This window comes from Citrobacter sp. CK199, assembly GCF_030333285.1.
In the GTDB taxonomy this organism is placed as follows: Bacteria; Pseudomonadota; Gammaproteobacteria; order Enterobacterales; family Enterobacteriaceae; genus Citrobacter_B; species Citrobacter_B koseri.
This window is the reverse complement of record NZ_JAOWGF010000021.1, coordinates 403,701-461,371: the sequence shown is the minus strand read 5'-3', so window position 1 is coordinate 461,371 and position 57,671 is coordinate 403,701. Positions and strand designations below refer to the sequence as shown.

General features: G+C 53.8%; 56 protein-coding genes and 1 other annotated feature (2 of these 57 cut by a window edge). Of the genes, 42 read left to right on the top strand and 14 right to left on the bottom strand.

The window, feature by feature from the left end; all coding sequences use genetic code 11:
* From asnC to phoU, 20 genes are all read left to right on the top strand, one after another.
* A protein-coding gene (asnC, locus tag OGX75_RS03460) for a transcriptional regulator AsnC (RefSeq protein WP_012131100.1) crosses the window boundary here: on the top strand, positions 1 to 295 show its 3' portion. Its footprint begins 164 nt before the window's first position; the window shows 295 of its 459 coding nt (coding positions 165-459); the start codon falls outside the window, past its left edge; the stop codon is at positions 293 to 295.
* 88 nt (positions 296 to 383) lie between these two features.
* Positions 384 to 833 (top strand): FMN-binding protein MioC, encoded by a 450-nt coding sequence (mioC, locus tag OGX75_RS03455; protein WP_012131099.1) that lies wholly within the window; start codon positions 384 to 386, stop codon positions 831 to 833.
* Between the two features lie 372 nt (positions 834 to 1,205).
* A complete protein-coding gene (gene mnmG, locus OGX75_RS03450) occupies positions 1,206 to 3,095 on the top strand; it encodes a tRNA uridine-5-carboxymethylaminomethyl(34) synthesis enzyme MnmG (RefSeq protein ID WP_071259081.1) in 1,890 nt (629 codons plus the stop codon).
* A gap of 102 nt (positions 3,096 to 3,197) precedes the next feature.
* Positions 3,198 to 3,821 (top strand): 16S rRNA (guanine(527)-N(7))-methyltransferase RsmG, encoded by a 624-nt coding sequence (gene rsmG / locus OGX75_RS03445; protein ID WP_286451051.1) that lies wholly within the window; start codon positions 3,198 to 3,200, stop codon positions 3,819 to 3,821.
* A 615-nt stretch (positions 3,822 to 4,436) separates the two neighbouring features.
* Positions 4,437 to 4,817, top strand: a complete 381-nt coding sequence (gene atpI, locus OGX75_RS03440; protein WP_012131096.1) for a F0F1 ATP synthase subunit I — start codon at positions 4,437 to 4,439, stop codon at positions 4,815 to 4,817.
* Positions 4,818 to 4,825: 8 nt separating this feature from the next.
* Positions 4,826 to 5,641, top strand: coding sequence for a F0F1 ATP synthase subunit A (gene atpB, locus OGX75_RS03435; protein ID WP_047460083.1), 816 nt, complete (start codon positions 4,826 to 4,828; stop codon positions 5,639 to 5,641).
* 47 nt (positions 5,642 to 5,688) lie between these two features.
* Positions 5,689 to 5,928: a F0F1 ATP synthase subunit C gene (gene atpE / locus OGX75_RS03430; protein WP_000429386.1), complete on the top strand. Its 240-nt coding sequence runs from the start codon at positions 5,689 to 5,691 to the stop codon at positions 5,926 to 5,928.
* A gap of 59 nt (positions 5,929 to 5,987) precedes the next feature.
* A complete protein-coding gene (gene atpF, locus OGX75_RS03425) occupies positions 5,988 to 6,458 on the top strand; it encodes a F0F1 ATP synthase subunit B (RefSeq protein ID WP_003827022.1) in 471 nt (156 codons plus the stop codon).
* A gap of 14 nt (positions 6,459 to 6,472) precedes the next feature.
* Positions 6,473 to 7,006, top strand: a complete 534-nt coding sequence (gene atpH / locus OGX75_RS03420; RefSeq protein WP_012000833.1) for a F0F1 ATP synthase subunit delta — start codon at positions 6,473 to 6,475, stop codon at positions 7,004 to 7,006.
* Between the two features lie 12 nt (positions 7,007 to 7,018).
* Entirely contained in the window at positions 7,019 to 8,560 is a 1,542-nt protein-coding gene (gene atpA, locus OGX75_RS03415; protein ID WP_012000831.1) for a F0F1 ATP synthase subunit alpha, read from the top strand.
* Positions 8,561 to 8,610: 50 nt separating this feature from the next.
* Positions 8,611 to 9,474: a F0F1 ATP synthase subunit gamma gene (atpG, locus tag OGX75_RS03410; protein WP_047460091.1), complete on the top strand. Its 864-nt coding sequence runs from the start codon at positions 8,611 to 8,613 to the stop codon at positions 9,472 to 9,474.
* Positions 9,475 to 9,500: 26 nt separating this feature from the next.
* Positions 9,501 to 10,883: a F0F1 ATP synthase subunit beta gene (gene atpD, locus OGX75_RS03405; RefSeq protein ID WP_012000829.1), complete on the top strand. Its 1,383-nt coding sequence runs from the start codon at positions 9,501 to 9,503 to the stop codon at positions 10,881 to 10,883.
* A 20-nt stretch (positions 10,884 to 10,903) separates the two neighbouring features.
* The gene (locus OGX75_RS03400; protein ID WP_012000828.1) at positions 10,904 to 11,323 is read left to right on the top strand and encodes a F0F1 ATP synthase subunit epsilon; all 420 of its coding nucleotides are present in this window, start codon (positions 10,904 to 10,906) and stop codon (positions 11,321 to 11,323) included.
* 312 nt (positions 11,324 to 11,635) lie between these two features.
* Positions 11,636 to 13,006 carry a bifunctional UDP-N-acetylglucosamine diphosphorylase/glucosamine-1-phosphate N-acetyltransferase GlmU gene (gene glmU / locus OGX75_RS03395; RefSeq protein ID WP_058668322.1) on the top strand — a complete coding sequence of 457 codons (1,371 nt, stop codon included), beginning with the start codon at positions 11,636 to 11,638 and terminating at the stop codon, positions 13,004 to 13,006.
* A 241-nt stretch (positions 13,007 to 13,247) separates the two neighbouring features.
* Positions 13,248 to 15,077 (top strand): glutamine--fructose-6-phosphate transaminase (isomerizing), encoded by a 1,830-nt coding sequence (gene glmS, locus OGX75_RS03390; RefSeq protein ID WP_012000825.1) that lies wholly within the window; start codon positions 13,248 to 13,250, stop codon positions 15,075 to 15,077.
* A 319-nt stretch (positions 15,078 to 15,396) separates the two neighbouring features.
* Positions 15,397 to 16,437, top strand: a complete 1,041-nt coding sequence (gene pstS, locus OGX75_RS03385; RefSeq protein WP_024130085.1) for a phosphate ABC transporter substrate-binding protein PstS — start codon at positions 15,397 to 15,399, stop codon at positions 16,435 to 16,437.
* Between the two features lie 144 nt (positions 16,438 to 16,581).
* Complete coding sequence (gene pstC / locus OGX75_RS03380; protein WP_012000823.1) at positions 16,582 to 17,541, top strand: phosphate ABC transporter permease PstC; 960 nt, start codon at positions 16,582 to 16,584, stop codon at positions 17,539 to 17,541.
* A complete protein-coding gene (pstA, locus tag OGX75_RS03375; protein WP_012000822.1) occupies positions 17,541 to 18,431 on the top strand; it encodes a phosphate ABC transporter permease PstA in 891 nt (296 codons plus the stop codon). The genes pstC and pstA overlap by 1 nt, the downstream gene beginning before the upstream one ends.
* Positions 18,432 to 18,541: 110 nt before the next feature.
* Positions 18,542 to 19,315 (top strand): phosphate ABC transporter ATP-binding protein PstB, encoded by a 774-nt coding sequence (pstB, locus tag OGX75_RS03370; protein ID WP_199977424.1) that lies wholly within the window; start codon positions 18,542 to 18,544, stop codon positions 19,313 to 19,315.
* A 13-nt stretch (positions 19,316 to 19,328) separates the two neighbouring features.
* On the top strand, positions 19,329 to 20,054 hold the full coding sequence (phoU, locus tag OGX75_RS03365; RefSeq protein WP_012000820.1) for a phosphate signaling complex protein PhoU: 726 nt from the start codon (positions 19,329 to 19,331) through the stop codon (positions 20,052 to 20,054).
* A 121-nt stretch (positions 20,055 to 20,175) separates the two neighbouring features.
* On the opposite strand, the gene yieH is transcribed toward phoU, so the two are convergent.
* Positions 20,176 to 20,841 carry a 6-phosphogluconate phosphatase gene (yieH, locus tag OGX75_RS03360; RefSeq protein ID WP_115609826.1) on the bottom strand — a complete coding sequence of 222 codons (666 nt, stop codon included), beginning with the start codon at positions 20,839 to 20,841 and terminating at the stop codon, positions 20,176 to 20,178.
* A 164-nt stretch (positions 20,842 to 21,005) separates the two neighbouring features.
* Here yieH and adeP point away from each other — a divergent pair, with 164 nt between their 5' ends.
* Positions 21,006 to 22,343: an adenine permease AdeP gene (adeP, locus tag OGX75_RS03355; protein ID WP_286450138.1), complete on the top strand. Its 1,338-nt coding sequence runs from the start codon at positions 21,006 to 21,008 to the stop codon at positions 22,341 to 22,343.
* Positions 22,344 to 22,468: 125 nt separating this feature from the next.
* On the opposite strand, the gene OGX75_RS03350 is transcribed toward adeP, so the two are convergent.
* From OGX75_RS03350 to OGX75_RS21255, 10 genes are all read right to left on the bottom strand, one after another.
* A complete protein-coding gene (locus tag OGX75_RS03350) occupies positions 22,469 to 23,035 on the bottom strand; it encodes an NADPH-dependent FMN reductase (protein WP_012000816.1) in 567 nt (188 codons plus the stop codon).
* 40 nt (positions 23,036 to 23,075) lie between these two features.
* Positions 23,076 to 23,828 carry a 4'-phosphopantetheinyl transferase family protein gene (locus OGX75_RS03345; protein ID WP_071259092.1) on the bottom strand — a complete coding sequence of 251 codons (753 nt, stop codon included), beginning with the start codon at positions 23,826 to 23,828 and terminating at the stop codon, positions 23,076 to 23,078.
* Positions 23,829 to 23,975: 147 nt separating this feature from the next.
* Positions 23,976 to 24,935, bottom strand: coding sequence for an HTH-type transcriptional regulator YidZ (gene yidZ / locus OGX75_RS03340; protein WP_012000814.1), 960 nt, complete (start codon positions 24,933 to 24,935; stop codon positions 23,976 to 23,978).
* Positions 24,904 to 26,076: an MFS transporter gene (locus OGX75_RS03335; protein ID WP_286451050.1), complete on the bottom strand. Its 1,173-nt coding sequence runs from the start codon at positions 26,074 to 26,076 to the stop codon at positions 24,904 to 24,906. Before OGX75_RS03335 ends, yidZ begins: the two co-directional genes overlap by 32 nt.
* 180 nt (positions 26,077 to 26,256) lie before the next feature.
* A complete protein-coding gene (mnmE, locus tag OGX75_RS03330; RefSeq protein WP_058669133.1) occupies positions 26,257 to 27,621 on the bottom strand; it encodes a tRNA uridine-5-carboxymethylaminomethyl(34) synthesis GTPase MnmE in 1,365 nt (454 codons plus the stop codon).
* Positions 27,622 to 27,722: 101 nt separating this feature from the next.
* A complete protein-coding gene (yidC, locus tag OGX75_RS03325; protein WP_286451049.1) occupies positions 27,723 to 29,369 on the bottom strand; it encodes a membrane protein insertase YidC in 1,647 nt (548 codons plus the stop codon).
* Positions 29,370 to 29,371: 2 nt separating this feature from the next.
* Complete coding sequence (gene yidD, locus OGX75_RS03320; RefSeq protein WP_001307474.1) at positions 29,372 to 29,629, bottom strand: membrane protein insertion efficiency factor YidD; 258 nt, start codon at positions 29,627 to 29,629, stop codon at positions 29,372 to 29,374.
* A complete protein-coding gene (gene rnpA, locus OGX75_RS03315) occupies positions 29,593 to 29,952 on the bottom strand; it encodes a ribonuclease P protein component (protein WP_012000809.1) in 360 nt (119 codons plus the stop codon). The genes yidD and rnpA overlap by 37 nt, the downstream gene beginning before the upstream one ends.
* A gap of 17 nt (positions 29,953 to 29,969) precedes the next feature.
* Positions 29,970 to 30,110: a 50S ribosomal protein L34 gene (gene rpmH / locus OGX75_RS03310; RefSeq protein WP_000831330.1), complete on the bottom strand. Its 141-nt coding sequence runs from the start codon at positions 30,108 to 30,110 to the stop codon at positions 29,970 to 29,972.
* A gap of 228 nt (positions 30,111 to 30,338) precedes the next feature.
* The gene (locus OGX75_RS21255; protein WP_422647621.1) at positions 30,339 to 30,401 is read right to left on the bottom strand and encodes a hypothetical protein; all 63 of its coding nucleotides are present in this window, start codon (positions 30,399 to 30,401) and stop codon (positions 30,339 to 30,341) included.
* A 583-nt stretch (positions 30,402 to 30,984) separates the two neighbouring features.
* Between OGX75_RS21255 and dnaA the strand changes: the two genes are divergently transcribed.
* The 11 genes from dnaA (at position 30,985) to OGX75_RS03255 (ending at position 44,300) form a co-directional block, all read left to right on the top strand.
* Entirely contained in the window at positions 30,985 to 32,388 is a 1,404-nt protein-coding gene (gene dnaA / locus OGX75_RS03305) for a chromosomal replication initiator protein DnaA (protein WP_060815936.1), read from the top strand.
* A gap of 4 nt (positions 32,389 to 32,392) precedes the next feature.
* On the top strand, positions 32,393 to 33,493 hold the full coding sequence (gene dnaN, locus OGX75_RS03300; RefSeq protein WP_012000806.1) for a DNA polymerase III subunit beta: 1,101 nt from the start codon (positions 32,393 to 32,395) through the stop codon (positions 33,491 to 33,493).
* Entirely contained in the window at positions 33,493 to 34,566 is a 1,074-nt protein-coding gene (recF, locus tag OGX75_RS03295; RefSeq protein WP_012000805.1) for a DNA replication/repair protein RecF, read from the top strand. Before dnaN ends, recF begins: the two co-directional genes overlap by 1 nt.
* 28 nt (positions 34,567 to 34,594) lie before the next feature.
* The gene (gene gyrB, locus OGX75_RS03290; RefSeq protein WP_012000804.1) at positions 34,595 to 37,009 is read left to right on the top strand and encodes a DNA topoisomerase (ATP-hydrolyzing) subunit B; all 2,415 of its coding nucleotides are present in this window, start codon (positions 34,595 to 34,597) and stop codon (positions 37,007 to 37,009) included.
* Between the two features lie 211 nt (positions 37,010 to 37,220).
* Positions 37,221 to 38,033: a sugar-phosphatase gene (yidA, locus tag OGX75_RS03285; RefSeq protein ID WP_012000803.1), complete on the top strand. Its 813-nt coding sequence runs from the start codon at positions 37,221 to 37,223 to the stop codon at positions 38,031 to 38,033.
* 265 nt (positions 38,034 to 38,298) lie between these two features.
* Positions 38,299 to 38,988 (top strand): D-galactonate utilization transcriptional regulator DgoR, encoded by a 690-nt coding sequence (gene dgoR, locus OGX75_RS03280; protein WP_049008770.1) that lies wholly within the window; start codon positions 38,299 to 38,301, stop codon positions 38,986 to 38,988.
* Entirely contained in the window at positions 38,985 to 39,860 is an 876-nt protein-coding gene (locus tag OGX75_RS03275; RefSeq protein ID WP_049008769.1) for a 2-dehydro-3-deoxygalactonokinase, read from the top strand. Before dgoR ends, OGX75_RS03275 begins: the two co-directional genes overlap by 4 nt.
* Complete coding sequence (locus tag OGX75_RS03270; RefSeq protein ID WP_286451048.1) at positions 39,844 to 40,461, top strand: 2-dehydro-3-deoxy-6-phosphogalactonate aldolase; 618 nt, start codon at positions 39,844 to 39,846, stop codon at positions 40,459 to 40,461. Before OGX75_RS03275 ends, OGX75_RS03270 begins: the two co-directional genes overlap by 17 nt.
* Positions 40,458 to 41,606: a galactonate dehydratase gene (dgoD, locus tag OGX75_RS03265; RefSeq protein ID WP_049008765.1), complete on the top strand. Its 1,149-nt coding sequence runs from the start codon at positions 40,458 to 40,460 to the stop codon at positions 41,604 to 41,606. Before OGX75_RS03270 ends, dgoD begins: the two co-directional genes overlap by 4 nt.
* 78 nt (positions 41,607 to 41,684) lie before the next feature.
* The gene (locus OGX75_RS03260) at positions 41,685 to 43,022 is read left to right on the top strand and encodes an MFS transporter (protein WP_075203724.1); all 1,338 of its coding nucleotides are present in this window, start codon (positions 41,685 to 41,687) and stop codon (positions 43,020 to 43,022) included.
* A 51-nt stretch (positions 43,023 to 43,073) separates the two neighbouring features.
* A complete protein-coding gene (locus tag OGX75_RS03255) occupies positions 43,074 to 44,300 on the top strand; it encodes a YidR family protein (RefSeq protein WP_286451047.1) in 1,227 nt (408 codons plus the stop codon).
* Between the two features lies 1 nt (position 44,301).
* On the opposite strand, the gene OGX75_RS03250 is transcribed toward OGX75_RS03255, so the two are convergent.
* Positions 44,302 to 44,634, bottom strand: a complete 333-nt coding sequence (locus tag OGX75_RS03250) for a YceK/YidQ family lipoprotein (protein WP_012000796.1) — start codon at positions 44,632 to 44,634, stop codon at positions 44,302 to 44,304.
* A 240-nt stretch (positions 44,635 to 44,874) separates the two neighbouring features.
* Positions 44,875 to 44,947, top strand: a sequence feature (ROSE (Repression Of Heat Shock gene Expression) occurs in the 5'-region of heat shock genes and acts as an RNA thermometer to modulate expression.).
* On the opposite strand from OGX75_RS03250, the gene ibpA reads away from it, so the two are divergent.
* From ibpA to OGX75_RS03230, 4 genes are all read left to right on the top strand, one after another.
* Entirely contained in the window at positions 44,941 to 45,354 is a 414-nt protein-coding gene (ibpA, locus tag OGX75_RS03245; RefSeq protein ID WP_006687722.1) for a small heat shock chaperone IbpA, read from the top strand. (Overlaps the previous feature by 7 nt.)
* 240 nt (positions 45,355 to 45,594) lie before the next feature.
* On the top strand, positions 45,595 to 46,023 hold the full coding sequence (gene ibpB / locus OGX75_RS03240; RefSeq protein ID WP_047460126.1) for a small heat shock chaperone IbpB: 429 nt from the start codon (positions 45,595 to 45,597) through the stop codon (positions 46,021 to 46,023).
* 170 nt (positions 46,024 to 46,193) lie between these two features.
* Entirely contained in the window at positions 46,194 to 47,009 is an 816-nt protein-coding gene (gene dinD / locus OGX75_RS03235; RefSeq protein ID WP_134768917.1) for a DNA damage-inducible protein D, read from the top strand.
* Positions 47,010 to 47,133: 124 nt separating this feature from the next.
* Entirely contained in the window at positions 47,134 to 48,795 is a 1,662-nt protein-coding gene (locus OGX75_RS03230) for a putative transporter (RefSeq protein WP_101744157.1), read from the top strand.
* Here the strand turns inward: OGX75_RS03230 and OGX75_RS03225 are convergent.
* Positions 48,792 to 49,514: a GntR family transcriptional regulator gene (locus OGX75_RS03225; protein WP_012000790.1), complete on the bottom strand. Its 723-nt coding sequence runs from the start codon at positions 49,512 to 49,514 to the stop codon at positions 48,792 to 48,794. The two genes, OGX75_RS03230 and OGX75_RS03225, sit on opposite strands and share 4 nt — an antisense overlap.
* A 222-nt stretch (positions 49,515 to 49,736) precedes the next feature.
* On the opposite strand from OGX75_RS03225, the gene OGX75_RS03220 reads away from it, so the two are divergent.
* Together OGX75_RS03220 and OGX75_RS03215 are read left to right on the top strand one after the other, a co-directional pair.
* Complete coding sequence (locus tag OGX75_RS03220; RefSeq protein ID WP_286451046.1) at positions 49,737 to 51,356, top strand: alpha-glucoside-specific PTS transporter subunit IIBC; 1,620 nt, start codon at positions 49,737 to 49,739, stop codon at positions 51,354 to 51,356.
* Positions 51,353 to 52,675, top strand: a complete 1,323-nt coding sequence (locus OGX75_RS03215) for a 6-phospho-alpha-glucosidase (protein WP_047460135.1) — start codon at positions 51,353 to 51,355, stop codon at positions 52,673 to 52,675. Before OGX75_RS03220 ends, OGX75_RS03215 begins: the two co-directional genes overlap by 4 nt.
* On the opposite strand, the gene OGX75_RS03210 is transcribed toward OGX75_RS03215, so the two are convergent.
* Complete coding sequence (locus OGX75_RS03210) at positions 52,672 to 53,565, bottom strand: helix-turn-helix transcriptional regulator (RefSeq protein WP_112001379.1); 894 nt, start codon at positions 53,563 to 53,565, stop codon at positions 52,672 to 52,674. The genes OGX75_RS03215 and OGX75_RS03210 overlap by 4 nt on opposite strands.
* 167 nt (positions 53,566 to 53,732) lie before the next feature.
* On the opposite strand from OGX75_RS03210, the gene OGX75_RS03205 reads away from it, so the two are divergent.
* From OGX75_RS03205 to OGX75_RS03190, 4 genes are all read left to right on the top strand, one after another.
* Positions 53,733 to 55,448 (top strand): solute:sodium symporter family transporter, encoded by a 1,716-nt coding sequence (locus OGX75_RS03205; RefSeq protein ID WP_198448085.1) that lies wholly within the window; start codon positions 53,733 to 53,735, stop codon positions 55,446 to 55,448.
* Positions 55,445 to 56,938 carry a sulfatase-like hydrolase/transferase gene (locus tag OGX75_RS03200; protein WP_286451045.1) on the top strand — a complete coding sequence of 498 codons (1,494 nt, stop codon included), beginning with the start codon at positions 55,445 to 55,447 and terminating at the stop codon, positions 56,936 to 56,938. The genes OGX75_RS03205 and OGX75_RS03200 overlap by 4 nt, the downstream gene beginning before the upstream one ends.
* Before the next feature lie 180 nt (positions 56,939 to 57,118).
* Positions 57,119 to 57,466, top strand: coding sequence for a YidH family protein (locus OGX75_RS03195; protein ID WP_012000784.1), 348 nt, complete (start codon positions 57,119 to 57,121; stop codon positions 57,464 to 57,466).
* Positions 57,456 to 57,671 carry the 5' portion of a DUF202 domain-containing protein gene (locus OGX75_RS03190; RefSeq protein ID WP_012000783.1) on the top strand. The gene runs 147 nt beyond the window's last position, so 216 of the gene's 363 nt are visible here — the first part of the coding sequence; it begins with the start codon at positions 57,456 to 57,458; the stop codon falls past the right edge of the window. The genes OGX75_RS03195 and OGX75_RS03190 overlap by 11 nt, the downstream gene beginning before the upstream one ends.

The following is a 57,671-nucleotide window of genomic DNA, read 5'->3' as shown; positions in this document are numbered from 1 at the left end:
GCGGATTGACGTCAGTCCAAAACAGCTCGGATACGACGTCTGCTGCTTTATCGGCATTATTTTAAAAAGCGCGAAAGACTACCCATCCGCGCTGGCGAAGCTCGAAAGCCTGGACGAAGTGACCGAAGCGTATTACACCACCGGCCACTACAGCATCTTTATTAAGGTTATGTGTCGATCCATCGACGCCCTGCAACAGGTACTTATCAACAAGATCCAAACAATTGATGAAATTCAGTCCACCGAGACATTGATCTCCCTGCAAAACCCGATCATGCGTACTATCCGGCCGTGATCGGCTTTTTTAATCCCACATTTTTCCACAGGTAGATCCCAGCTCGCTCACAGCGTACAATAGCCCCTCTTTATAAGGATGGGCTCGTATGGCAGACATTACTCTTATCAGCGGCAGCACCCTTGGCGGTGCCGAATATGTTGCAGAACATCTGGCTGAAAAGCTGGAAGATGCAGGTTTTTCAACCGAAACCTTGCACGGTCCGCTATTAGAGGATCTGTCAGCGTCAGGAACCTGGCTGGTTATCAGCTCCACGCATGGCGCGGGCGATATCCCGGATAACCTTGCTCCTTTCTATGAAGCGCTTCAGTCGCAGAACCCCGATCTTTCTCAGGTTCGTTTCGGCGCCATCGGCATCGGAAGTCGTGAATATGACACATTCTGCGGCGCCATCGATAAAATAGAGGCCGCGCTCAAGACATCAGGCGCAAAACCGATCGGGGAAACCCTCAAGATCAACATCCTTGAACACGATATTCCTGAAGATCCGGCAGAGGTTTGGCTGGGATCCTGGATTAATTTACTCAAAATAGTGTAAAGATCGTGCGATCGAGTGTGGATAACTCTGGTAAGAAGCTTGGATCAACCAGTAGTTATCCAAAGAACAACCGGTGTTCAGTTTTTGAGTTGTGCATAACCCTTCATTCTGATCCCAGCTTATACGGGCCAGGATCACCGATCATTCACAGCTAATGATCCTCAACAACTTGTTGATCTTATTCAACGGATCCTGGTTATCCACAGACAATCGCGATCCTAATAAGAGATCACAATAAAACAGATCTCTAAATAAAAAGATCTTCTTTTTAATACCCAGGATCCCGGGACTTTCTCCAGCGGCTAAAGTTGAGTAGAATCCACGACCCGGGCTTCAATCCACTTTCACACCGCCGTATGCGAGGCAATTACCATGTTTTATCCGGATCCTTTTGACGTCATCATCATTGGCGGGGGTCATGCAGGCACTGAGGCCGCAATGGCCGCAGCGCGTATGGGGCAACAGACCCTGCTTTTGACACACAATATCGACACGCTGGGGCAAATGAGCTGCAACCCGGCCATTGGCGGTATTGGGAAGGGACACCTGGTAAAAGAAGTGGATGCGCTCGGCGGGCTGATGGCGAAAGCGATCGACCAGGCGGGTATCCAGTTTAGGATACTAAACGCAAGCAAAGGTCCGGCCGTTCGTGCGACTCGCGCACAGGCGGATCGCGTGCTATATCGCCAGGCGGTGCGTACTGCGCTGGAGAATCAGCCCAATCTGATGATCTTCCAGCAGGCGGTTGAAGATCTGATTGTTGAAAACGATCGCGTCGTGGGCGCTGTTACCCAGATGGGCCTGAAATTCCGGGCTAAAGCGGTGGTTCTCACCGTCGGGACTTTCCTTGACGGCAAAATTCATATTGGTCTGGATAACTACAGCGGCGGCCGTGCTGGCGATCCGCCATCCATTCCACTGTCTCGTCGCCTGCGTGAACTTCCGCTGCGCGTCAGCCGCCTGAAAACCGGTACGCCGCCGCGTATTGATGCGCGCACCATTGATTTCAGCGTACTGGCGCAGCAGCACGGCGATAACCCGATGCCTGTGTTCTCGTTCATGGGCAACGCGTCCCAGCATCCGCAGCAGGTGCCGTGCTACATCACGCATACCAACGAAAAAACCCATGATGTGATCCGCAACAACCTCGATCGCAGCCCAATGTATGCCGGTGTGATCGAAGGGATCGGCCCGCGTTACTGCCCGTCGATCGAAGATAAAGTCATGCGCTTTGCCGATCGCAACCAACATCAGATCTTCCTGGAACCGGAAGGACTGACCTCTAACGAAATTTACCCGAACGGTATCTCCACCAGCCTGCCGTTCGATGTGCAGATGCAGATCGTCCGCTCAATGCAGGGGATGGAAAACGCGAAAATCGTGCGTCCTGGTTATGCCATTGAGTACGATTTCTTCGATCCGCGCGACCTGAAACCAACGCTGGAGAGCAAATTTATCCAGGGATTGTTCTTCGCCGGGCAAATCAACGGGACGACAGGTTACGAAGAAGCGGCCGCGCAAGGTTTGCTCGCCGGTCTGAACGCCGCCCGTCTGTCTGCGGACAAAGAAGGCTGGGCGCCTGCGCGTTCTCAGGCTTACCTCGGCGTGCTGGTGGACGATCTTTGCACGCTGGGCACCAAAGAACCGTACCGTATGTTTACCTCCCGCGCGGAATACCGCCTGATGTTGCGTGAAGATAACGCCGACCTGCGTCTGACGGAAATGGGCCGCGAGCTGGGTCTGGTGGATGATGAGCGCTGGGCGCGCTTCAACGAGAAGCTGGAGAATATCGAACGCGAACGTCAGCGTCTGAAATCCACCTGGGTAACGCCGTCGGCGGAATCGGCCGGCGAAGTGAACGCTCACCTGACTGCGCCGCTGTCGCGTGAAGCCAGTGGCGAAGATCTGCTGCGTCGCCCGGAAATGACCTACGCGCAGCTGACTTCGCTGACACCGTTCACTCCGGGTCTTGATGATGCGCAGGCCGCTGAGCAGGTTGAGATTCAGGTAAAATACGAAGGCTATATCGCCCGTCAGCAGGATGAGATCGAAAAACAGCTGCGTAACGAGAACACATTGCTGCCTGCAACGCTGGATTATCGCCAGGTTTCTGGTCTGTCGAATGAAGTTATCGCCAAGCTGAACGATCACAAACCGGTCTCTATCGGTCAGGCGTCGCGCATTTCCGGCGTTACGCCCGCGGCGATTTCAATTTTGCTGGTGTGGCTGAAGAAACAGGGAATGCTGCGTCGCAGCGCTTGATAACACTAATTTGGCGGGGGCGCTTCGCTTGCCCGCCCTACAAATTTGTAGGCCCGATAAGCGAAAGCGCATCGGGCATTTGATTATTAACAGGTAACGACCGTGCTTAACAAACTCTCCCGTCTGCTGGATGAAGCAGGCATTTCGCTTACCGATCACCAGAAAAATCAGCTGATTGCGTATGTCGATATGCTGCACAAATGGAACAAAGCCTACAACCTGACGTCGGTGCGGGATCCTAACGAGATGCTGGTACGCCATATTCTGGACAGCATCGTTGTGGCGCCGCACCTGCAAGGGGAGCGTTTTATTGACGTCGGTACGGGACCGGGGCTGCCGGGGATCCCGCTCTCCATCGTCCGTCCTGAATCGCATTTCATGCTGCTGGATAGCCTGGGCAAGCGGGTACGCTTTCTGCGCCAGGTTCAGCACGAACTCAAGCTGGAAAATATTACGCCAGTGCAGAGTCGCGTCGAAGAGTTCCCTTCTGAGCCGCCGTTTGATGGCGTGATCAGCCGTGCATTCGCTTCTCTCGATGACATGTTGAGCTGGTGTCGCCACCTGCCGGGGGAAAATGGCCGCTTTTATGCGTTAAAGGGTCAGTTGCCGGAAGAGGAAATCGCCTCGCTGCCTGCGGCGTTCAGCGTCGAGTCCGTGGTTAAACTGCGTGTCCCGCAGCTGGAAGGCGAACGTCATTTGGTGGTCATTAAGCCAAACAAAATTTAATTTTTATCAAAAAAAATAGAAAAAAAACGGGCGCTCGCGTGTTAACAATCGCGAGGTAACGAATAGTTATACCTTGTTACTGTTAACCATGAGTTCACCGTTTTGTATCATTGCTACAACGTAGCTCTTTTTATTAAAAAATGAATTAATCAACATTGAAAATATCAGGTTGCTAAAAATTGAACCTAAGAATCACTCAGGTATGTTGAATTTTTATTATAAATGTCAATGAATGGTTTTTAGGTTGTAACCGGGTGTTTTTTAAATAGTGAGTGATTTTAGGCTTAAATATCAGAAAGATGAAAAGGCATCATTTGCCAAGTAAATAAATACTGCCGGGGCGAATATGCTCAATATGTGATCCGAAGCACGCTTTATCACCAGTATTTACGCGCCATTTGCAGTTTTGCATGATCGTTCACAGTTTGATGAAAAGTGATAAATGTGCACCAGGGAAAAATATTTAAACATTTATTCACCTTTTAGCTACTTATTGTTTGAAATCACGAGGGCGCACCGTATAATTTGACCGCTTTTTGATGCTTGACTCTAAGCCTTAAAGAACGTTTTATACGACACGCGGCATACCTCGAAGGGAGCAGGAGTAAAAACGTGATGTCTGTGTCGCTCTTGAGTCGAAACGTTGCTCGTAAGCTTCTGTTCATTCAGCTTCTGGCGGTAATAGCAAGTGGATTGCTGTTTAGCCTCAAAGACCCCTTCTGGGGCGCTTCCGCCTTATGCGGAGGCCTGGCAGTGTTGCTGCCTAACATGTTGTTTATGATATTTGCCTGGCGTCACCAGGCGCATACACCTGCGAAAGGCCGCGTGGCCTGGTCATTCGCTTTCGGCGAAGCCTTCAAGGTGTTAGCGATGCTGGTTTTACTGGTGGTGGCGTTGGCGGTTTTTAAGGCGGTATTTTTGCCGCTGATCGTTACGTGGGTTTTGGTGCTGGTGGTTCAGATACTGGCGCCGGCTGTAATTAACAACAAAGGGTAAAAGGCATCATGGCTTCAGAAAATATGACGCCGCAGGATTACATAGGACACCATCTGAACAACCTTCAGTTGGACCTGCGTACATTCTCGCTGGTGGATCCGCATAACCCCCCAGCCACCTTCTGGACGCTCAATATTGACTCCATGTTCTTCTCGGTGGTGCTGGGTCTGTTGTTCCTGCTTATGTTCCGCAGCGTAGCCAAAAAGGCGACCAGCGGCGTACCAGGTAAATTTCAGACCGCGATTGAGCTGGTCATCGGCTTTGTGCATGGTAGCGTGAAAGACATGTACCATGGCAAAAGCAAGCTGATTGCGCCGCTGGCCCTGACGATCTTCGTCTGGGTATTCCTGATGAACCTGATGGACTTACTGCCTATCGATCTGCTGCCGTATATCGGCGAGCATATCTTCGGTCTGCCGGCACTGCGTGTCGTTCCGTCCGCTGACGTGAACATCACCCTGTCGATGGCGCTGGGCGTATTTATCCTCATTCTGTTCTACAGCATCAAAATGAAAGGCATCGGCGGCTTCACGAAAGAGTTGACGCTACAGCCGTTCAATCACTGGGCGTTCATCCCTGTCAACTTAATCCTTGAAGGGGTAAGTCTGCTGTCCAAACCGGTATCACTCGGTCTGCGACTGTTCGGCAACATGTATGCCGGTGAGCTGATTTTCATTCTGATTGCTGGTCTGTTGCCGTGGTGGTCACAGTGGATTCTGAATGTGCCGTGGGCCATTTTCCACATCCTGATCATTACGCTGCAAGCCTTCATCTTCATGGTTCTGACGATTGTCTATCTGTCGATGGCATCTGAAGAGCATTAATTTTACCAACACTACTACGTTTTAACTGAAACAAACTGGAGACTGTCATGGAAAACCTGAATATGGATCTGCTGTACATGGCTGCCGCTGTGATGATGGGTCTGGCGGCAATCGGTGCTGCGATCGGTATCGGCATCCTCGGGGGTAAATTCCTGGAAGGCGCAGCGCGTCAACCTGATCTGATTCCTCTGCTGCGTACTCAGTTCTTTATCGTTATGGGTCTGGTGGATGCTATCCCGATGATCGCTGTAGGTCTGGGTCTGTACGTGATGTTCGCTGTCGCGTAGTAAGCGTTGCTTGAATTAAGAGCAATATCAGAACGTTAACTAGATAGAGGCATTGTGCTGTGAATCTTAACGCAACAATCCTCGGCCAGGCCATCGCGTTTGTCCTGTTCGTTCTGTTCTGCATGAAGTACGTATGGCCGCCGTTAATGGCTGCCATCGAAAAACGTCAAAAAGAAATTGCTGACGGTCTTGCTTCCGCAGAACGAGCACATAAGGACCTTGACCTTGCAAAGGCCAGCGCGACCGACCAGCTGAAAAAAGCGAAGGCGGAAGCTCAGGTAATCATTGAGCAGGCGAACAAACGTCGCGCTCAGATCCTGGATGAAGCCAAAACTGAAGCAGAGCAGGAACGTACTAAAATCGTGGCCCAGGCGCAGGCGGAAATTGACGCCGAGCGTAAACGTGCCCGTGAAGAGCTGCGTAAGCAAGTTGCTATCCTGGCTGTTGCTGGCGCCGAGAAGATCATCGAACGTTCCGTGGATGAAGCTGCTAACAGCGACATCGTGGACAAACTTGTCGCTGAACTGTAAGGAGGGAGGGGCTGATGTCTGAATTTGTTACGGTAGCTCGCCCCTACGCCAAAGCAGCTTTTGACTTTGCCGTCGAACACCAAAGTGTAGAGCGCTGGCAGGACATGCTGGCGTTTGCCGCCGAGGTAACCAAGAACGAACAAATGGCAGAGCTTCTCTCTGGCGCGCTGGCGCCGGAAACGCTCGCTGAGTCGTTTATCGCAGTCTGCGGTGAGCAACTGGACGAAAACGGTCAGAACCTGATTCGGGTGATGGCTGAAAATAATCGTCTGAACGCGCTCCCGGATGTTCTGGAGCAGTTTATTCACCTGCGCGCCGCGAGTGAGTCCACCTCTGAAGTTGAGGTAACTTCCGCCACCGCATTGAGTGAAGAACAGCTTGCGAAAATTAGCGCTGCGATGGAAAAACGTCTGTCACGCAAAGTTAAGCTGAATTGCAAAATCGATAAGTCTGTAATGGCAGGCGTTATCATCCGAGCGGGTGATATGGTCATTGATGGCAGCGTACGCGGCCGTCTTGAACGCCTTGCAGACGTCTTGCAGTCTTAAGGGGACTGGAGCATGCAACTGAATTCCACCGAAATCAGCGAACTGATCAAGCAGCGCATTGCTCAGTTCAATGTTGTGAGTGAAGCTCACAACGAAGGTACTATTGTTTCTGTAAGTGACGGTGTTATCCGCATTCACGGCCTGGCCGATTGTATGCAGGGTGAAATGATCTCCCTGCCGGGTAACCGTTACGCTATCGCACTGAACCTGGAGCGCGACTCTGTAGGTGCGGTTGTGATGGGTCCGTACGCTGACCTTGCCGAAGGCATGAAGGTTAAATGTACTGGCCGTATCCTGGAAGTTCCGGTTGGCCGTGGCCTGCTGGGCCGTGTGGTTAACACCCTGGGCGCGCCAATCGACGGTAAAGGTCCGGTTGAGCACGACGGCTTCTCTGCTGTTGAAGCTATCGCGCCGGGCGTAATCGAACGTCAGTCCGTTGATCAGCCTGTTCAGACGGGTTATAAAGCCGTTGACTCCATGATCCCAATCGGTCGTGGCCAGCGTGAATTGATCATCGGTGACCGTCAGACCGGTAAAACCGCTCTGGCAATCGACGCCATCATCAACCAGCGTGATTCCGGCATCAAGTGCGTCTACGTGGCTATCGGCCAGAAAGCGTCCACCATCTCTAACGTGGTTCGTAAGCTGGAAGAACACGGCGCGCTGCAAAATACCATCGTTGTGGTTGCTACCGCATCTGAATCTGCCGCACTGCAATACCTGGCGCCGTATGCCGGTTGCGCAATGGGCGAATACTTCCGCGATCGCGGCGAAGATGCGCTGATCATCTACGATGACCTGTCCAAACAGGCTGTTGCTTATCGTCAGATCTCCCTGCTGCTCCGTCGTCCGCCAGGACGTGAAGCATTCCCGGGCGACGTATTCTACCTCCACTCTCGTCTGCTGGAGCGTGCTGCGCGTGTTAACGTTGAATACGTTGAAGCCTTCACGAAAGGTGAAGTGAAAGGGAAAACAGGTTCTCTGACTGCGCTGCCGATTATCGAAACCCAGGCGGGTGACGTTTCTGCGTTCGTTCCGACCAACGTAATTTCTATTACCGATGGTCAGATCTTCCTGGAAACCAACCTGTTTAACTCTGGTATTCGTCCTGCGGTTAACCCGGGTATCTCCGTATCCCGTGTTGGTGGTGCAGCGCAGACCAAGATCATGAAGAAACTGTCCGGTGGTATCCGTACCGCGCTGGCGCAGTATCGTGAACTGGCGGCGTTCTCCCAGTTTGCATCTGACCTTGACGATGCAACCCGTAAACAGCTTGACCACGGTCAGAAAGTGACTGAGCTGCTGAAACAGAAACAGTATGCGCCGATGTCCGTTGCGCAGCAGTCTCTGGTTCTGTTCGCGGCAGAACGTGGTTATCTGGCGGATGTAGAACTGGCGAAAATCGGTAGCTTCGAAGCCGCTCTGCTGGCTTACGTCGACCGTGATCACGCTCCGTTGATGCAAGAGATCAACCAGTCCGGTGGCTATAACGACGAAATCGAAGGCAAGCTGAAAGGCATCCTCGATTCCTTCAAAGCAACCCAGTCCTGGTAACGTCTGGTGGCCTGCCTTAAGGCAGGCCGCAAGGCATTGAGGAGAAGCTCATGGCCGGCGCAAAAGAGATACGTAGTAAGATCGCAAGCGTCCAGAACACGCAAAAGATCACTAAAGCGATGGAGATGGTCGCCGCTTCCAAAATGCGTAAATCGCAGGATCGCATGGCGGCCAGCCGTCCTTATGCAGATACCATGCGCAAAGTGATTGGTCACCTTGCGAACGGTAATCTGGAATATAAGCACCCCTATCTGGAAGAACGCGACGTTAAGCGCGTGGGCTACCTGGTGGTGTCGACCGACCGTGGTCTGTGCGGTGGCTTGAACATTAACCTGTTCAAGAAACTGCTGGCGGATATGAAAGCATGGTCCGATAAAGGCGTTCAGTGCGACCTCGCAATGATCGGCTCTAAAGGCGTGTCTTTCTTTAGTTCCGTAGGTGGCAATGTTGTCGCCCAGGTGACGGGTATGGGGGATAACCCATCCCTGTCCGAACTGATCGGCCCGGTAAAAGTGATGTTGCAGGCCTATGATGAAGGCCGTCTGGACAAGCTTTACATTGTCAGCAACAAATTTATTAACACCATGTCTCAGGTTCCGACTATCACTCAGCTGCTGCCGTTACCGGCTTCAGAAGATGATGAACTGAAACGTAAAACCTGGGATTACCTGTACGAACCCGATCCGAAAGCGCTGCTGGATACCCTCCTGCGTCGCTATGTGGAATCTCAGGTTTATCAGGGCGTGGTAGAAAACCTGGCCAGCGAGCAGGCCGCACGTATGGTGGCGATGAAAGCCGCGACCGACAATGGCGGTAGCCTGATTAAAGAGTTGCAGTTGGTATACAACAAAGCTCGTCAGGCCAGCATTACTCAGGAACTCACCGAAATCGTCGGTGGTGCATCCGCGGTATAACCAGGTTAATTCGTAGAGGATTCAAGATGGCTACTGGAAAAATTGTCCAGGTAATCGGCGCCGTAGTTGACGTCGAGTTCCCTCAGGATGCCGTACCGCGCGTGTACGACGCCCTTGAGGTGCAGAATGGTAATGAACATCTGGTGCTGGAAGTTCAGCAGCAGCTCGGTGGCGGTATCGTACGTACCATCGCCATGGGTTCTTCCGACGGCCTGCGTCGTGGTCTGGATGTGAAAGACCTTGAGCACCCGATCGAAGTCCCGGTAGGTAAAGCAACGCTGGGTCGTATCATGAACGTACTGGGCGAACCAGTAGACATGAAAGGCGAGATCGGTGAAGAAGAGCGTTGGGCTATCCACCGTGCGGCACCGTCCTACGAAGAGTTGTCAAACTCTCAGGAACTGCTGGAAACCGGTATCAAAGTTATCGACCTGATGTGTCCGTTCGCGAAGGGCGGTAAAGTGGGTCTGTTCGGTGGTGCGGGTGTAGGTAAAACCGTAAACATGATGGAGCTGATCCGTAACATCGCGATCGAACACTCCGGTTACTCCGTGTTTGCGGGCGTAGGTGAACGTACTCGTGAGGGTAACGACTTCTACCACGAAATGACCGACTCCAACGTTATCGACAAAGTATCCCTGGTTTACGGCCAGATGAACGAGCCGCCGGGAAACCGTCTGCGTGTTGCGCTGACCGGCCTGACCATGGCGGAGAAATTCCGTGACGAAGGTCGTGACGTTCTGCTGTTCGTCGACAACATCTACCGTTACACCCTGGCCGGTACGGAAGTATCCGCACTGCTGGGTCGTATGCCTTCAGCGGTAGGCTACCAGCCGACCCTGGCGGAAGAGATGGGTGTTTTGCAGGAACGTATCACCTCCACCAAAACCGGTTCTATCACCTCCGTACAGGCGGTATACGTACCTGCGGATGACTTGACTGACCCGTCTCCAGCCACCACCTTTGCGCACCTTGACGCAACCGTGGTACTGAGCCGTCAGATTGCGTCTCTGGGTATCTACCCGGCCGTTGACCCGCTGGATTCCACCAGCCGTCAGCTGGACCCGCTGGTTGTTGGTCAGGAGCACTACGACACCGCGCGTGGCGTACAGTCTATCCTGCAACGTTACCAGGAACTGAAAGACATCATCGCCATCCTGGGTATGGATGAACTGTCTGAAGAAGACAAACTGGTGGTAGCTCGCGCACGTAAGATTCAGCGCTTCCTGTCCCAGCCGTTCTTCGTGGCAGAAGTATTTACCGGTTCTCCGGGTAAATACGTCTCCCTGAAAGACACCATCCGTGGCTTTAAAGGCATCATGGAAGGCGAATACGATCACCTGCCGGAGCAGGCGTTCTACATGGTCGGTTCCATTGACGAAGCCGTGGAAAAAGCCAAAAAACTTTAACGCCTTAATCGGAGGGTGATATGGCAATGACTTACCACCTGGACGTCGTCAGCGCAGAGCAACAAATGTTCTCTGGTCTGGTCGAAAAAATCCAGGTAACGGGTAGTGAAGGTGAACTGGGTATTTACCCGGGCCACGCGCCGCTGCTCACCGCCATTAAGCCTGGTATGATCCGCATCGTTAAACAGTTCGGTCATGAAGAGTTTATCTACCTGTCTGGCGGCATTCTTGAAGTGCAGCCTGGCAGCGTGACCGTACTGGCTGATACCGCGATTCGCGGCCAGGATCTCGACGAAGCGCGAGCTCTGGAAGCGAAACGTAAGGCTGAAGAGCGCATTAAGAGCTCTCATGGTGACGTGGATTACGCTCAGGCATCTGCGGAACTGGCCAAAGCGATCGCCAAACTGCGCGTTATCGAGTTGACCAAAAAAGCGATGTAACACCGGCTTGAAAGCATCAAAACCAGTCTGAAATCAGGCTGGTTTTTTTTTGCCTGAATGTTATTCCGTGCTGTCTCATCTTTATTCATGGGTCAAAAAAATAGCAAAAACATTAACCTAAGCCTTTAATGAAAGGTAAGTCTGACTTTTCTGAAGACAAAAGGCAGGGCGATGAACGAAAATATCCCATTAACAAGCGGTGAAAACCCCGCGTTGAGCGTTTTCTCTTCTACCCATTTCACGATGAAAAAAATGTAGTATTTTCAATGTGAAACGGTATAAATTCGTTCTCAAATTACAGTCAGGACGCGTATGTTGAATAGTGCTATGAGCGTAGTGATCCTTGCCGCAGGCAAAGGCACGCGTATGTATTCCGATCTTCCTAAAGTGCTGCATACCCTTGCGGGAAAAGCGATGGTTCAGCATGTCATTGATGCCGCTAATGAATTAGGCGCATCTCAGGTGCATCTGGTCTATGGCCACGGCGGCGATCTGCTTAAAAACACCCTTAAAAATGACAACCTGAACTGGGTTTTGCAGGCAGAACAACTGGGGACGGGTCATGCGATGCAGCAGGCGGCGCCGTTCTTTAGCGATGACGAAGACATTTTAATGCTCTATGGCGATGTGCCGCTGATCTCTGTGGAAACCTTACAGCGTCTGCGTGACGCCAAACCGCAGGGCGGCATTGGTTTGTTAACCGTGAAGCTGGACGATCCGAGCGGTTACGGTCGTATTACGCGTGAGAACGGTAAAGTGACCGGCATCGTTGAGCATAAAGATGCCACCGACGAACAGCGTCAGATCCAGGAAATCAATACCGGTATCCTGATCGCTAATGGTGCGGACATGAAGCGCTGGCTGGCGAAACTGACCAACAATAATGCTCAGGGTGAATATTACATTACCGACATCATTGCGCTGGCGTATCAGGAAGGCCGCGAAATCGCTGCTGTACACCCGGATCGTTTAAGCGAAGTGGAAGGCGTAAACAACCGTCTGCAACTCTCTCGTCTGGAACGCGTTTATCAGTCCGAGCAGGCCGAAAAGCTGCTGCTGGCCGGTGTGATGCTGCGCGATCCCGCGCGTTTTGACCTGCGCGGCGCTCTCACCCACGGGCGCGATGTTGAAATTGATACTAACGTTATCATCGAAGGCAACGTCACGCTGGGTCACCGCGTGAAGATTGGCGCGGGTTGCGTTATTAAAAACAGCGTGATTGGCGATGACTGTGACATCAGCCCGTACAGCGTGGTGGAAGATGCGCACCTGGAAGCGGCCTGTACTATTGGTCCGTTTGCCCGTCTGCGCCCTGGTGCGGAACTGCGGGAAGGCGCTCATGTCGGCAACTTCGTTGAAATGAAAAAAGCGCGTCTGGGGAAAGGTTCGAAAGCGGGCCACCTGAGCTATCTGGGTGATGCGGAAATTGGCGACAACGTGAATATTGGCGCGGGCACCATTACCTGCAACTACGATGGCGCAAATAAATTCAAAACGATTATTGGCGATGATGTGTTTGTCGGTTCTGATACTCAGCTAGTGGCGCCGGTCACCGTGGGGAAAGGTGCGACCATCGCCGCCGGCACAACCGTTACCCGCAATGTCGCGGATAACGAACTGGTGTTAAGCCGCGTGCCGCAGGTGCATAAGCAGGGCTGGCAGCGTCCGGTGAAGAAGAAGTAAGTCTTTTTTCTGGATGGCGGCTTTGCCTTATCCGACCTACGTTCGATGACGTTCTGTAGGCCGGATAAGCATAAGCGCCATCCGGCAGATGAGGGATGAGGCGATAAAGATATATCGCTCGCCCAAAAGCAGTACCTATAAAAATAACCCCACTCTCTACAAGGCTCGGGGCGCCCGGAATACGGGTATTAACAGGTCAGCGACAACGACAGGCTTAATGCCAAAATCGGAATTAAATACTATGTGTGGAATTGTTGGCGCTATCGCGCAACGTGATGTAGCTGAAATCCTTCTCGAAGGTTTACGTCGTCTGGAATACCGTGGTTATGACTCTGCCGGTCTGGCCGTGGTTGATGCGGAAGGTCACATGACCCGTCTGCGTCGCCTTGGTAAAGTACAGATGCTGGCCCAGGCAGCGGAAGACCATCCTCTGTCTGGTGGCACCGGGATTGCTCACACCCGCTGGGCGACCCACGGCGAACCTTCGGAAGCAAACGCGCATCCGCATGTTTCTGACCACATTGTGGTGGTGCATAACGGCATCATCGAAAACCATGAACCACTGCGTGAAGAACTGAAAGCGCGTGGTTATACCTTCGTTTCTGAGACCGACACCGAAGTGATTGCTCACTTAGTGCACTGGGAGCTGGAACAGGGCGGGACGCTGCGTGAAGCGGTTATGCGTGCGATTCCGCAACTGCGCGGCGCGTACGGCACGGTAATCATGGATACCCGTCACCCGGATACGCTGCTGGCGGCGCGCTCTGGCAGCCCGCTGGTTATCGGTCTGGGTATGGGCGAAAACTTTATCGCTTCCGACCAGCTGGCGCTGCTGCCGGTAACCCGTCGCTTCATCTTCCTGGAAGAAGGCGATATTGCGGAAGTGACCCGTCGTTCGGTCTCCATTTTCGATAAATCCGGCGCGGAAGTGAAACGTCAGGATATCGAATCCAGTCTGCAATATGACGCGGGCGATAAAGGTATTTACCGCCACTACATGCAGAAAGAGATCTACGAACAGCCGAATGCGATTAAAAATACGCTGACCGGGCGTATCAGCCACGGAGAAGTGGATTTAAGCGAGCTGGGGCCAAAAGCGAACGAACTGCTGTCTCAGGTTGAACATATTCAGATTATCGCCTGTGGCACGTCGTATAACTCCGGTATGGTCTCTCGCTACTGGTTTGAATCGCTGGCCGGTATTCCGTGCGACGTCGAAATCGCCTCTGAATTCCGCTACCGCAAATCCGCCGTGCGTCGTAACAGCCTGATGATCACCCTGTCTCAGTCTGGCGAAACGGCGGATACCCTGGCTGGTCTGCGCCTGTCGAAAGAGCTGGGCTATCTGGGTTCTCTCGCCATCTGTAACGTTCCGGGCTCTTCCCTGGTGCGTGAATCCGATCTGGCGATGATGACCAACGCCGGGACGGAAATCGGCGTGGCCTCCACCAAAGCGTTTACCACTCAGCTGACCGTTCTGCTGATGCTGGTGGCGAAGCTGGCGCGTCTGAAAGGTCTGGATGCGTCTATCGAGCACGACATCGTTCACGGTTTGCAGGCGCTGCCGAGCCGTATCGAACAGATGCTGTCTCAGGACAAACGTATCGAAGCGCTGGCGGAAGATTTCTCTGACAAACACCATGCCCTGTTCCTGGGCCGTGGCGATCAGTATCCGATCGCGCTGGAAGGCGCGCTGAAGCTGAAAGAGATCTCTTATATTCACGCAGAAGCGTATGCGGCAGGTGAGCTGAAACACGGCCCTCTGGCGCTGATCGACGCAGATATGCCGGTTATCGTGGTGGCGCCGAACAATGAATTGCTGGAAAAACTGAAATCCAACATCGAAGAAGTCCGCGCCCGTGGCGGCCAGTTGTACGTCTTCGCCGACCAGGATGCCGGTTTTGTCAGCAGCGACAACATGCACATCATTGAGATGCCGCACGTGGAAGAGGTGATTGCACCGATCTTCTACACCGTTCCACTGCAACTGCTGGCGTATCACGTTGCGCTGATCAAAGGCACCGATGTGGACCAGCCGCGTAACCTGGCGAAATCAGTTACCGTTGAGTAATCGTGACGATGCCCTGCGAAAGCGGGGCATTTTTTTCTGCGCTGTTCTGTTTTTAATCAATTCTCCCGTCGTTTTAATGTGACAAACCGTCATCTTCAGCTACTGTTTTCAGTGTCATAAAAAGAAAATTTTCATGAAATCGCATTGTCATGAAGTGAATTAACTGATTGTTTATAAATTATTTTTTCTGTGATTTATTTCATCAGTTTTCGTTGTCATAAAACTGTCATATTTCGTACATTTAACTGTCACCTGTTTGTCCTATTTTGCTCATCGTAGCCACTTAACAATGATTTACGAAAATCTTGCAGGAGACATTATGAAAGTCATGCGTACCACTGTCGCAACTGTTGTCGCCGCGACCTTATCCATGAGCGCGTTCTCTGCTTTCGCAGCAGCGAGCCTGACAGGTGCAGGTGCAACTTTCCCTGCGCCGGTGTATGCCAAATGGGCTGATACCTATCAGAAAGAGACCGGTAGCAAAGTAAACTACCAGGGTATCGGCTCCTCCGGTGGTGTAAAACAAATTACGGCTAACACCGTTGATTTCGGTGCATCCGACGCTCCGCTGTCTGACGAAAAACTGGAGCAGGAAGGTCTGTTCCAGTTCCCGACCGTCATTGGCGGCGTAGTGCTGGCGGTGAATATCCCGGGTCTGAAGTCTGGCGAACTGGTGCTGGATGGGAAAACCCTGGGTGACATCTACCTGGGTAAAATTAAGAAGTGGGATGATGAAGCCATCACCAAACTGAATCCTGGTCTGAAACTGCCTTCTCAGAACATCGCCGTTGTGCGTCGTGCAGATGGTTCCGGCACTTCTTTCGTTTTCACCAGCTACCTGGCGAAAGTGAACGAAGAGTGGAAATCTAAAGTCGGCGCTGGCTCTACCGTTAACTGGCCGACCGGTCTGGGCGGTAAAGGTAACGACGGTATCGCCGCATTCGTACAGCGTCTGCCGGGCTCTATCGGCTATGTTGAATACGCTTATGCGAAGCAGAACAACCTGGCTTACACCAAACTGATTTCAGCGGATGGTAAACCCGTAAGCCCGACCGAAGAGAGCTTTGCTAACGCCGCGAAAGGCGCTGACTGGAGCACCTCTTTCGCTCAGGATCTGACGAACCAGCAAGGTGACGATGCGTGGCCAATCACTTCCACCACCTTCATCCTGGTCCACAAAGAGCAGAAGAAACCTGAGCAGGGCGCTGAAGTGCTGAAGTTCTTCGACTGGGCATACAAAAATGGCGGCAAACAGGCGAATGACCTGGATTACGCCAGCCTGCCGGACAGCGTTGTTGAGCAGGTTCGTGCAGCATGGAAGACCAATGTGAAGGACAGCAGCGGTAAAGCGCTGTACTAATAGAATATCTTTAACGAACTGGCGGATGGCGCTACGCTTATCCGCCCTACAGTTCCGACTGTAGGCCCGATTTGTAGGCCGGATAAGCGTAGCGCCATCCGGCATGGGCAACTTCGTAAACGCGTTTAATGGAAAGAGTAATTTATGGCTGCAACCAAGCCTGCTTTTAACCCGCCGGGTAAAAAGGGTGACATGATATTCAGCGCGCTGGTAAAACTGGCTGCGCTGATTGTGCTATTGATGTTGGGTGGCATTATTGTCTCGCTGATTATCTCCTCCTGGCCAAGCATTGAGAAGTTTGGCTTCTCGTTCCTGTGGACTAAAGAGTGGGATGCGCCAAACGATATCTACGGCGCGCTGGTTCCCATTTATGGCACGCTGGTTACCTCGTTTATCGCTCTGCTGATCGCCGTTCCGGTGAGCTTCGGTATTGCCCTGTTTCTGACGGAACTGGCACCGGGCTGGCTGCGTCGCCCGCTGGGCATCGCCATCGAACTGCTGGCGGCTATCCCCAGTATCGTCTACGGCATGTGGGGGCTGTTTATCTTCGCTCCGCTGTTTGCTACCTGGTTCCAGGAACCGGTCGGGAATATTCTTTCCAACATTCCGTTTGTTGGCGCACTGTTCTCCGGCCCGGCATTTGGTATCGGTATTCTGGCGGCGGGCGTCATTCTCGCCATTATGATCATTCCTTACATCGCGGCAGTTATGCGCGATGTCTTCGAACAAACCCCGGTGATGATGAAAGAGTCGGCCTATGGCATCGGCTGCACCACCTGGGAAGTTATCTGGCGTATTGTCCTTCCGTTCACCAAAAATGGGGTGATTGGCGGCGTTATGCTGGGACTGGGTCGTGCGCTGGGAGAAACCATGGCGGTGACCTTTATCATCGGTAACACCTACCAGCTCGACAGCGTTTCGCTGTACATGCCGGGCAACAGTATCACCTCTGCGCTGGCGAACGAATTTGCCGAAGCGGAGTCTGGTCTGCACGTTGCCGCGTTGATGGAACTGGGTCTGATTCTGTTTGTGATTACTTTCATTGTGCTGGCGATTTCTAAGCTGATGATTATGCGTCTGGCGAAGAATGAGGGGGCACGCTAATGGCTACGCTTGAAATGCAAACGACCGCAGAACTGGCGGAATCCCGCCGTAAAATGCAGGCTAAGCGCCGCACGAGAAACCGCATCGCATTGACGCTCTCAATGGCGACGATGGCGTTTGGGCTGTTCTGGCTCATCTGGATCCTGATGTCCACCATTACGCGTGGTTTCGACGGCATGTCGCTGGCGCTGTTTACCGAAATGACGCCGCCGCCGAATACCGCTGGCGGTGGTCTGGCGAACGCCCTGGCGGGGAGCGGACTGTTAATTTTGTGGGCGACGGTATTTGGTACGCCGCTTGGCATCATGGCGGGGATCTACCTGGCGGAATATGGCCGTAAATCCTGGCTTGCGGAAGTGATCCGTTTCATTAACGACATCCTGCTTTCCGCGCCGTCTATCGTGGTCGGTCTGTTTGTTTACACCATCGTGGTGGCGCAAATGGAGCACTTCTCCGGTTGGGCGGGCGTGATTGCGCTGGCGCTGCTACAGGTGCCTATCGTCATTCGTACCACAGAGAACATGCTGAAACTGGTGCCGGATAGCCTGCGTGAAGCGGCCTATGCGCTGGGGACGCCGAAATGGAAAATGATCTCGGCGATTACCCTGAAAGCCTCGATTTCCGGGATTATCACCGGCGTACTGCTGGCGGTTGCCCGTATTGCGGGTGAAACCGCGCCGCTGCTCTTTACTGCGCTTTCCAACCAGTTCTGGAGCACCGACATGATGCAGCCTATCGCTAACCTGCCGGTCACTATCTTTAAATTTGCGATGAGTCCGTTCGCGGAGTGGCAGCAACTGGCCTGGGCTGGGGTGTTGATCATTACCCTGTGCGTATTGTTGCTGAATATTCTGGCGCGCATCATTTTTGCGAAGAGTAAACACGGTTAATTTCAGGTGCCGGATGGCGGCGTAAACGTCTTATCTGGCCTACAGATGTGAACAGCGGTTAATTTTTTACGGCGCGGCCAACGGCGACGCCGAATGAGGAAGAGATTGAAATGAGTATGGTTGATACTGCTCCGGGTAAGATTCAGGTTCGTGATTTGAACTTCTACTACGGCAAATTCCATGCCCTGAAGGATATCAACCTGGATATCGCGAAGAACCAGGTCACGGCGTTTATTGGGCCGTCTGGCTGTGGTAAATCCACACTGCTGCGTACCTTTAACAAAATGTATTCGTTGTATCCAGAGCAGCGCGCGGAAGGCGAGATCCTGTTGGATGGCGATAATATCCTTACCAATACCCAGGATATCGCTCTGCTGCGTGCCAAAGTGGGGATGGTGTTCCAGAAGCCGACGCCGTTCCCGATGTCTATCTATGACAACATCGCTTTTGGCGTGCGCCTGTTTGAGAAACTGTCTCGCGCCGATATGGACGAACGCGTTCAGTGGGCGTTGACCAAAGCCGCATTATGGAACGAAACCAAAGATAAATTGCACCAGAGCGGGTACTCTCTCTCGGGTGGTCAGCAGCAGCGTCTGTGCATTGCGCGTGGTATCGCCATTCGCCCGGAAGTTCTGCTGTTGGATGAGCCGTGTTCAGCGCTGGACCCGATTTCCACCGGGCGTATTGAAGAGCTGATCACTGAGCTGAAGCAGGACTACACCGTGGTGATCGTGACGCACAACATGCAGCAGGCTGCGCGTTGTTCCGATCACACGGCGTTTATGTATCTGGGCGAGTTGATTGAGTTCAGCAACACGGACGATCTGTTCACTAAGCCCACGAAGAAACAAACCGAAGATTATATTACTGGCCGCTACGGTTGATTTGGAGCTAACCATGGACAACCTAAACCTTAACAAACATATTTCCGGCCAGTTCAACGCAGAACTGGAAAGCATCCGCACCCAGGTGATGACCATGGGCGGCATGGTGGAGCAACAGCTTTCTGATGCGATCACCGCGATGCATAATCAGGATAGCGAACTGGCGAAACGCGTTATTGACGGCGATAAGCACGTCAACATGATGGAAGTGGCGATCGATGAAGCGTGCGTGCGCATCATTGCCAAACGCCAGCCGACAGCGAGCGACCTGCGCCTGGTGATGGCGATCATCAAAACCATCGCTGAATTGGAGCGCATTGGCGACGTGGCGGACAAAATTTGTCGTACCGCGCTGGAGAAATTCTCCCACCAGCACCAGCCGCTGCTGGTGAGCCTGGAGTCGCTGGGGCGTCACACCGTACAGATGCTGCATGACGTGCTGGACGCGTTCGCGCGAATGGATATTGACGAAGCGGTGCGTATCTACCGTGAAGACAAGAAAGTTGACCAGGAATACGAAGGTATCGTGCGTCAGCTGATGACCTACATGATGGAAGATTCGCGCACCATTCCAAGCGTGCTGACCGCGCTGTTCTGCGCACGCTCCATTGAGCGCATTGGCGACCGTTGCCAGAATATCTGCGAGTACATCTTCTACTTCGTGAAGGGACAGGATTTCCGCCACGTCGGTGGTGACGAGCTGGATAAACTGCTGGCAGGCAAAGATCCGAAGGAATAAGCGGCTTGTTGCGTTCGCCGGGATCCCCCGGCGTCGCTATTGTAGGCCGGATAAGGCGTTACGCCGCATCCGGCATTCTGCGCCATTCGCCTGATGGCGCTTTGCTTATCAGGCCTACGGTTTAATCGACGATATCCCACCCGCGCGCTTTCCATAATTCCGGCAACTGCGCCAGATCGGTAAACGTCGTTACTTTCGGATGATCGATCGGTTTGTTGTGCGGATCGGCGCAGAAGTAGAACACCTCCATTCCCGCATCGATTCCCGACCGGGCGCCGGCACTGGAATCATCCACCAGAATGCAATTCTCCACGTTAACGTTCATGGCTTTTGCCGCGTGGAACATCAGAGCCGGATCGGGCTTCCAGCGTTGAATGTCATAGCCGCTGAACAATTTTTCTGGAAAATGATGCAACATGCCCAGCTTGCCCAGTGAATGCTGCATTTTGCTGACCGGGCCGTTAGAGACGACGCACATCGGCACCGTCATGCTGTCCAGCAGCGCATTTGCCCCTGCGATCACCTCCAGTTCTGAGTCGAACAGGCGTGCGACCTCGGCGCGGTAAACGGGTTCTAAATCCGCTTTTGCTAACGACACACCCTGCTCCTCGTTAATGATATCGATGATTTCGTAGAGTTTTACGCCTTTAAAGCGTTTGAACACCTCTTCGAGATCGAGCGTGATGCCGAATTCCTGGAACATCGCGACATACGCGCGGGAGCAAATGACTTCACTGTCGACCAGCGTACCGTCGCAGTCGAAAAATACCGCTTGAATCTGGGACATGCTTTCTTTTCTCGCTAGTTTAACGTTTTCGTAATGCCTTATTGTGCGACGCAATCGTTGCCGTATAAGCAAATTCAATGAAAAAAGTGTCTCACAACTGCCCTTATTGTCGCATTTTGGTATAGGATAGCGACGAATTTTCCCTCCTTGTTCGGAAATAGATAATGAGTCAACAACACACCACCCAGACTTCTGGTCAGGGTATGCTGGAACGCGTGTTTAAACTGCGCGAACATGGCACGACGGCACGAACCGAAGTGATCGCCGGTTTTACCACCTTCCTGACGATGGTTTACATCGTTTTTGTTAACCCGCAGATTCTTGGCGTTGCTGGCATGGACACCAGCGCCGTCTTCGTTACCACCTGTCTTATTGCGGCGTTCGGCAGCATTCTGATGGGGCTGTTTGCTAATTTACCGGTCGCGCTGGCGCCGGCTATGGGTCTGAACGCGTTTTTCGCCTTCGTGGTCGTTGGCGCGATGGGGCTGTCCTGGCAGGTTGGTATGGGCGCAATCTTCTGGGGAGCGATCGGCCTGCTGCTGCTGACCATCTTCCGCGTGCGTTACTGGATGATTGCTAACATTCCGGTCAGTCTGCGCGTGGGCATCACCAGCGGTATCGGCCTGTTTATCGGCATGATGGGGCTGAAAAACGCAGGCGTTATCGTCGCGAACCCGGAAACCCTGGTGAGCATCGGTAATCTGACCTCTCACAGCGTACTGCTCGGCGTGCTGGGCTTCTTCATCATCGCTATTCTGGCATCACGTAGCATTCATGCCGCCGTGCTGGTCTCTATTATTGTAACGACGCTGCTCGGCTGGATGATGGGTGATGTGCATTACAACGGCATTGTCTCTGCGCCGCCAAGCGTTAGCTCTGTGATCGGGCATGTGGATCTGGCGGGCTCGTTTAACATTGGTCTGGCTGGCGTGATTTTCTCCTTCATGCTGGTGAACCTGTTCGACTCCTCCGGCACGCTGATTGGCGTTACCGACAAAGCCGGTCTGGCTGATGAGAAAGGTAAATTCCCGCGGATGAAGCAGGCGCTGTTCGTCGATAGCGTCTCTTCTGTGACCGGGGCGTTTATTGGAACCTCGTCGGTTACCGCCTATATCGAGTCCTCATCCGGCGTATCCGTCGGCGGGCGCACGGGCCTGACCGCCGTTGTTGTCGGTCTGCTGTTCCTGCTGGTTATCTTCCTGTCGCCGCTGGCGGGAATGGTGCCGGGTTATGCCGCTGCCGGGGCGCTGATCTATGTTGGCGTACTGATGACTTCCAGTCTGGCGCGCGTTAAATGGCAAGACCTTACCGAGTCTGTTCCGGCGTTTATTACTGCCGTGATGATGCCGTTCAGCTTCTCGATTACCGAAGGTATCGCGCTGGGCTTTATCTCTTACTGTGTGATGAAAATCGGCACCGGACGTCTGCGTGAGCTGAGCCCTTGCGTGGTGGTTGTGGCGTTGTTGTTTGTGCTGAAGATTGTGTTTATCGACGCGCACTAATTGCCGCTGATACGGCGCTGCGCGAGGTGTCCTGGCCTGATAAGCGTAGCGCCATCAGGCAAATTTGATAGCCGGATGGCGGCCAAACGCCTTATCCGGCCTGCGGCCCTACGCGCGCGCTGTTATCACGCTTTAACGCGCTGAATGTAATCGCCAAACGCGGTTAGCTGGCCGGTAAGATGATCAATCGTGCTTTGATCAACCACTTCCCCGGTTTGCGGGTCAACTTTGTTCTGAATCACGCCGCCCATAAACTCCGGTTTGTTCATTACCATCGCATCAAGGAATACCAGAATCTGGCGCAGATGATACTGACAGCGAGCGCCGCCGATTGCCCCCATTGAGCTGGTCTGGATCAGCACCGGTTTCCCGGCTAACGGCTGTTCTGGCAGGCGGGACAGCCAGTCGATCGCGTTCTTCAGTCCGCCTGGCACCGAGTAGTTGTATTCCGGTGTGACGATGACGACGCCGTCCGCTTTACGGATTTGCTCCGCCAGCGCTTCAACGCTCGCCGGGAACCCCTCTTCCTGCTGCACGTCAGCGTCATACAGCGGAATATCGCCAATCGAAGGTAATGCGCTGACCTCCATGCCTGCCGGTGCAATTTTCGGCAGCGTGCGGGCGACCATACCGTTAAATGAACCTTTGCGCAGGCTCCCCAGTAACGTAACAACATTCAACGTTTCGGACATGATTACTCCTTTTCATCATGGCGGCCGGGACAGGGCCGAATCAGCTAAGTGTATAAGATGACTTTGCTGTGGATAATTGAGCGAATCGCATCAGGCGACCGGTGGGTTCATTCGCCCGGGTCTGGATATCGGCCAGGCTTTTCCATCCTTGCTTACTATCAAACTCCCAAACATTCAGTTTTTCAATGGCTGGCGTAACCGCCACCGACCAGACCAGAATATCTTCCGCGTCGCATATTGCCTCCACCTGCGTAACGTGGGCGCATTTCAGGCGGCCTGCGCCGGGAAGGAGCTGGAGTTCACGCGGATCGTCATTCAGTACGTCACCGGTTAGCTTTAGCACGCTCTGGCGTAAGGTGATCAGTTGCGCGCGGGCTTCGTTGGGATCGCTCTGATTGTTGATCCACAGATTTTCGTTGCTGGAGAACGCCGGACTCTCGGCTGAAAGTGGGCTATGGAAGCCTCGTATGGCTCGCTGTAATTCCATATCCAGACCGCATTCCCCCTCCGTTGTCAGCGCCACGCCCACCATATTCCCGGCATATGAGATGGAGAACGCGGGCAGATTTTTATCGCGAAAGACAGGCTTCCCTTTGGCCTGAATAGCAATTTCCGGCAGCTCGCTGGTTCCGTAGAGCATAAACATCAGTTCAGCGAGTAAGCCGCGTGAAGCCAAAAAACGTGTCCGGCGGTGAGCGGGAAGGTTTCTGGCTTCGATGTGGCATGGAGAAGGCAGACGGACTGAAATCAGGTGTCCCTCCGTAAGAATCCCTCTGGCAAAATGTGTCGCCATTTTTCGCTCCGTGATTAATGGTCCGTGATTATTACGAGAGTAACATTTACGTAGATTATGGACAGGTTTTACTGGTCAAAAGTTCGACAAAAACAGCGGCGCTTACGCGACTTTTACATTTCTGACGCGGTCGTGGTTAATTTACCGTCAGGAGAGGTGGCTATAGAGTGTTTTAATGGTCTCTTTTAACCAGATAATTTTAGGGTTATGGCTGTTACGTTTATGCCAAAGGAGGGTAAAAGGCACCATCAGCTTTTCTCGCTGGGCGGCGTCAAAAGGGAGAGGACGCGCGACCAACGGTAGCTGGTGGAGCTGGTTATAACGCTGGCAGTAGAGAGGCGCGGTCGCCAGCAGCGAGTGGTTCGGCTGGGCGGCCATAAACAGCGATTGTTCAAACCCCGGTAAACTTAAGGCGATGTTGCGTTTGCGGCCCATCTCTTGCAATACATCATCCAGCGCCCAGGTGTCGCTTTGCTCCCAGCAAATGCTGATATGCGGATAGCGTAAAAATGTTTCCAGATTCCACTCTTCTTGTAGCGCCGGGTGATCTTCCCGCAGCCAGACCCAGGGGAGGTCGCTGAACAGGACTTCAAAATCGATAGACAGCGGCAGCAGGCTGAGAAGCTCCCGCGAACGGGGATGGCTCTCCCTTCCGGTAAAGCCGAGATCCACCTCGCCGCGTGTGATGGCATCCAGCGAGTCGTAATCCCAGTTACGAACCTTGATTGTGGCCTGCGGATAGCGCTGATAAATCTGCTGCGACAGAGAATTGAACATGATCATTACCAGCGGCGACTCTGCCGCCAGTTCAAATTTCAGGCCGCGTGGCGATTCGTGATGTGGTTTATCAAGCAGCTGATTGCTCATCTGCATCCAGTCCGCCAGGCTTTGCTCCATATTGACCATCAGCGGCGTTGGCGTCAGCCCCAGCGGCGTGTTCACAAACAGCGGGTCATCAAACCATGTTCGCAGCTTTGACAGCGATTTACTCACCGCCGAGGGCGTGACGTTCATCCGCTTCGCCGCTTTGGTGACGCTGCGCTCCTGCATCAGAAGCTGCAAACATAACAACAGATTAAGATCGAGACTGGTGATGGATTTTTTCATAGTGCGCTGCGGGCTGTATGGTCATCAGTAACAGGATACAGACCATGCTACAGCCAATCAGAATCCCGATCAGCATATTCAGGGCGTTAAAGCCAATGACTGCCGCCAGCCATATCCACAGCGATGACCCGCAGACCTGTGCAATGCCGAGTACAGAGCTTGCGACGCCAGCACGCAGTGAGAATGGGCCTAATGCCTGGCTCATCGCCACGCCAAAGCCAACCGAAAAACCCGCGCAGATGAGCGTCAGGCCAAAGAGCGTGACGGCGTGAGAGGATGAGAGGCTGAGTACGATGCCCGCAGCCAGAAACAGCCCTTGCGACGTGAGCATCAGCGTGCGCGGTTTAAATACGCTCAGCGCAAAGGGCGTTGAGAACGACACCGCCATGCTGATGCCTGCCGTCAGCGCCATTGTGGTGGCGTATTCACCGCGATCAAAGCCCATCATTTCCATGAGCAACACCGGTGAGGTGTTTACAAATGTGAGGATCACCGACACGCTCAACGTGGTGATCGCCAGACGGCTGAGGAAAAAGCGGTTGAGCAGCGACTCTGCATTTTGCTGAGGGCGCGAGGTCGATGAGCATGTTGCCGGGCGCGTTTCTTTCAGGATAAACACCGAGAGCAGGCATACCGCGATACCCATCGCTATCATCGTGTAAAACAGACTTTGCCACGGGAATTTAAGCATAATCAAATGCCCTAACACTGGCGCTAATACCGGCACAATGCAGGTAATTCCGTTTAATAGCGATAACACTTTCGCCCGGCGGCGATCGTCCAGCGTGTCGCGCAAAATCGTAAACGCCACCACATAACAGCACCCCGCCCCGATGCCCTGAATAAAGCGCCCGGTCAGGAACAGCGACCCGTCCGTTGCTCGTGAGCAAAGCATAGAGGCGATGATGAATATCACCGCGCCCGCTATCGCCACCGGTTTGCGCCCTGACTGGTCTGCAACTTTACCCGCAAACAGCATTGCGGTGGCCATCCCGGCCAGGTATACCGAAAACGCGATGTGCAGTTGCGCCTCGCTGGCGTTCAGATCGGCGGCAATACGGGGTAAACCGACCAGATACATGTCGATGCCGGCTGGGTAGAGTAAAACAAGGGCAAAACTACAGATTAGAAAGCGGGTCATAGCGTCCTCACAATAAGCGTGGCGCTAAGAATACGGGGAGCTTTTCAGTGACGCGAGTTGCCATTTGGACAACGGTGATTTCCTGTGAGGAAATTCATTATTGCCGGATGGCGGCTTTGCCTTATCCGGCCTACAGATTTAGTCGGCCCGGTAAGCGTAGCGCCACCGGGCAAAACAACATCACTTACCAATACAGAAGCTGGAGAAAATACGGCCCAGTAGATCGTCGGAGGTAAACTCACCGGTGATCTCACTCAGCGCCTGCTGCGCCAGACGCAGCTCCTCCGCCAGCAGTTCGCCAGCCCAGGCGCCAAGCAGCTGTGATTTGCCCTGCTGGAGATGTTCTGCGGCTTCTGCCAGCGCCTGAAGATGGCGACGGCGGGCAAGGAAGCCGCCTTCCATATTGGTGTCAAAGCCCATGCTTTGCTTGAGATGGTTACGCAATACGTCCACGCCTTCGCCGGTACGGGCGGAAAGACGGACAAGTGAGTGACCATTCACCTCGCTGATACCCAGCGTCTCGCCAGTGATGTCAGCTTTGTTGCGCACAACGGTGATCGGCAGTTTTGTCGGTAAACGGGCGATAAAGTCCGGCCAGATTTCCGCCGGATCAACGGCATCGGTGGTTGTGCCATCTACCATAAACAGCACGCGGTCGGCCTGTTCTATCTCCTGCCAGGCGCGCTCAATCCCAATACGTTCCACTTCATCGCTGGCATCGCGCAGACCGGCGGTATCGATGATGTGCAGCGGCATTCCGTCGATGTGAATATGCTCGCGCAGTACGTCGCGGGTGGTGCCAGCGATATCGGTGACAATGGCGGCCTCACGGCCCGCCAGGGCGTTCAGCAGGCTCGATTTCCCGGCGTTAGGGCGTCCGGCAATGACCACCTTCATCCCTTCACGCAGCAGGCTGCCCTGACGCGCTTCGGCGCGTACCGCATCGAGATCGGCGATCACGCCGTTGAGCTGGGCTTCAATTTTGCCGTCGGAGAGGAAGTCGATCTCCTCGTCCGGGAAGTCAATGGCCGCTTCCACATAGATGCGCAGGTGAGTGAGTGCTTCCACAAGATGATTCACACGCGCGGAAAATGCCCCCTGTAGCGAGTTCAGCGCCGAGCGTGCCGCCTGCTCGGAACTGGCGTCGATCAGGTCGGCAATCGCTTCTGCCTGGGCTAAGTCGAGCTTGTCATTGAGGAACGCGCGCTCGGAGAACTCGCCCGGTCTGGCAATGCGCAGGCCGGGGAGCGTCAGAATACGTTTTAACAGCAGGTCGAGAATGACCGGGCCGCCATGCCCTTGCAGTTCCAGTACGTCTTCACCAGTGAACGAGTTCGGGCCAGGAAACCACAGCGCGATCCCCTGATCCAGCGCCGTGCCATCGGCATCTTTAAACGGCAGGTAATCGGCGTAACGCGGTTTTGGTAGCTTGCCCAATACGGCTTCGGCCACCTCGCGCGCCTTGAGACCGGAAATACGCAGGATACCGACGCCACCGCGTCCCGGTGGGGTAGCCTGGGCGACGATAGTGTCGTTATGGCTCATGATCTTCTCTTTTTTGCTAATAAAAAAGGCGGTCAATTGACCGCCCTGTCATCGCTGTTCTGATTGCCGGGTGGCGCTATGCTTACCCGGCTTACATGGAATCAGGAGCTTTTCTTCTCGCGGCTATGCAGGCCACGTTTCTCCAGACCACGGTAAATCAGCTGCTGCTGGATGATGGTTACCAGGTTGCTGACGATATAGTACAGCACCAGACCTGACGGGAACCACAGGAAGAATACCGTGAAGATGACCGGCATAAAGGTCATGATCTTCTGCTGCATCGGGTCGGTCACGGTGGTCGGAGACATCTTCTGGATGAAGAACATCGTCACGCCCATCAGGATCGGCAGGATGTAGTACGGGTCCTGTGCGGACAAGTCATGGATCCACAGTGCGAACGGCGCATGACGCAGTTCAATGGAGCCCATCAGCATGTAGTACAACGCCAGGAAGATAGGCATCTGGATGAGCAGCGGGAAGCAGCCGCCCAGCGGGTTAACCTTCTCAGCTTTGTACAGGGCCATCATTTCCTGGCTCTGACGCTGTTTGTCATCGCCCAGACGCTCGCGCATAGCCTGAATCTTCGGCTGTAGCATACGCATCTTCGCCATGGAGGTGTACTGCGCTTTCGTCAGCGGGTACATGATGCCACGAACGATAAAAGTGATAACGATGATGGAGAAGCCCCAGTTACCCAGGAAGCTATGAATCCATTTCAGCAGTTTGAACAGCGGCTGAGAGATGAACCACAGCCAACCGTAATCAACGGTCAGATCCAGGTGCGGTGCAACGGCCGCCATTTTATCCTGAATTTCCGGGCCAACCCACAGGGTGCTGGTCATGGCGCCAGTCTGACCCGGCTGTACCAGAACCGGCTGAGATTTATAGCCGATAGCGGCAATGCCGTTACCCAGATTAGCGGTATAGAAGTTATTGGTGCCGTCGTTACGTGGAATCCATGCCGTTGCGAAGTACTGCTGCAACATGGCGACCCAGCCGCCGTTGGAGCTGACGTTCAGGTTTTCGTTATCGGCAATGGTGTCGAATTTGTATTTTTCGTACTTCTCATCCGGCGTGGAGTACGCCGCGCCACGGAAGGTATGCAGTGCAAAATTGCTGCTACCGGTGTCGCGATGAGACGGCAGATTGATGGATTGCTTCAACTGACCAAAGGTGGAGATCTCCAGCGGTTTCTCACCGGCGTTCTGCACGCTGTAGTTGACGTTGACCGCATATTCACCGCGTTTGAGGACAAACGTTTTGGTGAAGGTGTTGCCAGCGGCGTCAGTCCAGGTCATCGGAACATGCAGTTCGTTCTGGCCATCCGCGAGGACAAACGTGTCGTTATCGACGCTGTACAGCGGACGCGGGCCGTTAGCCGGGTTATCCGGGCCATCACGACCGGTCAGGCCGCTTTGCGCCTGGTAGATAAACTGCGGAGTCGTTTCCAGCAGTTGGAACGGTTCTTTAGAACCCAGCTCTTTCGGGTAAGTTGGCAGCAAGGCCTGCTCAACATCACCGCCACGGGTGTTGATGGTCAGATCAAGCACGTCGGTCTTAACCGTAATCAGTTTCCCCTGGCCACTGGCCGGTACGCCCTGGTCGGCGGCGCTACCCGCTGCGGTGGTCGTTGTCTGCGTGGTCTGTTGGGTCTGAGGCTGCGGATTTTTATCCTGCTCCCAGGCTTGCCAGATCATGAAAGACACGAACAGCAAAGCGATGACTAAAAGATTGCGTTGCGAATCCATCGTTAGTGTTCTCTGGTATCAAATGGTCCGGGCGGGACGGGATCGTCACCACCAGGGTGTAAAGGGTGGCATTTTAATACGCGTTTCACCGTCAACCAACTGCCTTTTATCACTCCAAACCTGCGCAATGCCTCAATTCCGTAGCTTGAGCAGGTTGGCGTGAAACGGCAATGCGGCCCAAGCAGCGGACTGATCAGGCGTTGATAGACCCGTATAAGGGCTATCAGGACCCGCGAGCCAGGCGACAGTGGCGGCGCCATAATTTTTCCAACGCTTCCGAGAGAGCACGGTTATCGAGGTCGGCAACCCCTTTTTTCGCCACCACCACGAAATCCATTGCAGGGAGTTCATGTTGACGCAGACGGAAGCTTTCACGCGTCAGACGTTTAATCCGATTGCGTTCATGCGCGCGTCGAACGTTTTTCTTGGCGACGGTTAGACCGATGCGGGGATGCCCCAGCGAATTCAGGCGGCCGAGAATGGTGATTTGCGGCGTGCCAGCCCGTTGTGGCTGCTGGAAGACAAATGTGAAATGACTGGGAGTTAACAAACGTAACTCCCTGGGAAATGCGAGCTTAACCACTCAGGGGTTAGCTTTTATTACTTGGAAACGGTCAGACGAGCGCGGCCTTTAGCACGACGACGTGCCAGAACCTGACGACCATTTTTAGTAGCCATACGAGCACGGAAGCCGTGAGAACGGTTGCGCTTCAGTACAGACGGTTGAAAAGTGCGTTTCATGGCGATTTCTACCTAAACTTGAATAAATTCACTGACTTTTGCGTATACCCGAACGATTATCGAACGACTTACGCCTCAGCGTGGGTGATTAAAGAGGCCGGATTGTAATAATTGTACACTCCAGAGTCAATTCTCTTTCCTTAAAACCCTGCGTTTTTCCGCACCTTTTCGCGCGAAAAACAAGCAGCGCTAACGCCGTACGATGGGCATTGTACAACGGGTGGAGGATTATACGGACTGCCGGGCAAAGCGCAAGGATCGCACGGGATCTTTATTAGATCGTTTATGCAGTATCAGGCTGTGTCCTCAATTGATCGTGAACGTCGCTGGCGATTATTTTGGCCCAGGGCAAGGCGCGAGCCGTGGGGTTTGGGGGCCCAAATGCGCGGAGAGCAACGCGGCAATGGGCCAAAATAGTCCCAGCCCTTCGGGACGCGTGCCAGAAACGCGTACTCTGCGTTGTCAGGCTTGAACATAGGCCCACTATGTCCGGCGCCTTCCGCCTTGACTACGCGTTTCTGGCTCAGCGTCGACGCCACGCGCAATTGAGGGCACAGCCTGGCATCTTTACTCATTAATTTTTTCAATATGCGTGCGAAATCGTGCAGCACTTCGCCTGGATCGTTTACACTTACCCGGTTCTGGATCATCCTGTGGATAAATCGGGAAGAATCTGTGAGAAACAGAAGATCTCTTGCTCAGTTTAGGCTATGATCCGCGGTCCTGATCGTTTCAACGGATCCTGATCGGGTAAAATTGCAGATAGCAATTCGCACGTCACCCTTTTATGCACAGGGTCTTTTCGACGTGCGTCAACAATCATGAATGTTTCAGCCTTTGTCATTTATCGACTTTTGTTCGAGTGGAGTCCGCCGTGTCACTTTCGCTTTGGCAGCAGTGTCTTGCCCGATTGCAGGATGAGTTACCAGCCACAGAATTCAGTATGTGGATACGCCCGTTGCAGGCGGAACTGAGCGATAACACGCTGGCTTTGTATGCGCCAAACCGTTTTGTGCTCGATTGGGTAAGAGACAAGTACCTCAATAATATCAATGGACTGCTGAATAATTTCTGCGGAGCGGATGCCCCACAACTGCGTTTTGAGGTCGGGACGAAACCCGTCACTCAAACGCTCAAAACGCCGGTCAACAATGTTGTTGCGCCTGCGCAGGTCGCTCAGGCGCAGCCACAGCGTGCGGCGCCAGCCGCGGCGCGCCCGGGCTGGGATAACGTGCCGGCTCCGGCAGAACCGACCTACCGCTCTAACGTCAACGTGAAACACACGTTTGATAACTTCGTCGAAGGTAAATCCAACCAACTGGCGCGCGCGGCGGCGCGTCAGGTGGCGGACAACCCAGGCGGCGCCTACAATCCCTTGTTCCTCTACGGCGGCACCGGTCTGGGTAAAACTCACCTGCTGCATGCGGTGGGCAACGGTATTATGGCGCGCAAACCGAATGCGAAAGTGGTGTATATGCACTCCGAGCGCTTTGTGCAGGACATGGTTAAAGCCTTGCAAAACAACGCGATCGAAGAGTTTAAACGCTACTACCGTTCCGTTGACGCACTGCTTATCGATGACATTCAATTCTTCGCCAATAAAGAACGATCCCAGGAAGAGTTTTTCCACACCTTTAACGCCCTGTTAGAAGGTAATCAGCAGATCATTTTGACGTCGGATCGTTATCCAAAAGAGATCAACGGCGTTGAAGATCGTCTGAAATCCCGCTTCGGCTGGGGGTTGACGGTGGCGATCGAACCGCCTGAGCTGGAAACCCGCGTGGCGATCCTGATGAAAAAAGCGGACGAAAATGATATTCGTTTGCCTGGTGAGGTGGCGTTCTTTATTGCCAAGCGACTACGCTCTAACGTGCGTGAGCTGGAAGGGGCGCTGAACCGCGTGATCGCTAACGCTAACTTTACCGGACGCGCTATTACTATCGACTTTGTGCGTGAAGCGCTGCGCGATCTGCTGGCGTTGCAGGAAAAGCTGGTCACCATCGACAATATCCAGAAGACGGTGGCGGAGTATTACAAAATTAAAATCGCGGATCTGCTTTCCAAGCGTCGATCTCGCTCGGTAGCGCGCCCGCGTCAGATGGCTATGGCGCTGGCAAAAGAGCTCACCAACCACAGTCTGCCGGAAATTGGCGACGCGTTTGGTGGACGTGACCACACTACCGTACTTCATGCCTGCCGTAAGATTGAGCAGTTGCGTGAAGAAAGCCATGATATTAAAGAAGATTTCTCAAACTTAATCAGAACATTATCTTCGTGACGCTATGAAATTTACCGTTGAACGTGAACATTTATTAAAACCGCTTCAGCAGGTCAGTGGCCCGCTGGGCGGTCGTCCTACACTGCCCATTCTCGGTAACCTGCTGTTGCAGGTGGCTGACGGTACGCTGTCGCTGACGGGCACCGATCTTGAAATGGAAATGGTGGCGCGCGTTGCGTTGATTCAGCCTCATGAACCAGGCGCAACTACCGTCCCGGCGCGGAAATTCTTTGATATCTGCCGTGGCTTGCCGGAAGGGGCTGAAATTGCCGTCCAGCTGGAAGGCGATCGGATGCTGGTGCGCTCCGGGCGTAGCCGTTTCTCGCTTTCCACGCTGCCTGCCGCCGATTTCCCTAATCTGGATGACTGGCAGAGCGAAGTCGAATTCACTCTGCCGCAGGCAACGATGAAGCGCCTGATTGAAGCCACCCAGTTCTCAATGGCGCATCAGGACGTTCGTTACTACTTAAACGGCATGCTGTTTGAGACTGAAGGTGAAGAGTTGCGTACCGTCGCGACCGACGGTCACCGTCTGGCGGTCTGCTCTATGCCGGTCGGGCAATCTCTGCCTAACCATTCGGTGATTGTGCCGCGTAAAGGCGTGATTGAGCTGATGCGTATGCTCGACGGCGGCGAAACCCCGCTGCGCGTACAGATCGGCAGTAACAACATCCGTGCCCACGTCGGTGATTTTATCTTTACGTCCAAGCTGGTTGATGGTCGTTTCCCGGATTATCGCCGCGTATTGCCGAAGAACCCGGACAAAACGCTGGAAGCGGGTTGCGATATTCTCAAGCAGGCGTTTGCCCGCGCGGCGATTCTCTCCAACGAGAAATTCCGTGGCGTACGCCTGTATGTGAGCGAAAACCAACTCAAAATCACCGCCAACAACCCGGAACAGGAAGAAGCGGAAGAAATTCTGGACGTCACCTACGGCGGTACTGAGATGGAGATCGGCTTTAACGTCAGCTACGTGCTCGATGTGCTGAACGCGCTGAAATGTGAAACCGTGCGTATTCTGCTGACAGACTCCGTTTCCAGCGTACAGATTGAAGATGCGGCGTCTCAAAGTGCTGCGTATGTTGTGATGCCAATGAGACTGTAATGTCGCTCACCCGCCTGTTGATCCGCGACTTTCGCAATATTGAAAATGCGGATCTCGCTTTATCCCCCGGCTTTAACTTCCTGGTTGGCGCAAACGGTAGCGGCAAAACCAGCGTGCTGGAGGCTATCTATACGCTCGGCCACGGCCGGGCGTTTCGCAGTTTGCAGATTGGCCGCGTCATTCGTCACGAGCAGGAGTCGTTTGTCCTCCACGGACGTTTGCAAGGGGAAGAGCGCGAAACCGCCATCGGCCTGACGAAAGACAAGCTGGGCGACAGCAAAGTGCGCATCGACGGCACCGACGGCCACAAAGTGGCGGAGCTGGCGCACCTGATGCCGATGCAGTTGATTACCCCTGAGGGGTTTACTTTACTCAACGGCGGCCCCAAATACAGAAGAGCGTTCCTTGACTGGGGATGCTTTCACAACGAAGTCGGTTTTTTTACCGCCTGGAGCAACCTGAAGCGGTTGCTCAAGCAGCGCAACGCGGCGCTGCGCCAGGTAAGCCGTTATGAACAATTGCGTCCGTGGGATAAGGAGTTGATTCCTCTCGCGGAACAAATCAGTACCTGGCGTGCTGAGTACAGTGCTGGTATTGCGCAGGATATGGCGGATACCTGCCAGCAATTTCTACCGGAGTTCTCCCTCACCTTCTCTTTTCAGCGCGGTTGGGAAAAAGAGACGGATTATGCCGAGGTGCTGGAGCGGAGCTTCGAACGCGATCGCATGTTGACCTACACTGCGCATGGCCCGCACAAAGCGGATTTCCGCATTCGTGCTGACGGTGCGCCGGTGGAAGATACCTTATCGCGTGGGCAGCTTAAACTGCTGATGTGCGCTTTACGACTGGCGCAAGGGGAGTTCCTCACCCGTGAAAGCGGGCGGCGGTGTCTCTACCTGATAGATGATTTTGCCTCTGAACTTGATGATGCGCGTCGCGGGCTGCTGGCCAGCCGCTTGAAAGCGACGCAATCACAGGTCTTTGTCAGCGCAATCAGCGCTGAACACGTTCTGGACATGTCGGACAAAAATTCGAAGATGTTCACCGTGGAAAAGGGTAAAATAACGGATTAACCCAAGATAAATTGAGCGAGAAACGTTGATGTCGAATTCTTATGACTCCTCCAGTATCAAAGTCCTGAAAGGGCTGGATGCGGTGCGTAAGCGCCCGGGTATGTATATCGGCGACACGGATGACGGCACCGGTCTGCACCACATGGTATTCGAGGTGGTAGATAACGCTATCGACGAAGCGCTCGCGGGTCACTGTAAAGACATTATCGTCACCATTCATGCCGATAACTCCGTATCCGTGCAGGATGACGGGCGTGGCATCCCGACCGGTATTCACCCGGAAGAGGGCGTTTCTGCTGCGGAAGTGATCATGACCGTGCTGCACGCGGGCGGTAAATTTGACGATAACTCCTATAAAGTGTCCGGCGGTCTGCACGGCGTGGGTGTTTCCGTGGTTAACGCCCTGTCCCAGAAACTGGAACTGGTTATCCAGCGCGATAACAAAATCCACCGTCAGATCTATGAGCATGGCGTACCGCAGGCGCCGCTGGCGGTGACTGGCGAAACTGATAAAACCGGTACGATGGTGCGTTTCTGGCCGAGCCTGGAAACCTTCACCAACGTCACCGAATTTGAATACGAAATTCTGGCTAAGCGTCTGCGTGAGCTGTCCTTCCTGAACTCCGGCGTTTCTATTCGTCTGAAAGACAAGCGCGACGGCAAAGAAGACCATTTCCACTACGAAGGCGGCATCAAAGCGTTTGTTGAGTACCTCAACAAGAACAAAACGCCGATCCACCCGAATATCTTCTACTTCTCCACCGAAAAAGACGGTATCGGCGTGGAAGTGGCATTGCAGTGGAACGATGGTTTCCAGGAAAACATCTACTGCTTTACCAACAACATTCCGCAGCGTGACGGCGGTACGCACCTTGCAGGCTTCCGTGCGGCGATGACCCGTACCCTGAACGCCTATATGGATAAAGAAGGCTACAGCAAGAAAGCCAAAGTCAGCGCCACCGGCGACGATGCGCGTGAAGGCCTGATTGCCGTGGTTTCCGTGAAGGTGCCGGACCCGAAATTCTCCTCCCAGACTAAAGATAAACTGGTCTCTTCCGAGGTGAAATCGGCGGTGGAACAGCAGATGAACGAGCTGCTGAGCGAATACCTGCTGGAAAACCCGTCCGACGCTAAAATTGTGGTCGGCAAAATTATCGATGCGGCGCGTGCGCGTGAAGCCGCGCGTCGTGCGCGTGAAATGACGCGTCGTAAAGGCGCGCTGGATCTGGCGGGTCTGCCGGGTAAACTGGCGGATTGTCAGGAACGCGACCCGGCGCTGTCTGAACTGTACCTTGTGGAAGGGGACTCCGCGGGCGGCTCTGCTAAACAGGGTCGTAACCGCAAGAACCAGGCGATTCTGCCGCTGAAGGGTAAAATCCTCAACGTGGAGAAAGCGCGCTTCGACAAGATGCTCTCTTCCCAGGAAGTGGCGACGCTGATCACCGCGCTGGGCTGCGGCATCGGTCGTGACGAGTACAACCCGGATAAACTGCGCTATCACAGCATCATCATCATGACCGATGCGGATGTCGACGGCTCGCACATCCGTACGCTGCTGTTGACCTTCTTCTATCGTCAGATGCCGGAAATCGTCGAGCGTGGTCACGTCTACATTGCGCAGCCGCCGCTGTACAAAGTGAAGAAAGGCAAGCAGGAACAGTACATTAAAGACGATGAGGCGATGGATCAGTACCAGATCTCCATCGCTCTGGATGGCGCAACGCTGCACACCAATGCCAGCGCACCGGCACTGGCGGGCGAAGCGTTAGAAAAACTGGTTTCTGATTACAACGCGACGCAGAAAATGATTGGCCGTATGGAGCGTCGCTTCCCGAAAGCGCTGCTGAAAGAGCTGGTTTATCAGCCGACGCTGACGGAAGCCGATCTTAGCAACGAACAGGCTGTCACCCGTTGGGTGAACGCGCTGATTACCGAGCTGAACGAGAAAGAGCAGCACGGCAGCCAGTGGAAGTTTGACGTTCGCGAGAACGCCGAACAGCAGCAGTTCGAACCGATTGTTCGCGTGCGTACCCACGGCGTGGATACCGACTATCCGCTGGATCACGAGTTTGTTACCGGCGGCGAATACCGTCGCATCTGCACGCTCGGCGAGAAGCTGCGCGGTCTGATCGAAGACGATGCGTTCATTGAACGCGGCGAGCGCCGTCAGCCGGTTGCGAGCTTCGAGCAGGCGCTGGAGTGGCTGGTGAAAGAGTCCCGTCGTGGCCTGGCGATTCAGCGCTATAAAGGTCTGGGCGAGATGAACCCGGATCAGCTGTGGGAAACCACGATGGACCCGGAAAGCCGTCGTATGCTGCGCGTCACCGTGAAAGATGCGATTGCCGCCGACCAGCTGTTCACTACGCTGATGGGCGATGCCGTTGAACCGCGTCGCGCCTTTATCGAAGAGAACGCCCTGAAAGCGGCAAACATCGATATCTAATCAGCTTGTAGGCCTCTCCTGTAGGCCTGATAAGCGAAGCGCCATCAGGCAGTTCGTCAGCCTTTGCCGGATGGCGGCTTAGGCCTTATCCGGCCTACAACCGATCTGCAAAAGGGGAATCCCGGTTCCCCTTTCCATCCCCCTTTTCGTTGCTGTTTTTTGAGCGGAATCGCGTTAGCATGAGGACGGACTCATTTAATCCGGGGAACTCATGGCTATCAAACTCATTGCTATCGATATGGATGGCACCCTTTTGCTGCCCGATCACACCATTTCACCTGCGGTAAAAACGGCGATTGCCGCCGCGCGCGCCCGTGGCGTTAACGTGGTGCTAACCACTGGCCGTCCGTATGCGGGTGTCCATAGCTATCTGAAAGAGCTTCACATGGAACAACCCGGCGACTACTGCATCACCTACAATGGCGCGCTGGTGCAGAAAGCGGGCGATGGCAGTACCGTTGCGCAAACGGCGCTGAGCTATGACGATTACCGTTTTCTGGAGAAGTTGTCCCGCGAAGTCGGCTCACACTTCCACGCGCTGGATCGCAACACGCTGTACACCGCAAACCGTGATATCAGCTACTACACCGTACATGAATCCTATGTCGCCACCATTCCGCTGGTGTTCTGTGAAGCGGAGAAAATGGACCCGGCAACGCAGTTCCTGAAAGTGATGATGATTGATGAACCCGTCATCCTTGATCAGGCCATTGCGCGTATTCCGGCGGAAGTAAAAGAGAAATATACCGTGTTAAAAAGTGCGCCGTACTTCCTCGAAATCCTGGATAAACGCGTCAATAAAGGCACTGGCGTGAAGTCGCTGGCTGATGCGCTGGGGATCAAGCCGGAAGAAATCATGGCGATTGGCGATCAGGAAAACGACATCGCGATGATCGAATATGCAGGCATGGGTGTGGCGATGGACAACGCGATTCCGTCGGTGAAAGAGGTGGCCAATTTTGTCACCAAATCCAACCTGGAAGACGGCGTGGCATACGCAATTGAGAAATTTGTGCTGAATTAAGTGGCTGGCCTGGATTAATCCGGCAAAACAGACGTTCCGTAACCCGCCTCTGCTGCGGGTTTTTTTACGCCCTCATTTTCCCTTCATAACATTCCCATTACTGATTGTTGTTTTTGTGATCTAAATTGTAGTACAACACATTTGTGTTGTACTACATTATCAACACAGCAACGATGAATGACATCACGTTAGTACTACAAAGTTGAGGCGAATTTCAGCGGTAACGGTAAAGTAGAGCGGTACATACAGAGCACAAGGACTCTCCATGACCCTCAATAAAACCGATCGTATCGTCATCACGCTGGGAAAACAGATTGTCAGCGGCAAGTACGTACCGGGTTCGGCACTGCCTGCGGAAGCGGATCTGTGTGAGGAGTTTGAAACCTCGCGCAACATCATTCGCGAAGTGTTCCGTTCGCTGATGGCGAAGCGGCTCATTGAAATGAAGCGTTATCGCGGAGCGTTTGTCGCACCACGAAACCAGTGGAACTACCTCGATACCGACGTGCTGCAATGGGTGCTGGAAAACGATTATGACCCGCGGCTGATCAGCGCAATGAGTGAAGTCCGTAACCTGGTGGAACCGGCTATTGCGCGCTGGGCGGCGGAACGCGCGACGTCGAGCGATCTGGCCGAAATTGAGTCGGCGCTCAATGACATGATCGCCAACAACCAGAACCGGGATGCCTTCAACGAAGCGGATATTCGCTATCACGAGGCGGTATTGCAGTCGGTACATAACCCGGTTTTACAACAGCTTAGCGTGGCGATCAGTTCGCTACAGCGAGCGGTGTTTGAACGAACCTGGATGGGTGATGAGGCCAACATGCCAAAAACGCTCCAGGAACATAAGGCGCTATTCGATGCGATACGGCATCAGGATGGCGATGCGGCAGAGCAGGCGGCCTTAACGATGATCGCCAGCTCGACACGAAGGCTCAAGGAAATCACATGACAGCTCGCTACATCGCAATTGACTGGGGATCGACCAATTTGCGCGCCTGGCTTTACCAGGGCGACAAATGCCTGGAGAGCAGGCAATCAGAAGCAGGCGTAACGCGTCTGAAGGGTAAATCTCCTGAAGCGGTGTTAGCAGAAGTGACGCAAAACTGGCGCGACAGCGCCACTCCCGTGGTTATGGCGGGAATGGTCGGCAGTAATGTGGGCTGGAAAATCGCCCCCTATCTGCCGGTTCCTGCCCATTTCTCTGCCATAGGCGAGCAGTTAACCTCCGTTGGCGACAAGATCTGGATTATTCCCGGACTCTGTGTCTCACGCGACGATAACCACAATGTGATGCGCGGCGAAGAGACACAGTTGCTTGGCGCCCGCACGCTTTCTCCTTCTTCTGTCTATGTGATGCCCGGTACGCACTGTAAATGGGTACGGGCTGATAACGCGCAAATTCACGATTTTCGCACCGTGATGACGGGTGAATTACACCATCTGTTGCTGCGTTATTCACTGGTGGGCGCAGGGTTGCCTGAACAGGAAACCTCGCCTGTCGCCTTTACTGCCGGGCTGGAGCGTGGTCTCGCTACCCCCGCCATCCTGCCGCAACTTTTTGAGGTTCGCGCCTCGCACGTCCTGGGAACACTCCCGCGCGCGCAGGTGAGCGAATTTTTATCCGGTCTGTTGATTGGCGCTGAAGTCGCCACCCTTAGCGAAAGCTTTGACGCCCGGCAGATCACCATTGTTGCCGGAGACGCGCTGGCGGAACGCTACCAGCAGGCGTTCAGCGCCATTGGCCGTCATGCAACCGTCGTTTCCGGTGAGAAGGCATTTCAGGCAGGAATAAGGAGCATCGCTCATGCAGTGGCAAACTGATCTTCCGCTTATTGCGATATTACGTGGCGTGACGCCCGATGAAGCGCTGGCGCATGTTGGCGCGGTCATCGAGGCTGGCTTTGATGCGGTGGAAATCCCGCTTAACTCCCCGCAGTGGGAAAAAAGTATCCCGGCGATAGTGGATGCGTATGGCGATAAGGCGTTGATCGGCGCGGGCACCGTACTTCAGCCCGATCAGGTAGACCTGTTAGCGAAAATGGGCTGCAAGCTGATCGTCACGCCAAATATTCAGCCCGAGGTGATTCGTCGCGCGGTGAGTTATGGCATGACCGTATGCCCTGGATGCGCGACCGCCAGCGAGGCCTTTACCGCGCTGGATGCGGGTGCGCAGGCGCTGAAAATATTCCCCTCATCGGCATTTGGCCCGGACTACATCAAAGCGCTGAAAGCGGTGCTTCCGGCTGATGTCCCGATGTTTGCCGTGGGGGGCGTGACGCCGGAAAACCTGGCGCAATGGATTAACGCGGGTTGCGCAGGCGCCGGGCTGGGCAGCGATCTCTATCGCGCCGGGCAGTCCGTTGAGCGTACCGCGCAGCAGGCGACGGCATTTGTTAAAGCGTATCGAGAGGCAGTGAAATGAAAATAACCAAAATCACCACGTACCGTTTACCCCCGCGCTGGATGTTCCTGAAAATCGAAACGGATGAAGGCGTGGTTGGCTGGGGCGAACCGGTTATAGAAGGGCGCGCGCGTACCGTCGAAGCGGCGGTTCATGAGTTTGGCGACTATCTGATCGGTCAGGACCCGGCGCGTATCAACGATCTGTGGCAGGTGATGTACCGCGCCGGTTTTTATCGCGGCGGCCCAATAATGATGAGCGCCATCGCCGGTATCGACCAGGCGCTGTGGGATATCAAAGGCAAAGTGCTGAACGCGCCGGTATGGCAACTGATGGGCGGTTTGGTTCGCGACAAAATTAAAGCCTACAGCTGGGTGGGCGGCGACCGTCCGGCGGAAGTGATCGACGGCATCAGGAAACTGCGCGCTATTGGCTTCGACACCTTCAAACTGAACGGTTGTGAAGAGATGGGCGTGATTGATAATTCACGCGCGGTGGATGCGGCAGTCAATACCGTAGCGCAAATCCGTGAGGCTTTTGGTAACGAAATTGAATTTGGTCTCGACTTCCACGGTCGTGTCAGCGCCCCGATGGCGAAGGTTTTAATTAAAGAGCTGGAACAATATCGTCCGCTGTTTATTGAGGAGCCGGTGCTGGCGGAGCAGGCGGAATATTATCCGAAGCTGGCGGCGCAGACGCATATTCCGATTGCCGCAGGCGAGCGCATGTTCTCACGCTTTGAGTTTAAACGCGTGCTGGAAGCGGGCGGGCTGGCGATTCTGCAACCGGATCTGTCGCACGCTGGCGGTATCACCGAATGCTACAAAATCGCCGGGATGGCGGAAGCCTACGACGTGGCGCTGGCGCCGCACTGTCCGCTGGGGCCGATTGCGCTGGCAGCCTGTCTGCATATCGACTTCGTATCGCGCAATGCGGTATTCCAGGAGCAGAGCATGGGCATTCACTACAACAAAGGCGCGGAGCTGCTCGACTTCGTGAAAAACAAGGACGATTTCAGTATGGAAGGCGGCTTCTTTAAACCGTTAACTAAACCGGGTCTTGGCGTGGACATTGACGAAGCTAAAGTCATTGAACTGAGTAAAAACGCGCCGGACTGGCGCAACCCGTTGTGGCGTCATGAAGATGGCAGCGTAGCGGAATGGTAATCGCCATCCCGTAGACCCGGTAAGCCACCGGGCAAAAACCTTACATACAAAAATATAACCCTCTGTAAATTACAGGGCATGGTGAGCGGTCTCGCTATGCCCAAAATCTGGAGACAGATTGCGATGGATATTTCAGTTACAGCTGCAAAACCAGGGCGTCGTCGTTATCTGACGCTGATTATGATCTTTATTACCGTGGTTATTTGTTATGTTGACCGCGCGAACCTCGCCGTGGCGTCGGCGCATATTCAGGAAGAATTCGGCATCACCAAAGCGGAAATGGGCTACGTCTTTTCGGCTTTTGCGTGGCTTTATACGCTATGCCAGATTCCTGGCGGCTGGTTCCTTGACCGTGTGGGATCGCGACTGACCTACTTTATCGCTATTTTGGGCTGGTCTGTTGCAACGCTATTTCAGGGGTTCGCCACCGGATTAATGTCGCTGATTGGTCTTCGCGCCATCACCGGGATTTTTGAGGCGCCCGCATTTCCGACCAATAACCGGATGGTTACCAGCTGGTTCCCGGAGCATGAGCGCGCCTCCGCTGTCGGTTTCTACACCTCCGGGCAGTTTGTCGGCCTGGCGTTTCTGACGCCGCTGCTGATTTGGATTCAGGAGATGCTGAGCTGGCACTGGGTGTTCATCGTTACCGGGGGAATCGGGATTATCTGGTCGCTAATCTGGTTCAAGGTTTATCAGCCGCCGCGCCTGACCAAAAGCATCAGCCAGGCTGAGCTGGACTATATTCGCGATGGCGGCGGTCTGGTGGACGGCGATGCGCCAGTCAAAAAAGAGGCGCGTCAGCCACTGACCAAAGCTGACTGGAAACTGGTGTTTCACCGCAAACTTGTCGGGGTCTACCTGGGGCAATTTGCGGTTACTTCTACGCTGTGGTTCTTCCTGACCTGGTTCCCGAACTATTTAACCCAGGAGAAAGGGATCACCGCCCTGAAGGCGGGTTTTATGACGACCGTACCGTTCCTTGCCGCTTTCTTTGGGGTGCTGCTCTCCGGCTGGCTGGCGGATAAGCTGGTGAAAAAAGGGTTCTCGTTGGGTGTTGCGCGTAAAACGCCTATTATCTGCGGGCTGCTGATTTCTACCTGCATCATGGGGGCGAACTACACTAACGATCCCGTATGGATTATGACTCTGATGGCGCTGGCGTTCTTCGGCAATGGTTTTGCGTCTATCACCTGGTCACTGGTCTCTTCACTCGCACCGATGCGTCTGATTGGCCTGACCGGCGGCGTGTTTAACTTTGTTGGCGGGCTAGGCGGCATCACCGTGCCGCTGGTGATTGGCTACCTTGCGCAGGATTACGGCTTTGGCCCGGCGCTGGTCTATATCTCCGCTGTTGCTCTGATTGGCGCGCTCTCTTATATCCTGCTGGTCGGCGACGTTAAACGGGTAGGCTAATTTCTTCCAATGCTATACCCTGATGCGAAAACCGCGCATCAGGGTATCTCCATGAAACAAATCACTTTCGCTTCGCGTCATCATCAGCTTACGAATACCAACACCTGGACGGCGGACAGCCAGTGGCTGGTTTTTGATGTGCGTCCGTCAGGTGCCTCGTTTACCGGTGAGACGATTGAGCGCGTCAACGTACGGACTGGCGAGGTTGAGGTCATTTATCGCGCTACGCAGGGCGCGCACGTTGGCGTGGTGACCGTTCATCCACAAGACGATCGCTATGTGTTCATTCATGGCCCGGAGAACCCGGACGAGACGTGGCATTATGATTTCCACCATCGTCGCGGCGTGATAGCGGCGCAAAACCGCGTGACGAATCTGGATGCAATGGACATCACCGTGCCGTATACGCCCGGCGCGCTGCGCGGCGGCAGCCATGTGCATGTGTTCAGTCCGAACGGCGAGCGTGTCAGCTTCACCTATAACGACCATGTACTGCGTGAGCGCGATCCGGCGCTGGACTTGCGCAACGTCGGCGTTGCGGTGCCGTATGGCCCGGTTACGGTGGCGGTTCAGCATCCTCGGGAGTACAGCGGCAGCCACTGGTGCGTGTTAGTGAGCCAGACCACGCCGGCGCCACGGCCGGGCAGCGATGACATTAACCGCGCCTACGAAGAGGGTTGGGTGGGCGATCATGCGCTGGCGTTTATTGGCGATACCTTGTCGGCGAAGGGTGAAAAAGTGCCGGAGCTGTTTCTGGTGGCGTTGCCGCAGGATGAAAAAGGCTGGAAACAGGCAGGCGATATGCCGCTGACCGGAACAGAATCAATGCTGCCAGCGCCGCCTGCGGGCGTTGTTCAGCGCCGTCTGACCTTTACGCACGGTCGCGCTTTCCCTGGGCTGGTAAACGTTCCGCGCCATTGGGTGCGGAGTAACCCGCAAGCCACGGACATTGCGTTTTTGATGCGCGATGATCGCGGTATTGTCCAGCTCTGGCTGATCCCGGCGCAGGGGGGAGAGCCGCGCCAGCTTACGCATAACGCGACCGATATTCAGTCAGCGTTCAACTGGCACCCGTCAGGCCGGTGGTTGGGGTTTGTGCTGGAAAACCGCATTGCCTGCTGCGACGCGCAGAGCGGAGCAATCGCCTTTTTAACGGCGAGTCATGACAGCCCGCCTTCCGCGGACGCCGTTGTTTTTTCGCCGGATGGGGCGTTAATCGCGTGGATGGAAGAGGTTGACGGTTTCCGCCAGCTTTGGGTGACGGAAACCGAACGATAAATCAGTGAGCGGGCATTCTTGCTGGGGGAATAACGGCGTTGGTCATCTTTGTTTTCTCCTCGCTCTTTTCCACTCGCGACTTCACTGAGCTGTCTGTGCGGAAGAAGTCCCACGGCAAGAGTATCGTATCCATGACGGCGGTAAAGGGCATATCCAGGATTGCCAGCGATTTGGTGCCCCAGTTTGTATCACTGCTGCCGATCATTTCGGCGCTGGCGCGTGTGCCGGGGTAGGTCCCCTCTTTGCCGCCGGTATGTGACATTACGCTGGAGCAGCCACCCAGTAAAACCAATCCACTGCACATCATCAGCGTTAACAACACATTTTTTATCATGATTTATTCATCTGTTGATTATCGATGTTTGCATGATGAGTTATAGCGATCCGTCGCGAAAAATAACATCACCATCACGTCGCACTGTGGCGCTTATCGCACTTTAACAATGTGTGCTGTTCACCCAGTCTATGCGATAGACAACAAACTGCAAAAAAAGTCCCCTGCAAGCGCTTGAAAAGTTCATTTCCAGACCCATTTTTAGGGTGTAGGCAAATAAAGAGCACGCCTGATGGGTGTTCTGGCTACCTGACCTGTCCATGATGGAAGGTCCACTATTCTCGCTGATTTCAGGAGCTATTCATTATGCGTAACTTTGACTTATCCCCGCTGTACCGTTCTGCCATTGGTTTTGATCGTCTGTTTAACCTCTTAGAAAACAACCAGAGCCAGAGTAATGGCGGTTATCCTCCGTATAACGTCGAACTGGTGGATGAAAACCATTACCGCATTGCGATTGCCGTTGCAGGCTTTGCGGAAAGCGAACTGGAAATTACTGCTCAGGATAATCTGCTGGTGGTAAAAGGCGCTCATGCGGATGAGCAAAAAGAACGTACCTATCTCTACCAGGGCATCGCAGAGCGTAACTTTGAACGCAAATTCCAGTTAGCAGAGAACATTCATGTTCGCGGCGCTAACCTGGTGAACGGTCTGCTGTATATCGACCTGGAGCGCGTGATTCCAGAAGCGAACAAACCGCGCCGTATCGAAATTAACTGATTCAGTCAGGTCGCCGCCGGCGGCCTGTTATCCCCGTGCTCGCCGTCAGGGAGCATATGCGAATCTGAGGATTCGCTGGCAATAATATACCCTAAATAATTTGCGTCGCAGGAAGGCGGCAAGCAAGCAAATCCCCGGGAGCGTACAAAAGTACGTGACTGGGGTGAGCGAGCGCAGACAACGCATCTGCGGCGTGAAGTATGACGGGTATTACTCGCTTCTTAGAAGGAGATTATTATCATGCGTAATTACGATTTATCCCCACTGCTGCGTCAATGGATCGGTTTTGACAAACTGGCCAACGCCCTGCAAAACACCGGCGAAAGCCAGAGCTTCCCGCCCTATAACATTGAAAAAAGCGATGACAACCACTACCGCATTACCCTCGCGTTAGCCGGTTTCCGTCAGGAAGATCTGGATATTCAACTGGAAGGCACGCGCCTGACCGTAAAAGGCACGCCAGCGCAGCCGGAAAAAGAAACCAAATGGTTGCATCAGGGGCTGGTGACACAGCCATTCAGTCTGAGTTTTACTCTGGCAGAAAATATGGAGGTCAGCGGCGCGACCTTCACCAATGGGTTATTGCACATTGATTTAACCCGCAACGAGCCGGAAACCATCGCTCCGCAGCGTATCGCTATTAGCGAACGTCCCGCGTTAAATAGCTAATCCAGGACTACCTGTAGGCCGGATAAGGCGTAGCCGCCATCCGGCAAATCGCCCCGCCAGCAATGACGGGGCATTTTTGTGCGTGAAAGCACACTAAATCACGTTGTTGTAATAGATGTTTTACTGTAAGAATATCCAGTACAAAAGCTCTTTAACGAAGGAATGTTTTTATGAGTGAGCATCAACCATTTGAAGTAATGAAACAGCTTGATGATCAGGGTATTGAGTTTTGGTCAGCGCGCGCACTGGCTAAGGCTCTTGAATATTCAGAGTATCGACATTTTGTACCCGTGCTGAAAAAAGCTGTGGAATCATGCCGTACCAGCGGCCAGTTAGCCTGCGACCATTTCGAGGAGATCCTCGCTATGGTACGGATTGGTTCCGGTGCGTGTCGGGAACTGAAAGATATGAAGTTATCCCGCTACGCCTGCTATCTGGTCGTTCAGAATGGGGACCCTTCAAAACCCGTCATTGCGGCAGGGCAAACGTACTTTGCCATTCAAACCCGACGCCAGGAATTGGCCGATGATGCCGCTTTTAAGTCCTTGCGCGAAGATGAAAAGCGCCTGTTTTTACGCAATGAACTGAAAGAACATAATAAGCATCTGGTTGAAACTGCTCAGCAGGCTGGTGTCGAGACCACTTTTGACTTTGCTATCTTCCAGAACCATGGCTACAAGGGGCTGTATGGTGGTTTGGATCAGCGAGCCATCCATGAACGTAAGGGATTGAAGAAAAACCAAAAAATACTCGACCATATGGGCTCAACTGAACTGGCGGCGAACCTTTTTCGGGCGACTCAAACGGAAGAAAAGCTGCGTAGGGATTCTGTTAATACGAAGCAGCAGGCCAACCAAACGCATTACAATGTCGGGCGTAAAGTCCGCCAGACCATCGAGGATCTGGGGGGAACAATGCCTGAAGCGCTGCCTTTACCAGAAAAAAGCATTCAGCAACTTCAGATTTCTATTAAGAAAAAGACCTGAAACGCCCTTGCGACGGGCATCTCAGGGGCGTTGTAACGTGATAATGTGCGCCATGCTGCATATATGCCTGAACGGTTCAGTCATAATCCACGTAAATTGAAATGTTATTCACAGGGAAAAGAAGATGAGTGATATAGCATTGACGGTCAGCGTTCTGGCGTTGGTGGCGGTTGTCGGGTTGTGGATCGGCAATATCAAGGTGCGGGGTGTCGGTTTTGGCATTGGCGGCGTACTGTTCGGCGGGATTATCGTCGGCCACTTTGTCGATCAGGCCGGGATGACGCTGAGCAGTGACATGCTGCACTTTATCCAGGAATTCGGCCTGATACTCTTCGTTTACACCATTGGTATCCAGGTGGGGCCGGGGTTCTTTGCCTCTCTGCGCGTCTCAGGGTTGCGCCTTAATCTCTTTGCCATCCTGATTGTCATTATCGGTGGGCTGGTTACCGCTATTCTGCATAAAATCTTCGCTATCCCGCTACCGGTGGTGCTGGGGATTTTCTCCGGCGCGGTCACCAATACGCCAGCGCTGGGGGCAGGGCAGCAAATTCTGCGCGATCTGGGAACGCCAATGGAAGCGGTAGATCAGATGGGGATGAGCTATGCGATGGCCTATCCTTTCGGGATTTGCGGTATTTTGCTCACCATGTGGCTGATGCGGATGATTTTTCGCGTCAACGTGGAGGCGGAGGCGAAGCAGCATGAAGACACGCTTAGCAATGGACACTCGTTAATCCAGACCATGAATATCCGTGTTGAGAACCCGAATCTCAACAATATGGCGATCCAGGATGTGCCCATCCTGAACAGCGATAAAATCATCTGTTCGCGTCTGAAACGCGACGAGACGCTGATGGTGCCTTCACCGGGAACGATCATCCAGTCGGGCGACTTGCTGCATCTGGTGGGACAGCCCGCCGATTTGCATAACGCGCAGCTGGTCATTGGTCAGGAGGTGGATACCTCGCTCTCAACGCGAGGGACGGATTTGCGCGTTGAACGCGTCGTGGTCACTAACGAAAAGGTGCTCGGAAAACGCATTCGCGACCTCCATTTTAAAGAACGCTATGACGTGGTGATCTCCCGTCTGAACCGTGCGGGCGTAGAGCTGGTGGCCAGTAGCGACGCCAGCCTGCAATTCGGTGACATCCTCAATCTGGTTGGCCGTCCCTCTTCAATTGATGCGGTGGCCAATGTTGTGGGTAACGCCCAGCAAAAACTGCAACAGGTGCAGATGTTACCGGTGTTTATCGGTATTGGTCTGGGCGTGCTGTTGGGGTCGATTCCGTTGTTTGTCCCTGGATTCCCGGTAGCGTTAAAGCTGGGACTGGCGGGCGGGCCGCTGATCATGGCGCTGATTCTGGGACGTATCGGCAGCATCGGCAAGCTGTACTGGTTTATGCCGCCAAGCGCCAACCTGGCGCTGCGTGAGCTGGGGATCGTGCTGTTTCTCGCGGTGGTCGGGCTGAAATCTGGCGGTGACTTTATTGATACGTTGACTCAGGGTGATGGTCTGAGCTGGATTGGTTACGGTATCTTTATTACTGCCATTCCGCTGATTACCGTCGGTCTTCTGGCGCGTATCTTTGCCAAAATGAACTACCTGACGCTATGCGGGATGCTGGCGGGGTCAATGACCGATCCGCCTGCACTGGCGTTCGCTAACAACCTGCATGCCACCAGCGGTGCGGCGGCGCTCTCCTACGCCACCGTTTATCCACTGGTAATGTTCCTGCGGATTATCACCCCACAACTGCTGGCGGTGCTTTTCTGGGGGTTAGGCTAGGTCAGGTTTGCATCCGGGTGGACGCGCCGTAAATGGTAGTCCACCTGGTATTCGCTGGCATTTCTGAACATGACCGAATAATTCAAAAATTCCCCGCTGTCGCTGTAAGAAAGCGATGTGATTCGCAGTAGCGGCGTTTGCTCGGGGACGTTCATTTGCGCGGAGAGCTGTTTATCGGCCAGTACAGGCGTCAGGCTTTCATAGTTGCCACTGATGGTGATGCCGCACTCTTTCTCAATATAATCAAATTTCGACCCTTCCAGGTGGATCAGCGAGAGGTTACGGAACAGCCTGACGGGCATATAGCTGTCCTCCAGCATCAGCGGTTTGCCATCCACATAGCGCACGCGGCGGGAAAAGTAGATACGTTCGTTGATCTGAATCCGCAACTGGCTGGCAATGGCGGGGGGCGCAGGCATCACTTCAAACACCAGCACCTGGCTGGTGACCTCTTTTCCCTGACGCCGCAGCACTTCCGCCAGTCCGGTCAGGTTGGTGGTTTCATGATGAACGTCTTTACGCGCCACGTATGTGCCGCTCCCGTGCCGCCGCACCACCAGTCCCCACCCCACCAGCATATCGACGGCTTTGCGGATGGTCATTCGTGATACAGCAAACTCTTCCGCCAGCTTTTTTTCACCAGGCAACGGGCTACCGATGTTGTAATCAGATGAGTTGAGCCGGATTCTTAGTCGTTCCGCTATCGATTTGTAGATCACTACCAGACCTCTTTTTCCCTTTAATTTCCGCGCTACGAACCTTTTGATGTCTAACTTTTATGTAAAAAGTAGACATCATTGACTGAATTAAAACCATGAATGCGATCACGAATCGAAGCGGCGCGTCATGTTCTCAGAATCGCAACTACCTATTCTCGTATCAGGCCAGCAATCACTACAAAAAAGGCCTCTCCCTACTGGTTGTTATATGAGGATGTAAAAATGCTCAGTCAAATACAACGCTTTGGCGGCGCTATGTTTACCCCGGTACTGCTGTTCCCGTTCGCCGGTATCGTCGTGGGTATCGCCATCATGCTGCGCAACCCGCTTTTTGTTGGCGAAGCGCTGACCGATCCCAACAGTTTATTCGCGCAAATCGTTCATATTATTGAAGAGGGCGGCTGGACGGTTTTCCGTAATATGCCGCTGATTTTCGCCGTCGGCTTGCCAATTGGCCTGGCTAAACAGGCGCAAGGCCGAGCTTGTCTGGCGGTGCTGGTCAGCTTCCTGACATGGAACTATTTCATTAATGCCATGGGCATGACCTGGGGGCATTTCTTCGGCGTGGACTTCAGCGTAGACCCGACGGCAGGCAGCGGTCTGACGATGATGGCCGGAATAAAAACGCTCGATACCAGCATTATCGGCGCCATTATGATTTCGGGCATCGTCACCGCGCTGCACAACCGCTATTTCGATAAGCCGTTGCCCGTGTTCCTCGGTATTTTTCAGGGCACGTCGTTTGTGGTGATTATCGCGTTCCTGGTGATGATTCCCTGCGCCTGGCTGACGCTGCTCGGCTGGCCAAAAGTGCAGATGGGCATTGAATCCCTACAGGCTTTCCTGCGTTCAGCGGGCGCGCTGGGCGTGTGGGTCTACACCTTCCTCGAACGTATTCTGATCCCGACAGGGCTGCACCACTTCGTCTATGGCCCCTTCATTTTTGGCCCGGCGGCGGTAGAAGGTGGCATTCAGGTTTACTGGGCGCAACATATGCAGGCGTTCAGCCAGAGCACGGAATCGCTGAAGACGTTATTCCCGGAAGGCGGTTTTGCCCTGCACGGTAACTCAAAAATCTTTGGCTCCGTCGGGATTGCGCTGGCGCTCTATTACACCGCATCGCCAGAAAACCGGGTGAAGGTCGCCGGTTTGCTGATCCCCGCCACGTTAACCGCTGTACTGGTGGGCATTACGGAACCGCTGGAATTCACTTTCCTGTTTATTTCTCCACTGCTGTTTGCCGTACACGCGGTGCTGGCGGCCTCAATGGCGACGGTGATGTATATCTGCGGCGTGGTAGGAAATATGGGCGGCGGACTGCTGGATCAGTTCTTACCGCAAAACTGGATCCCGATGTTCCACAACCATGCCGGAATGATGTTTACCCAGATAGGCATCGGGCTGGCATTCACCGCCCTCTATTTTGTGGTTTTCCGCACCCTGATCCTGCGCTTCAACCTGAAAACGCCGGGTCGTGAAGAGAGTGAAATCAGACTCTACAGCAAAGCGGATTACAAGGTCGCGCGTGGACAGACAACGGCGCCCGCGCCGGACGCAAAACTTGGGCAGGCAGCCGGGTTCCTCCAGGCGCTGGGCGGCGCGGGCAATATCGAAAGCATTAATAACTGCGCCACGCGCTTACGTATCGCGCTCCACGATATGGCGCAGACCCAGAGTGATGACGTCTTTAAAGCGCTGGGCGCGCACGGCGTGGTTCGCCGTGGCAATGGCATCCAGGTGATTGTCGGCCTGCATGTGCCCCAGGTGCGTGACCAGCTTGAAACGCTAATGAAATCCCCCTTATCGACCGAACAAATCCCCATGATGGAGGCAGTATCATGAAAAAATTCTCAGTGGTTATCGCAGGCGGCGGCAGCACATTTACGCCGGGCATCGTATTGATGTTGCTGGCAAACCAGGACCGTTTTCCGCTTCGCGCGCTGAAATTCTATGACAACGACGGCGCTCGCCAGGAAGTGATTGCCGAAGCGTGCAAAATCATCCTTAAAGAGCAGGCGCCGGAGATTGAGTTTAGTTACACCACCGATCCCGAAGCAGCGTTTACCGATGTTGATTTCGTGATGGCGCATATCCGCGTGGGCAAATACCCGATGCGGGAAAAAGACGAAAAAATCCCGCTGCGCCACGGCGTGTTAGGCCAGGAAACCTGTGGTCCGGGCGGGATTGCGTATGGGATGCGTTCTATTGGCGGCGTGCTGGAGCTGGTGGATTACATGGAGAAATACTCCCCGAACGCGTGGATGCTGAACTACTCCAACCCGGCGGCGATAGTGGCCGAGGCGACGCGCCGTCTGCGCCCGAACGCCAAAATCCTCAATATCTGTGATATGCCGATCGGCATTGAAGGGCGGATGGCGCAGATTGTCGGCCTGCAAGATCGTAAGCAAATGCGCGTGCGTTATTACGGGCTGAACCACTTTGGCTGGTGGACGTCGATTGAGGACTTGCAGGGTAACGACCTGATGCCGAAACTGCGGGAATACGTCGCGAAACACGGTTATGTTCCGCCATCTAACGATCCGCATACTGAAGCGAGCTGGAATGATACGTTCGCCAAAGCGAAGGATGTGCAGGCGCTGGACCCGGACACCATGCCGAATACCTATCTGAAATACTATCTGTTCCCGGACTATGTGGTGCAGCACTCGAACCCGGCGCGCACGCGTGCTAATGAGGTGATGGATCACCGTGAAAAACAGGTATTTGGCTCCTGCCGCGCGATTATTGAAGCAGGCCACTCCTCCGCTGGCGAGCTGGAAATTGATGAACACGCGTCTTATATCGTCGATCTGGCAACGGCAATCGCTTTTAATACGCAGGAACGGATGCTGCTGATTGTGCCAAACAACGGGGCGATTCATAACTTTGATGATGAAGCGATGGTGGAGATCCCTTGCCTGGTGGGGCATAACGGGCCGGAGCCTCTGACGGTTGGCGATATTCCGCAGTTCCAGAAAGGGCTGATGAGCCAGCAGGTGGCCGTCGAGAAACTGGTGGTCGATGCCTGGGAGCATCGCTCCTATCAGCGTCTGTGGCAGGCGATTACGCTCTCCAAAACCGTGCCGAGCGCGTCTGTCGCCAAAGCGATTCTTGATGATCTGATTGAAGCCAACAAAGAATACTGGCCTGAACTGCACTAATCTTGTTGACCGGCATCCAGCGGGTGCCGGTCAGGATGTTTCAACACCGCCGACGGCGCGTAGCCAAATTTATGCTTAAATGCTTTGCTGAAATGAAATGAGTCAAAGAAGTTGAGCATATCCGCTACCTGACCCACCGTATTCCCTTCCTGTTTTAACAGCGATAATGCCAGTTCCAGCCGGGCGTCCAGATAATATTCTTTCGGTGTTTTCCCGGTATAGCGTAAAAACAGACGACGCAGCCAGGCTTCGCTACAGGGGATCGTGGCTGCCATATCCGCCACGCTCCAGCGGCGTTGCAGGCTGGCATGTAACGCTGCAATTAACTTTTCAACCTGTATGCGTTGTGGGTCTTTTTTCCCGTTTGAGTCAATAAGACAAATCCACTGATAAATAATTTTCGTGAGAAACGCGACGGCGAGATTATTTTTAATCGGTTCCGGGCGGGTAATTAATTGTGAAACTTCGGCCAGTTCCTGATTATAAACATCACCATTATAAATAATGCTTTGTTGTCGGATAGGAATATCCATAATACTGGTTGGGGTAAACTCCATCCAGTATTGCTCCCACAATAAACCTTCGCAATGGTAAGACTGTATATCGGTGGGTTTTAAAAAGATAATGCAGTTGCCGTTTAATGTAATTTGCTCACCGTCTTTCAGCAGGATTTTCCCGCACCCCTGTACGGTATAGACCGCGACCCACGAATTGGCAATTAGCGGCTTTTTCTTATCTCGCGGCCATATAACACGGTAATTTTCGTCAGCGTAGGTATGCCACAGCGAGATCAATGAAATTCCGCTGGAGATCACATTTTCATTAATCAACAGGGGAATATTGTACGTAGTTTCGTTTTTTACATGCGAACTTAGCAAGTTTCCATTCATTTTATTTTCTCGCCGGAGAATGATGCCCACAACCTGAACATAACAGAAAGTGAATGCTTCAGGGAGGCGATGTTTGTAATTAAGAAATCTGACTGCCTGACCCGGCACGCTTTACCTCGTGTTGACCCTACCGCTGCCGGGACATAATGAAAAACAAGGGCTATGAGATGAATACGCTACAAATTTTGAGCTTTGTTGGTTTTACGCTACTGGTGGCGGTTATCACCTGGTGGAAGTTACGAAAAGCGGATACCGGTTCGCAGCAGGGATATTTTCTGGCGGGGCGTTCGTTAAAAGCGCCGGTTATTGCCGCCTCGCTGATGTTAACTAACCTCTCAACGGAACAACTGGTGGGATTAACCGGCCAGGCTTACCGCAGCGGTATGTCGGTAATGGCATGGGAAGTCATCTCCGCAATTCCGCTTATTTTTCTGGCGCTGATCTTTCTGCCACGCTATCTGCAACGCGGCATTGCAACGATCCCGGATTTTATTGAAGAACGCTATGACAAAACCACCCGCATCATTATCGATTGCTGTTTTTTGATTGCGACGGGAATCTGTTTTTTACCCATCATTCTGTATTCCGGCGCGCTTGCCTTTAACAGCATGTTTCATGTCACTGAAACCTTTGGTATTTCACAACATACGGCGATCTGGCTGATGGCTGTCGTGCTGGGGATTAGTGGCATCCTGTATGCTGTCGTCGGCGGGATGCGGGCGATTGCCATTGCCGATGTGATTAACGGTATCGGCCTGGTGATTGGCGGCCTGATGGTGCCGCTGTTTGGTCTGATGGCGATGGGGAAAGGCAGTCTGAGCGAAGGTATTACGCGCTTAACCCAGGATCACAGCCTGATGCTGAATTCGATTGGCGGCAGCAACGACCCGGTGCCGATTGGCGCGGCGTTGACCGGGCTTATCCTGGTCAATACGTTCTACTGGTGCACCAACCAGGGGATCGTTCAGCGTACGCTGGCATCAAAAAGTTTATCGGAAGGGCAAAAAGGGGCGCTGCTTACGGCGGTGTTGAAGATGCTGGACCCGCTGATTCTGGTGCTGCCGGGCGTTATCGCTTTTCATCTCTTTCAGGATCTACCGAAAGCAGACATGGCCTATCCGGCGCTGGTGAACAAAGTGATGCCGCTGCCGCTGATTGGCTTTTTTAGCGCGGTGCTGTTTGGCGCGATTATCAGCGCATTCTGCGGTTTTTTGAACAGTGCTTCTACCCTGTTTAGCCTCGGTATCTATCGCCGACTGATTAATGAACAGGCCAGCCCCGATAAACTGGTCACTGTTGGTCGTCGCTTTGGCTTTATTGTGGCCGTGATCTCCGTGCTGGTGGCGCCGTGGATCGCCTATGCGCCGCAAGGGCTCTACAGTTGGATGAAACAGCTCAACGGGATTTATAACGTGCCGTTGGTGACCATTGTTATTATGGGCTTCTTCTTTCCACGTATTCCGGCGCTGGCTGCGAAGGTCGCAATGGGACTCGGTATTGTCAGTTACATCACCATCAACTACCTGGTGAAATTTGATTTTCATTTCCTCTATGTGCTGGCCTGTACCTTCTGTATCAACGTCGTGGTGATGCTGCTCATTGGCGTGATTAAGCCGCGTGCAACGCCGTTTAAATTTCATGATGCGTTTGCGGTTGACATGAAACCGTGGAAAAACGTGAAGATCGCCGCCGTTGGCGTCCTGTTCGCGATGATTGGCGTCTATTCTGGTCTGGCGCAGTTCGGTGGCTATCAGACCCGGTGGCTGACCATTCTCAGCTACGCCATCACCGCTGCGGTGGTTGTTTACCTGATTTACAGCTCATGGCAGACGCGCCATTCCGCGCCTGTGGTTTATGTTTCTGACGCTAAGGATAAAGCATGACCCGTCCGAATTTTCTGTTCATTATGACCGATACACAGGCGACCAATATGGTGGGCTGCTATAGCGGTAAACCGCTGAACACGCAGCATATTGACAGCCTGGCCGCTGAAGGGATTCGCTTTAACTCCGCGTATACCTGCTCGCCGGTGTGTACGCCAGCCCGCGCGGGGCTTTTTACCGGTATTTATGCCAATCAGTCCGGCCCGTGGACGAACAACGTCGCGCCGGGGAAGAACATCTCCACGATGGGGCGTTATTTTAAGGATGCAGGCTATCACACCTGCTATATCGGTAAATGGCACCTCGACGGGCACGATTACTTTGGCACCGGCGAGTGCCCGCCTGAGTGGGATGCCGACTACTGGTATGACGGCGCGAACTACCTTTCTGAACTGACGGAGAATGAAATCAGCCTGTGGCGTAACGGACTGAACAGTATTGAGGATTTGCAGACCAATAATATTGATGAGACCTTTACCTGGGCGTATCGCATCAGCAACCGGGCGGTTGATTTTCTCCATCAGCCAGCGAGAGATGACGAACCGTTCCTGATGGTGGTCTCTTATGATGAGCCGCATCATCCGTTTACCTGTCCGATTGAGTATCTGGAGAAGTATCAGGATTTTTATTATGACCTGGGCGCGAAGGCGCAGGATTCGCTGAGCAATAAACCTGAGCACCATCGGCTATGGGCGCAGGCGATGCCGTCCCCGGTGGGCGATGATGGCTGTTATCATCATCCGCTCTACTTTGCCTGTAATGACTTTGTTGACGATCAGATTGGGCGGGTGATCAATGCGTTAACCCCGGAACAACGTGAGAATACCTGGGTGATTTATACCTCCGATCACGGTGAAATGATGGGGGCGCACAAACTCATCAGCAAAGGGGCGGCAATGTATGATGACATTACCCGCATCCCGCTGATTATGCGCCCGCCGCAGGGAGCGCCGCAGCAGATCGATACGCCGGTCAGCCATATTGACCTGCTGCCTACGATGATGGCGCTGGCGGGGATTGATAAGCCCGATATTCTTCCGGGTGAAAGCATCCTGGCCGTTGAAGCGCCGCGCGGGGTGATGGTGGAGTTCAACCGCTATGAGATCGAGCATGACAGCTTTGGCGGCTTTATTCCGGTGCGCTGCTGGGTGACGGATAACTGGAAGCTGGTGCTGAACCTGTTTACCAGCGATGAGCTGTACGACAGGCGTAATGACCCGGATGAACTGCATAATCTGATTGCTGCGCCGGAATTTGCCGGTGTTCGCAGTCAGATGCACGACGCGCTGCTGGATTACATGGATAAAATCCGCGACCCGTTCCGTACGTACCAGTGGATCCTGCGTCCGTGGCGTAAAGATGCCCGGCCGCGCTGGATGGGGGCATTCCGCCCACGCCCACAAGACGGTTATTCTCCGGTGGTACGTGATTACGATACCGGTTTGCCCACGCAAGGCGTGAAAGTAGAAGAGAAAAAGCAGAAGTTTTGATGCGTTATGCCCGGTGGCGCTACAAAAGCGCAATACCGTAGGCCGGATAAGGCGCTTACGCCGCCATCCGGCAATAATAATGCCCGGTGGCGCTGCGCTTACCGGGCCTACAAAAGCGTAATACCGTAGGCCGGATAAGGCGTTTACGCCGCCATCCGGCAATAATTTAAAGGAGCCGTCATGAAGATTTCCCGCCTCGGAGAAGCGCCGGATTACCGCTTCTCGCTGGCAAATGAGCGTACCTTTCTGGCGTGGATTCGCACCGCGCTGGGGTTTCTGGCGGCGGGCGTCGGGCTTGACCAACTCGCGCCGGACTTCGCCACGCCGGTGATTCGCGAACTGCTGGCGCTGCTGCTGTGTCTCTTTGCGGGCGGCCTGGCGATTTATGGCTATCTGCGCTGGCTACGCAACGAAAAAGCGATGCGTCTGAAAGAAGACCTGCCGTACACCCATAGCCTGATGATAATCAGCCTGATGCTGATGATTGTTGCGGTGATTGTCATGGCGCTGGTGCTGTATGCCGGATAGCCGCAAAGCCCGCCGTCAGGTTGATCCCGGTCTACAGCCGGAGCGCACGTCGCTGGCCTGGTTTCGTACCCTGTTAGGCTATGGCGCATTGATGGCGCTGGCGCTGAAACATAACTGGCATCAGGCGGGGTTTCTGTTCTGGGTTTCTATTGGCGTGCTGGCGATTGTCGCGCTCATTCTCTGGCGCTATACCCGCAGCCGTAAC

Bases quoted from the DNA above. Each gene is read 5' to 3' on its own strand.
- mioC (WP_012131099.1), top strand. From the start codon at position 384: ATGGCAGACATTACTCTTATCAGCGGCAGCACCCTTGGCGGTGCCGAA.
- mnmG (WP_071259081.1), top strand. From the start codon at position 1,206: ATGTTTTATCCGGATCCTTTTGACGTCATCATCATTGGCGGGGGTCAT.
- atpI (WP_012131096.1), top strand. From the start codon at position 4,437: ATGTCTGTGTCGCTCTTGAGTCGAAACGTTGCTCGTAAGCTTCTGTTC.
- atpB (WP_047460083.1), top strand. From the start codon at position 4,826: ATGGCTTCAGAAAATATGACGCCGCAGGATTACATAGGACACCATCTG.
- atpE (WP_000429386.1), top strand. From the start codon at position 5,689: ATGGAAAACCTGAATATGGATCTGCTGTACATGGCTGCCGCTGTGATG.
- atpH (WP_012000833.1), top strand. From the start codon at position 6,473: ATGTCTGAATTTGTTACGGTAGCTCGCCCCTACGCCAAAGCAGCTTTT.
- atpA (WP_012000831.1), top strand. From the start codon at position 7,019: ATGCAACTGAATTCCACCGAAATCAGCGAACTGATCAAGCAGCGCATT.
- atpG (WP_047460091.1), top strand. From the start codon at position 8,611: ATGGCCGGCGCAAAAGAGATACGTAGTAAGATCGCAAGCGTCCAGAAC.
- atpD (WP_012000829.1), top strand. From the start codon at position 9,501: ATGGCTACTGGAAAAATTGTCCAGGTAATCGGCGCCGTAGTTGACGTC.
- OGX75_RS03400 (WP_012000828.1), top strand. From the start codon at position 10,904: ATGGCAATGACTTACCACCTGGACGTCGTCAGCGCAGAGCAACAAATG.
- glmU (WP_058668322.1), top strand. From the start codon at position 11,636: ATGTTGAATAGTGCTATGAGCGTAGTGATCCTTGCCGCAGGCAAAGGC.
- glmS (WP_012000825.1), top strand. From the start codon at position 13,248: ATGTGTGGAATTGTTGGCGCTATCGCGCAACGTGATGTAGCTGAAATC.
- pstS (WP_024130085.1), top strand. From the start codon at position 15,397: ATGAAAGTCATGCGTACCACTGTCGCAACTGTTGTCGCCGCGACCTTA.
- pstC (WP_012000823.1), top strand. From the start codon at position 16,582: ATGGCTGCAACCAAGCCTGCTTTTAACCCGCCGGGTAAAAAGGGTGAC.
- pstA (WP_012000822.1), top strand. From the start codon at position 17,541: ATGGCTACGCTTGAAATGCAAACGACCGCAGAACTGGCGGAATCCCGC.
- pstB (WP_199977424.1), top strand. From the start codon at position 18,542: ATGAGTATGGTTGATACTGCTCCGGGTAAGATTCAGGTTCGTGATTTG.
- phoU (WP_012000820.1), top strand. From the start codon at position 19,329: ATGGACAACCTAAACCTTAACAAACATATTTCCGGCCAGTTCAACGCA.
- yieH (WP_115609826.1), bottom strand. From the start codon at position 20,841: ATGTCCCAGATTCAAGCGGTATTTTTCGACTGCGACGGTACGCTGGTC.
- adeP (WP_286450138.1), top strand. From the start codon at position 21,006: ATGAGTCAACAACACACCACCCAGACTTCTGGTCAGGGTATGCTGGAA.
- OGX75_RS03350 (WP_012000816.1), bottom strand. From the start codon at position 23,035: ATGTCCGAAACGTTGAATGTTGTTACGTTACTGGGGAGCCTGCGCAAA.
- OGX75_RS03345 (WP_071259092.1), bottom strand. From the start codon at position 23,828: ATGGCGACACATTTTGCCAGAGGGATTCTTACGGAGGGACACCTGATT.
- yidZ (WP_012000814.1), bottom strand. From the start codon at position 24,935: ATGAAAAAATCCATCACCAGTCTCGATCTTAATCTGTTGTTATGTTTG.
- OGX75_RS03335 (WP_286451050.1), bottom strand. From the start codon at position 26,076: ATGACCCGCTTTCTAATCTGTAGTTTTGCCCTTGTTTTACTCTACCCA.
- mnmE (WP_058669133.1), bottom strand. From the start codon at position 27,621: ATGAGCCATAACGACACTATCGTCGCCCAGGCTACCCCACCGGGACGC.
- yidC (WP_286451049.1), bottom strand. From the start codon at position 29,369: ATGGATTCGCAACGCAATCTTTTAGTCATCGCTTTGCTGTTCGTGTCT.
- yidD (WP_001307474.1), bottom strand. From the start codon at position 29,629: ATGGCGCCGCCACTGTCGCCTGGCTCGCGGGTCCTGATAGCCCTTATA.
- rpmH (WP_000831330.1), bottom strand. From the start codon at position 30,110: ATGAAACGCACTTTTCAACCGTCTGTACTGAAGCGCAACCGTTCTCAC.
- dnaN (WP_012000806.1), top strand. From the start codon at position 32,393: ATGAAATTTACCGTTGAACGTGAACATTTATTAAAACCGCTTCAGCAG.
- recF (WP_012000805.1), top strand. From the start codon at position 33,493: ATGTCGCTCACCCGCCTGTTGATCCGCGACTTTCGCAATATTGAAAAT.
- gyrB (WP_012000804.1), top strand. From the start codon at position 34,595: ATGTCGAATTCTTATGACTCCTCCAGTATCAAAGTCCTGAAAGGGCTG.
- yidA (WP_012000803.1), top strand. From the start codon at position 37,221: ATGGCTATCAAACTCATTGCTATCGATATGGATGGCACCCTTTTGCTG.
- dgoR (WP_049008770.1), top strand. From the start codon at position 38,299: ATGACCCTCAATAAAACCGATCGTATCGTCATCACGCTGGGAAAACAG.
- OGX75_RS03275 (WP_049008769.1), top strand. From the start codon at position 38,985: ATGACAGCTCGCTACATCGCAATTGACTGGGGATCGACCAATTTGCGC.
- OGX75_RS03270 (WP_286451048.1), top strand. From the start codon at position 39,844: ATGCAGTGGCAAACTGATCTTCCGCTTATTGCGATATTACGTGGCGTG.
- dgoD (WP_049008765.1), top strand. From the start codon at position 40,458: ATGAAAATAACCAAAATCACCACGTACCGTTTACCCCCGCGCTGGATG.
- OGX75_RS03260 (WP_075203724.1), top strand. From the start codon at position 41,685: ATGGTGAGCGGTCTCGCTATGCCCAAAATCTGGAGACAGATTGCGATG.
- OGX75_RS03255 (WP_286451047.1), top strand. From the start codon at position 43,074: ATGAAACAAATCACTTTCGCTTCGCGTCATCATCAGCTTACGAATACC.
- OGX75_RS03250 (WP_012000796.1), bottom strand. From the start codon at position 44,634: ATGATAAAAAATGTGTTGTTAACGCTGATGATGTGCAGTGGATTGGTT.
- ibpA (WP_006687722.1), top strand. From the start codon at position 44,941: ATGCGTAACTTTGACTTATCCCCGCTGTACCGTTCTGCCATTGGTTTT.
- ibpB (WP_047460126.1), top strand. From the start codon at position 45,595: ATGCGTAATTACGATTTATCCCCACTGCTGCGTCAATGGATCGGTTTT.
- dinD (WP_134768917.1), top strand. From the start codon at position 46,194: ATGAGTGAGCATCAACCATTTGAAGTAATGAAACAGCTTGATGATCAG.
- OGX75_RS03230 (WP_101744157.1), top strand. From the start codon at position 47,134: ATGAGTGATATAGCATTGACGGTCAGCGTTCTGGCGTTGGTGGCGGTT.
- OGX75_RS03220 (WP_286451046.1), top strand. From the start codon at position 49,737: ATGCTCAGTCAAATACAACGCTTTGGCGGCGCTATGTTTACCCCGGTA.
- OGX75_RS03215 (WP_047460135.1), top strand. From the start codon at position 51,353: ATGAAAAAATTCTCAGTGGTTATCGCAGGCGGCGGCAGCACATTTACG.
- OGX75_RS03210 (WP_112001379.1), bottom strand. From the start codon at position 53,565: ATGAATGGAAACTTGCTAAGTTCGCATGTAAAAAACGAAACTACGTAC.
- OGX75_RS03205 (WP_198448085.1), top strand. From the start codon at position 53,733: ATGAATACGCTACAAATTTTGAGCTTTGTTGGTTTTACGCTACTGGTG.
- OGX75_RS03200 (WP_286451045.1), top strand. From the start codon at position 55,445: ATGACCCGTCCGAATTTTCTGTTCATTATGACCGATACACAGGCGACC.
- OGX75_RS03195 (WP_012000784.1), top strand. From the start codon at position 57,119: ATGAAGATTTCCCGCCTCGGAGAAGCGCCGGATTACCGCTTCTCGCTG.